This is a genomic window from Variovorax sp. PBL-E5 (assembly GCF_901827185.1).
Taxonomy (GTDB): domain Bacteria; phylum Pseudomonadota; class Gammaproteobacteria; order Burkholderiales; family Burkholderiaceae_C; genus Variovorax.
This window is the reverse complement of sequence record NZ_LR594671.1, coordinates 2,907,212-2,964,112: the sequence shown is the minus strand read 5'-3', so window position 1 is coordinate 2,964,112 and position 56,901 is coordinate 2,907,212. Positions and strand designations below refer to the sequence as shown.

Here is a 56,901-nt window from a genome sequence, read left to right as displayed (position 1 = left end):
GCGCGCCGGCCAGCCGGCTCGCCAGGTCGAGCGGGAACAGCGGCGTGTCGCAGGGCACCGTGAGCAGGTAGGGCGTTTCGCAATGCTCCAACCCGATCAGGAAGCCGGCGAGCGGGCCGGCATAGTCGGCCAGTCCATCCGGCCACACCGGGGCGCCGAAGGATGCGTAGGTGGGGAGATTGCGGTTGGCATTGACCATGATCCGGCCGACCTGCTGGCCGAGCCGCGTGACCGCATTCATGGCGAGCGGCACGCCGTTGAAGTTCTGCAGGCCCTTGTCGATGCCGCCCATGCGCGAGCCACGGCCGCCGGCGAGCACGAGCCCGGTGATCTCGGCGGCAGCGATGGCGCCTGCCATGCTCATCCGCCGATGTAGCTCATCTCGACGCGGCGTGGCGCGGACGCGTCGCCGTCGTCGGGGCCGCGCAGCGCCCGCAGTTCGGAGTAGCGGTCGGTGCGGCCCTGCCAGATGCGGCCGACGGCCGACGCGATCTGCGTGTCGTCGGCATCGCCACGCAACAGCGGGCGCAGGTCGTGGCCGGCACTGGCGAACAGGCACAGGTAGAGCCTGCCCTCGGTCGACAGGCGTGCCCGGCTGCAATCGTGGCAGAAGGCCTGCGTCACGCTGCTGATCACGCCGATCTCGCCGCCGCCATCGCGGTAGGCCCAGCGCTGCGCGGTCTCGCCCGGCGCGCTGGCCTCGAGCGGCGCGAGCGGAAATTCCTCGGCGATGCGGCGCACCACCTCGGCCGAAGGCAGCACCTCGTCCATGCGCCAGCCGTTGGTGGCGCCGACGTCCATGTACTCGATGAAGCGCAGCACCACGCCCGTGCCGCGGAAGTGCCGCGCCATCGGCAGCACTTCCTGCTCGTTGGTGCCGCGCTTGACGACCATGTTGACCTTGACCGTTCCGAGCCCCGCGGCCTGGGCCGCATCGATGCCTGCGAGGACTTCGGCCACCGGAAAGTCGACGTCGTTCATGCTGCGGAACACGGCGTCGTCGAGGCCGTCGAGGCTCACGGTCACGCGCTGGAGACCTGCGGCCTTCAGCGCCGCGGCCTTGCGCGCGAGCAGAGAGCCATTGGTGGTCAGCGTGAGGTCCAGCGCCTGGCCCTCGGGCGTGCGCAGCGCGGCCAGTTGCTCGACCAGCCGTTCCAGGTTCTTGCGCAACAGCGGCTCGCCGCCGGTGAGCCGGATCTTGCGCACGCCGTGCGTCGCGAAGATGCGTGCGAGCCGGGTGATTTCCTCGAAGCTCAGCAGCGCGCTGTGCGGAAGGTAGTGGTAGTCCTTGTCGAACACTTCTTTCGGCATGCAGTAGCTGCAGCGGAAGTTGCAGCGGTCGGTCACGCTGATGCGCAGATCGGTCAGCGGCCGGGCCAGCCGGTCGAGCAGCACGCCGGTGGCCGGCACCGCACGCTCCGGCAACGCCGCAACGCGGCGGGGGCGGCCGATCTCGGAGACGGGGACGACGTGCTGGCTCATGGGAAAGGCCAATTTAACGCATCGCCTGCGCCGCGCGGCCTCCAAGGGTACTTATTTAGACGCAGCGCGCGCCATCGACCTCGATGCAGACGCCGCTGATGAAGGACGCCTCGTCGCTCGCCAGGTAGAGCGCCGCGTTGGCGACGTCGAGCGCGGTGGAGAAGCGCCCGAGCGGGATGGTGGCGCGGAACTTGGCCTTGCGTTCTTCGGTGAGCGGGCCGCCGGCGAATTCGGCCGCGAGGCCGGTGTCGGGGTTGAACACCGGGTTCAGGCAATTGACGCGGATGTTGTCCGGGCCGAGCTCGGCGGCGAGCGACTTGCTGGTGGTGATGACCGCGCCCTTGGAGCCGTTGTACCAGGTGAGGCCGGGGCGCGGGCGCACGCCGGCCGTGGAGGCGATGTTGATGAACGAGCCGCCGCCATTGGCGCGGAAGGCCGGGACCGCATGCACCGTCGAGAGGTAGATGCTCTTGACGTTGACGGCATAGCAGCGGTCGAACTCCTCCTCGCTCACTTCCAGCGCCGGACGGTTGCGGTGCGTCCAGCCGGCGTTGTTGACCATGACGTCGAGCTTGCCGTGGCGCTGGACCGCGGCCTCGACCAGCGCCTTGACTTCGGCCGACTTCGTGACGTCGGCCGCGAAGAAAGAAGCGCGGCCGCCTGCGCGCAGGATGGCCTCGACCACCTGTTCGCCCAGCGCGGAATTGATGTCGTTGACGATGACTTGCGCACCTTCGGCCGCGAGCCGCTTGGCGATGCCTTCGCCGATGCCGCCGCCGGCACCGGTGACGATGATGGATTTGTCCTTGACGCGCACGCTGTGTCTCCTGGAAAAATGCAGCGGGGCAGTGTATCGCCCGCGACCGTGTGGCGTCTTCGTTCAGGCCGGGCCGTCCAGCAGCGCCCCGCCGGGTTGGTTGCAGCAGACCACGAGAATCTGCGCGCCTTCATCGCCGCCGTTCACGTACAGGTGGCCGAGGCCGCTGTCGAAGTAGATGCTGTCGTGCTTGCCCAACTGCTCGACGCGTCCGTCGGCGAAATGCATTTCCAGCATGCCGTCGAGCACGAAGATGAATTCCTCGCCCGGATGCTTGCTGAACTGGCCGGGGCGCAGCAGCGAATGAGCCTCGACGCGGCCGAGCATCGGCGTCATCTTCTTCGAGCTCACCTTCGTCGCCAGCATGCCGTAGAGGTAGCGCTCGGAGTGGTATTCGACGACGTCCTCGCTGCGCGTCACCACCACGCTGCCGGGGATGAAGCCGGCCGGCTGGCTGCCGAACAGGGTCGACAGGTCCAGTTGCAGGGCGCCTGCCAGGGCGGCGAATTTCTCGTAGCTGAGCGCGAGCAGGCCGCGCTCGGCCTTGGAAATGGAGGCCAACGACACCTGTGATTTCTGCGCCAACGCGGCCAGGGTCAGCCGCTGCGCCTGGCGGGCGTTGCGCAGGCGTGCGCCGAGTTCGGTCTTGTCCAGCACGATGCTGTGGCTCGGCACGGAGGGAGCAGGCGACGTGGGCGAAGAGGGCGTGGCTGTCCGCATGAAATTTTCTTATCTGAAAAATTTTGTATAAGATGAATCCGTGGACGCCCGCAACGCTTCTCCTTCAACGCCGATTTCGCTCCCCTGGATCGAGAAGCTGATTCAGTTCGACACCACCAGTTTCGAGTCTAACCTCGGCCTTATCGAGACCGTCCGGGACTACCTCGGACAACAGGGCCTCACGTCGATGCTCAGCCACGAGGCGACGGGCAAGAAGGCGAACCTCTTCGCCACGCTGCCGGCGGCGGACGGTTCGACCCAGGGCGGCATCGTCCTCTCGGGCCATACCGACACGGTGCCGGTCACCGGCCAGGCCTGGGACAGCGGCCCCTTCGAACCCGTGGTGCGCGACGGCAAGCTGTTCGGCCGCGGCGCCTGCGACATGAAGGGCTTCGTCGGCGTGGCGCTTTCCATGCTGCCCGAGATGAAGGCAGCGCGGCTTCGGGAGCCGATCCACTTTGCGTTCTCCTGCGACGAGGAACTGGGCTGCACCGGCGCGCCCTACATGCTGGCGGACCTGAAGGCGCGCGGCATCCGGGCCAATGGCTGCATCGTGGGCGAGCCGACCGACATGCGCGTCATCGTGGCGCACAAGGGCATCAATGCCTACCGCTGCCGCGTGCATGGCCATGCGGCGCATTCATCGCTGACGCCGCAAGGCCTCAATGCGATCGAGTACGCGGCCCGGCTGATCTGCTTCATCCGCGACCAGGCGGACACGTTCCGCCAGAGCGGCCCTTTCGACGATGCCTTCGACGTGCCCTTCACCACGCTGCAGACCGGCCTGATCGAGGGCGGCATCGCGCTCAACACCATTCCGGCGGATTGCGAGTTCAGCTTCGAATACCGCAATCTTCCGGGCGTGGACCATGGCGCCATCATCGAACGCATCAAGGACTACGCGGCGAACACGCTGCTGCCGCGGATGAAGGGCGAGCATCCGGCCGCCGCCATCGAGTTCGAGCTGCTCGCCATCGCGCCCACGCTGGACGCCTCCGAGCAGGCCGCCATCACGCAGCTGGTGCGCGCGTTGACCCAGGACCGCGGCGTGCGCAAGGTGGCCTACGGCACCGAGGCCGGCCTGTTCGCGCAGATGGGCGTGCCGTCCGTGATCTGCGGGCCGGGCAACATCGAACAGGCCCACAAGGCCAACGAATACGTCACGCTGGCGCAGCTCGGGCAGTGCGAATCCTTTCTGCGCAAGCTGATCCGCAGCATGTCCGTCGCGGCCTGAACGCACGGGCATCGAAGAACTATTCCAACAGCGACAAGAGAGACAAGACCATGGCCCACGTGCACGCTCCATCCGGCTTCCAGAGCCTTTCTCCCGTGGCCGTGACGCCGCCCTGGCGGGCCGTCGTCTCGGCATCCATCGGCAATGCGCTCGAGTGGTTCGACCTCGTGGTCTACGGCTTCTTCGCGGCGACGATCTCGAAGCTGTTCTTTCCCACCGGCGACGACACGGTCTCGCTGCTGCTGACCCTCGGCACCTTCGGCGTGTCCTTCTTCATGCGGCCGCTGGGCGCGGTGCTGATCGGCGCCTATGCCGACCGCTCCGGCCGCAAGGCGGCGCTGACGCTGTCGATCGTGCTGATGTTCACCGGCACGCTGTTGATCGCCATCGTGCCGACCTACGGCAGCATCGGCCTGCTCGCGCCGGCCGTGCTGGTGGTGGCGCGGATGATCCAGGGCCTGTCCGCCGGCGGCGAGTTCGGCAGCGCCACCGCCTTCCTGGCGGAGCACGCGCCGCATCGACGCGGCTTCTTCTCGAGTTGGCAGGTCGCCAGTCAGGGCCTGACCACCTTGTTGGCCGCGGGTTTCGGCGCGGTGCTCACCAGCACGCTCTCGGCCGAGCAGATGGCCGCGTGGGGCTGGCGGATTCCCTTCATCTTCGGCCTCGTGATCGGACCGGTCGCCTACTACATCCGCCGCAACGTCGACGAAAGCCCCGAGTTCGCGCAGATCCAAGCCACGACCACGCCGTTGCGCGACACCTTTCGCGACCAGAAGGAGCGCCTGCTGCTGGCGATCGGCATCGTGATCCTGGGCACGGTGGCCACCTACCTGGTGCTCTTCATGCCGACCTACGGCGTCAAGCAGCTCGGTGTGCCGGCTTCGGTGGTGTTCACCGCCACCCTGATGGTCGGCTTGATCCAGATGCTGCTCGCGCCCTTCATCGGCCACCTCTCGGACACCGTGGGCCGCGTGCGCATCATGCTGACCGCCGCGGTCTTGCTGCTGGTGCTGATCTATCCGATGTTCGCGCTCCTGGTCGCGCGGCCCAGCTTCGGCACGCTGCTGCTGGTGGAGATCGTCTTCGGCTTCCTGATGACCGCGTACTTCGCGCCGGTGCCGGCCCTCTTGTCTGAACTGTTTCCGACCCAGACCCGCACGACCGGGCTGTCCTTGAGCTACAACACGGCCGTGACGATCTTCGGCGGCTTCGCGCCCTTCATCCTGACCTGGCTGATCAGCGTGACCCACGACAAGCTGTCGCCCAGCTATTACCTGATCTTCGCCGCCATCGTCAGCATCGTCGCGCTGTTGTTCACGCGCAGCCGGCTCGGCTTCAAGTAGCAAGAACATTCAACGCATTCGACATTCATCAATGACCCAGACTCCCGATCTCATAGACGGCCAACCGGTGCCGACGCTGGACGCCATCCGCGAACTGGCGAACGCGCTGAAGCCCTATGTGTACGCGACGCCGACGCTGGACAAGGACGCGCTCTCCACGCTGCCCGACGCCCGCATCAACTTCAAGTTCGAGCTGCTGCAGGCCAGCGGCACCTTCAAGGCGCGCGGGGCCTTCTCCAACCTGCTGGCGCTCAGCCCCGAACAGCGCAAGGCAGGCGTGACCTGCGTGAGCGCGGGCAATCATGCGGTCGCGGTCGCCTATGCGGCGATGAAGCTGGGCATCAGCGCCAAGGTGGTGATGATCAAGACCGCGAGCCCGTTCCGCGTCGGCCTGTGCCATCAATACGGCGCCGAGGTCGTGATGGCCGACAACGGCGCGGCGGCGTTCGAGCGCGTGCATCAGATCGAGAAGGAAGAAGGGCGCTTCTTCGTGCATCCCTTCAGCACTTACCGCACGGTGCTGGGCACGGCCACGCTCGGTTACGAGTGGGCGATGCAGGCGCCGAAGCTCGATGCGGTGATCGTGCCGATCGGCGGCGGCGGGCTCATGGCGGGCGTTGCCACTGCGTTCAAGCTGGTGCAGCCTGCATGCAAGGTCTATGGCGTGGAACCCGAGTGCGCGGACGCCATGGCGCAGAGCTTCGAGACCGGCGGCCCGATCAAGATGGGCCCGATGCAGGGCATTGCCGACAGCCTGATGGCGCCGCACACCGAGGCCTACAGCTACACGCTGTGCCGCAGGAATGTCGACCAGCTGGTGACGGTCTCGGACGACCAGATCCGCCGCGCGATGGTGAATCTGTTCGAGGAGCTCAAGCTCTCGCCCGAACCGGCCTGCGCGGCTGCGACGGCGGGCTTGCTCGGACCCTTGCGCGAAGAGTTGAAAGGCCAGCGCGTGGGTGTACTGCTGTGCGGTACCAACACCGACCTGGGCACGCTCACGAAGCATCTGGACGCTGCGCGCGCACTGCCATGAGTGCAGACGGGCCCGCTCCTGTTCTCTTTCTCGGGCAAGAGGATGTGGCGCGGCTGCTGAGCGTCGCGGCTTGCATCGACGTGATGTCCGATGCCATGGCGGCGCTGGCGCGTGGCGAGGTGCACCAGCCGCTGCGGCAGATCGTGCGTCCGCCCGATGCCAAAGGACTGCTGGGCCTGATGCCTGCGTACATCGGCGGCGCACAGCCGGTCTACGGCGCCAAGACGGCCGGGTTCTTTCCGGGCAACAGCGCGCTCGGGCTGGATCCGCATCAAGGCTGCGTGCTGCTGTTCAGCGGCGAGACCGGCGCGCTGATGGCCGTGATGTCGGCCTCCGAAATCACCGGCATCCGGACCGCCGCGATGACGGGCCTGGCGACGCGCCTGCTGGCGAGGCCCGAGGCCTCACGGCTCGCGCTGATCGGAAGCGGGCATCAGGCGCACTGGCAGCTGCAGGCCGCGGCGGCGGTTCGACCGCTGGCGTCGGTGAGGGTGGCAGCGCGTACGCTGGCGAGTGCCCGCGCGTTCGTGGCGGCGGAGCAGCCGAACTACGGCTTCGCGATGGAGGCCGCCGAATCCGTCGATGCGGCGGTGTGCGATGCAGACATCGTGATCACCGTCACGAACGCCTCCGAGCCCATCCTGCGGCGTGATTGGATCGCACCGGGCGCGCACATCAACGCCGTCGGCTCCAGCACGCCTTCGCATTGCGAGATCGAGCCGGCGTTGATGGGGCGTGCCTCGCTGTTCGTCGACCGGCGTGAATCGACGCTCAATGAATCGGGTGATTACCTGAATGCCTTTCGCGGCGGCCTGGTGTCGCCCGCGAGTCTGCTGGCGGAGATCGGCGAGCTGGTCATCGGACGGCATCCGGGGCGCACCGGAGGCGATGAGGTGACGCTGTTCAAGTCGCTGGGCATGGCGCTGGAAGACGTCGCCGCGGCGCGCTGGCTGTATGAGCGGGCCGGTGCAACCGGCGTCGGCACCCGGCTGCAGCAATGACTAGCCGTGGCGCACGGCCACCGTCTTCAGCGTCGTGAAGCCGTACAGCGCTTCGAAGCCCTTCTCGCGCCCATATCCCGAGGATTTCACGCCGCCGAAGGGCAGCTCGACGCCGCCGCCCGCGCCGTAGTTGTTGATGAAGACCTGGCCGCTCTTCACGCGCCTGGCCATGCGGAACTGGCGTGCGCCGTCGTTCGTCCAGATGCCGGCGACCAGGCCGAACTGCGTTGCGTTGGCCAGCGCCACGGCCTCGTCCTCGTCGCGAAAGGCCATCGCGGCGAGCACCGGGCCGAAGACTTCCTCTTGCGCCAGGCGATGGTTCACCGGCACGTCGCGCAGCAGCGTGGGCGCCTGGTAGAAGCCGGTCTCGGGCGCCTCGTCGACCACGCGGCCCTGCGCCACCATCGGAATGCCGGCATGCTGCGCATCGGAGAGGAAGTCCCACACGCGCTGTTGCTGCGTCTGGCGGATCAGCGGGCCGACATCGAGGTCCATCGCGGCCGGCCCGACCCGCAATGCCTCGAAGGCGCGCCCGAGGCGGTCGAGCAGGGCCTCATAGATGTCGCGCTGGACCAGCACGCGCGAGCCCGCCGAGCAGGTCTGGCCGGCATTCTGCACGATCGCGTTGATCAGCACCGGAATGGCCGCGCCGAGGTCGGCATCGGCAAAGACGATCTGCGGGCTCTTGCCGCCGAGTTCGAGCGTGACCGGGCAATGGCGTTCCGCCGCGACCTGCTGGATCAGCGTGCCCACCTTCGGGCTGCCGGTGAAGCTGATGTGGTCGATGCCCTCGTGCCGCGCCAGCGCATCGCCGACTTCATGGCCGTAGCCGGTCACGATGTTGAGCGCGCCGGGCGGAAAGCCGACCTCGGCCGCCAGTTGCGCGACCCGGATCAGCGACAGGCATGCATCTTCGGAAGGCTTGACCACGCACACGTTGCCGGCCGCCAGCGCGCCGCCCACGCTGCGGCCGAAGATCTGCATCGGGTAGTTCCACGGAATGATGTGGCCCGTGACGCCGTGCGGTTCGCGCCAGGTGAAGACGCTGTAGCCTTCCTGGTAGGGGATCGTTTCGCCGTGCAGCTTGTCGCAGGCGCCGGCGTAGAACTCGAAGTAGCGCACCAGGGCCAATGCGTCCGCGCGCGCCTGCTTGACGGGCTTTCCGCAGTCGCGTTGCTCGATCAATGCGAGTTCGTCGACGTGCTCGGCGATCTTCTGCGACAGCTTGTAGAGCAGCCGCCCGCGGTCGGCCGCGCTGACCTTGTGCCACGTGGTCTCGAAGCAGTCGCGCGCGGTGCGCACGGCGGCATCGATGTCGGCGGCGTCGCCGCGCTGGAGCTGGTCGAAGACCTGCCCATCGGAAGGATCGATCACGGGCAGCGTGCGGCCGGACGCGGAAGCAACGCTTTCGTTGCCGATGTAGTGGAGTTGCATGGCCGAAATTGTGCGCGAAACCAGCCGACAGTCGCGCGCAGCGGGTCTTTCAGCGGGATGCGGTGGTCTTTGGCAGGGCCTTGATCGCGTTGAGCATGCGCTCGACGTGCTTGTCCGGATTCAGGTTCTGGTAGTAGTAGGCGACCTTGCCATTGGGCGTGACCACGTAGGAGAGCCGGTTGGCGAAATCGGGCCGCGTCTGCATCAGCGCGTCGAAGCCTTCGATCACGGTCTTCGATTGATCCGAGGCGACCGGAAAGCGGCTCTGGCAGGAGCGCACCGAGAACTTCTGCAGCGTGTCGATGTCGTCGGCCGAGACGCCGATCACGGTGGCGCCGAGCGCGGCGAACTGATCGATCGCTTCGGCGAAGGCGTGCGCCTCGATCGAGCAGTCGTTGGTGTCCGCCGCCGGGAAAAAATACACCACCACCGGTCCCTTGGCCAGCGCATCGGCCAGCGAGTAGCGGAAGGTCTTGCCGCCCAACGCCGCGTTGGCGGTGAACTTGGGCACGGGATCGCCGATGTCCAGCGCGGCGAAAGCCGAAGGGACGGCCGCGGCGGCGAAGGCAAACAAGGCGAAGCGCGCAAGAATCTGGGGGATCATGGTGTAACTCCCGGGTGAGGGAAAGCGAATTCTAGGACTGCAGGATATGTTGCGACAGCCTGAAACCGGCGCGCGATCCGTGGCGTATTCTGAGCAATCAATAGGAGAGGAATCCATATGACGTCCGCACTGACTCGCCTGTTTCGGATGGTCCTGCTGTGCGCAGGGACGGCAGCCCTGGTCGCGTGCGGGTCGCTGCCACCTGCGCACGAGCGCGCTGCCCAGACCGCGGCCCAACCCGACCCTTCGACCCGGCTGGCGAAGATCGCCGCCGACTCGACGCCGCCGGGCGAGCATTCCGGCTTTCGCCTGATGCCGCTGGGCGTGTACTCGCTGGATGCGCGCGTGCAGCTCGCGCAGCGTGCGCAGCAGTCGCTGGTCGTCCAGTACTACCAATTCGAGAACGATGCCACCGGCCGGCTGCTGATGCGCGCGCTGCGCGAGGCGGCCGGGCGCGGCGTGAAGGTGCGGGTGCTGGTGGACGACCTGTACACCACGAAGAGCCAGCAGCCGCTGCTGGCGCTGTCGCAGGTGCCGAACGTGCAGGTGCGCCTGTTCAATCCTTTCTGCTGCGGCCGGGACGGTTTCCTGTCGCGCTTCATCGCTTCGCCGCAGGAGATCTCGCGGCTCAACCACCGCATGCACAACAAGCTCTTCATCGCCGACGGCGTGATGGCGGTCGTCGGCGGGCGCAACATCGCCGACGAGTATTTCGTCCTCAGCCAGGCGCAGAACTTCATCGACATGGATGCGCTGGTGGTGGGCGAGGTCGTGCCGCAGCTCGAGACGATCTTCGACGCCTACTGGAACGCCGAGCAGGTCTGGCCGATCGGCGAGATCGTGCACGGGGAGGGTGGCCGCCAGCCGACGATGGAAGACTTCGACAACTGGATAGGCATGGCCGCGCCGCCGCCGAAGATCGAACTGCCGCCAGCCGACGTCCTCGGCTACGGCCCGATCGCGGAAGAGCTGGACGCCGGCCGCATGGGCCTGCTGTGGGGCGAGGCGCGCGCCATCGCGGACCCGCCGAACAAGCCCACGTACATGACCGACGACGAGGCACTCGCCACCAGCGTGACCATGAAAGTCTGGGGCCTGCTGCTCGATGCGAAGACCGAGGTGGACCTGACCTCGCCCTACCTGGTGCCGGGCGAGAAGGGCATGGCGGCGTTCGACGACCTTTCCAGGCGCCACGTCAAGCTGACGTTGCTGACCAACTCGCTGGCGGCCAACGACGAGCCGCTGGTGCACACCGGCTACGCGCGCTACCGGCAGCGGCTGCTCGCCGGCGGTGCCGATCTCTACGAGCTGAGCCCGGAGCGCACCACGGCCAGCAAGCGTTTCGGCATGTTCGGCCATTCGCTCGGCCGGCTGCATGCCAAGACGGCGGCCATCGATCGGCGGCGGATCTTCGTCGGCTCGATGAACCTCGACCCGCGCTCGGCGACGCAGAACACCGAGATGGGCGTGGTGGTCGACAGCCCGCAGCTGGCACGCGAGATGCTGCGCGTGATCAACATCAGCAAGCTGCAGAACTCATACCGCCTGCGGCTGGCCAAGGATTCGGGCACGCTCCAGTGGCTGACGAACGATGGCGAGAAGGAGATGATCCTCACCTCCGAGCCGGAGTCGAGCTTTTTCCAGCGTTTCTACAACTCGCTGATTGCGCCGATCGTGCCGGAGATGTTGCTGTAGCCTCGCGGGATGACGCAAACCTTCCGCAGCCGGGCCGCCCCTTGCATTCGGCGCCCACCTCCCCACATGCTGTGCATGAACGCTACCAACACCCCGGCGCCCAAGACCGATCTGGCGGTGACGCATGTGCTTGCGCAGCTCCTCGAGCGGCTCGATCACAGCGCCGTGCCAGTGGGCCCCGAGCAATACCGTTCGGTCGTGATGCACCTGGTGGACGAGTTCCGCGATGTGGAGCCCGGCACCCGGCTCGGTGAACTGCTGGACGCCTATCCGGCTGCCGCCGAGGTGTATGAAAACCTCAACTACCAGCACGCGGGGCTGTGCCGCTCCGCGCTGGACAGCTCTCTGGCCGCAGAACTCGGCGCCCGCGAGGCGATTGCCCGTGCCATGCGCCGCCCCGATACGGACAGCGCCGCTTCATGAGCAAGGCCGAAGTCAAGACGACCGTGGTGGCCGACGGCCTGCGCTACAAGGCGAAGGCCTCGGGTTCGCCCTTTCGGGCGTCGGCATCGTTCAGCGGCGCGACGATGTCCTGCTTCATGTGCGGCAAGCATCGCGTGCGCTCCCAGATGAAAACCCGCCAGTTGCTTGGCAAGTCGCAGACGGTCTGCGCGCCTTCGTGCAAGGCGCTGGACGAGATCGTCGATTCTTGACATTTGCGAAGCCCGATTACTACTTCAGGCTTCTATCAAACCGGCCAATTTCGATCTACAGTTAGAAACAATTGATGCAAATCATTGCATCAATGCCAAAGTTCTAACCAGTGATCGATGCCAATGAGCCCGTCCAAAGCCATCGACTTGCCTGATCCGGGGATGCGTCCGTCACGCGGAAGGGATCGGGTCCAATGAGTTCCATTCGCCACGTCATCATGCAGGTCGTCAAGCGCTCGGGTGGCGCGACGCATCATGTGGAGTTCTGCATGGACGACAACTTCGCGGAGCGCCTGCGGCAATTGCGTTCGCTCGTGCCGCCACTCAACAGCCTCAACAAGCAGCGTGATCTTGTCATCGACAAGGTCCGCGTTCGCCTGCCCACCGCGGTCTGGCGATGCGGTGGCGACGTCGACAGCAGCGTGGACGGCTCCTGCATCGTGATCGCCGCTGAAGGTTTCTTCAATTGCGGCGGCAAGGACAGGAAGACCAAGGAAAAGCTGGTCACCTACACCTTCCCCATCGCGCGCCTGATCGAGCTGCACGTGGAACGACCTCAGGGCGAGACCTTCTATATCCGCGATGGCATCTTCACCAACGACGAACCGGCGGATTCCTCCGCCGGCCGCTGGGTTGCATCGCTGCATGAACTGGAGGTGATGCGCGTGCCGGAAGGGCCGTCAGATTTCGACACGCTCCAGGGCGTTCCGCTGCGAACAGACCAGGGCACGCTGCCCACGGCGCACGGCCTCAGCCTGAACTGAGCGTCGCCTCGGGCTCTGGCGCAGGTGTCTTCACGGGCACGAACCGGGCACTGTTGTCGGCCAGCCAGCGTTGCGACAGCGCGTCGTCCTGTTGGCAGGGATGGAAATCCCTGCGCAGGTAGCACCACCAGCCGTTCCAGCTTTGTCGCAGCAGTCCTTCGCGACCCCACAGCAGGCGCATGCCGCTGCGCCAGGTGGAGAACTTCCAGAACTGGCCTTCACGGCGCAGATTGGAGGCCGTTTGCCGCAGCAGGTCGCAAAGGAAAATCGTCGTGATCCGGCGGAACCAGCGCACCCGCCACTCGTGTGAACCGTCGACGGCTCGATAGAGATCGAAGGCCGTGCTGCGATGCTCGAGTTCTTCGGCCGAGTGCCAAAGCCACATCGTGCGCAGCCTTGTCTCGGCGCCGTCGAGCAGTTGCGGATGGGCGAGCAGCCAGCCGGCGAACATCGCGGTGAAATGCTCCGTCGCCGCAGTGATGGCCAGTGCATGGCGCGGATCGGCATCGGCGAGCGGCTGCAGGCGCTTGCTGGCTCGCGGTGTCCAGCCGTCGCGAAGTCCTTGCGCTTCCAGGTGCGCGTTGAAGAGCGCGTGAACGCGCCGGTGCGCGGCCTCTTGTCCGATGAAGGCCTGCATCTCGGCATGGTGCGCCTGTTGCAATGCCTCCGGGGAACTGCCGAGCGCGCGACGCACGGCGTCGATGAAGAACTGCTCGCCGAATGGAAAGCTCATCGACAGTGCATTGAAGAATGCGGTCGCGAAAGCGTCATCGCCGCACCAGTCGTGCGCAAAGGGCGGCTGCAGGTCGATCAACAGGCGGCGGACAACGAGATGGGTCATGGACGACGCAAACCACTCGATTGTCCGCCGCGCCCGCAGCGAAAGGCGATTGGCCTACTGGAGTTTCACCTCGACTCGGCGTGCTTCGGCGGGCGACCCGTCGGCCTGGGCCTGTGCCGGCTTGGCGAGTTCGATCTTGTCTTCCGGCGCCCCGGCCGTCTTGAGCGCGGTGCTCACTGCCACCGCGCGCTGCTTGGCAAGTTCGGCGTTTTTCTCCGGATCGCCGCTGGCGTCGTGATAGCCGCTGACCAGCACGCGTGTGCCGCCTTGCGCGGCCTTCGCGATGTCGGCCAATGCTTCGGCGGAGCCCGCGGGCACTTCGGCGCTGCCGCTGGCGAAATAGAACTTGACCACGCCGTTCTCGGTCTTGATCGAGCCGCCCGCATCGGCGGCCGGCGCAACAGCCGCGGCGGGTGCGACGGCAGGCACCGGCGCCGCGGGCGGGGGCGCCATGGCGGCGGCCTCGCCGCCGTGGAACTTGACCACCAGCGGCACGATCAGCAGCGCGACGATGTTGATGATCTTGATCAGCGGATTCACCGCCGGGCCGGCCGTGTCCTTGTAGGGATCGCCCACGGTATCGCCGGTGACGGCGGCCTTGTGCGCTTCGGAGCCTTTGCCGCCGTGATGGCCGTCCTCGATGTACTTCTTGGCGTTGTCCCACGCGCCGCCGCCGGTGCACATCGAGATTGCGACGAACAGGCCGGTGACGATGGTGCCCATCAGCAGGCCGCCGAGCGCCTTCGGGCCGAGCAGCAGTCCGACCAGGATCGGAACCACCACGGGCAGCAGGCTGGGGATCATCATTTCCTTGATCGCCGCGCCGGTCAGCATGCTCACGGCCTTGCCGTACTCGGGCTTGCCGGTGCCTTCCATGATGCCCGGGATGTCGCGGAACTGACGGCGCACTTCCTCGACCACTGCGCCGGCCGCGCGGCCCACGGCCTCCATCGCCATGGCGCCGAACAGGTAGGGGATGAGGCCACCGATGAAGAGGCCCACGATCACCAGCGGGTCGCTCAGGTTGAAGCTGATGGCCTGCCCGAAGCTTTCGAGCTTGTGCGTGTAGTCGGCGAAGAGGACCAGCGAAGCCAGCCCGGCCGAGCCGATGGCGTAGCCCTTGGTGACGGCCTTGGTGGTGTTGCCTACCGCGTCCAGCGGATCGGTGACGGCGCGCACGCTGGCCGGCAGGTCCGACATCTCGGCGATGCCGCCAGCGTTGTCGGTGATGGGGCCGTAGGCATCGAGCGCCACCACGATGCCGGCCATGCTGAGCATGGCTGTCGCGGCCACCGCGATGCCGTAGAGACCGGCAAGCGTGTACGAGCACAGGATCGCGATGCAGACGAAGATCACCGGCCAGGCAGTGGAGCGCATCGACACACCGAGGCCCGCGATGATGTTGGTGCCATGGCCGGTGGTGGAGGCCTGCGCGATGTGCTGCACCGGCGAATACTGCGTGCCGGTATAGAACTCGGTGATCCACACCAGCGCCGCCGTCAGCGCCAGGCCGACGAAACAGGCGCCGAACAGCTTGAACTGGCTGCCCGTGGGGGCGATCGCGTTGTCGGGAATCAGCCAGCTCGTGACGAACCAGAAGGCGATCAGCGACAGGAAGCCCGCGACCGCCAGGCCCTTGTAGAGTGCGGGCATCACGTTGGTCATGCCCGGCGAGGCCTTGACGAAGAAGCAGCCGATGATCGACGCGATGATCGACACGCCACCCAGCGCCAGCGGGTACAGCACCGCGTTGACAGGCGCCGCAGCGACCATCAACGAGCCCAGCACCATGGTCGCGATCAGCGTCACGGCGTAGGTCTCGAACAGGTCGGCTGCCATGCCGGCACAGTCGCCGACGTTGTCGCCCACGTTGTCGGCGATCACGGCCGGATTGCGCGGATCGTCTTCCGGAATGCCGGCTTCGACCTTGCCCACCAGGTCGGCGCCGACGTCGGCGCCCTTGGTGAAGATGCCGCCGCCGAGCCGCGCGAAGATCGAGATCAGCGAGGAGCCGAAGGCGAAGCCGATCAGCGGGTTGAGCACGGTCGCAAGGTGGCTTGCGTCCGAGGGGGCGCTGCCGTTGCTCGCGAGGAACCAGTAGAAGCCCGAGACGCCCAGCAGGCCGAGGCCAACGACCAGCATGCCTGTGATGGCGCCGCCGCGGAACGCGACATCGAGCGCCGGGCCGATGCCCTTGGTCGCGGCCTGTGCGGTGCGCACGTTGGCCCGGACGGACACGTTCATGCCGATGAAGCCGCAAGCGCCCGAGAGCACGGCGCCGATCACGAAGCCGACCGCGGTCGTCGCATCGAGAAAGATCCCGATCAGGATCGCCAGCACGATGCCGACGATGGCGATGGTGCGGTATTGCTTCGCGAGATAAGCCGCCGCTCCGGTCTGGATCGCTGCAGCGATTTCCTGCATGCGGGCATTGCCCGCGTCCTTCGAAAGAATCCAGCTGCGCGCCCAGAAACCATAGGCTACGGCCACGAGGCCGCAGACCATGGCGAGGACGAGTGGGATGTTGCCAGTCATGCCTTGCTTCTCCAGTAGTTCGTTGTGACTCTGTGGAAACGAAAGCACGGGCCCCTGCGCGCAACGCGTACGGGTCAGTGCTTCCGCCGCGTTGCTTCCTCGAAGCCCCGGTGCTTTCGAACACCGAGGCCGATTGGCCAACGGGCGCAATTTACAGGGAAAACTGCTTTTTCGTGCGACGGGCCCGTGACACGGAAAGTAAACTTCGGGTTTGTCCGCATCCCGCTACAACTTTCAACTACTCGAAGACAAACATGTCCCTCGGCCAAGTCTCCCCCGGCAAAGACGCTCCTGAAGCTTTCAACGTCGTCATCGAAATCCCGATGAACGCCGACCCGATCAAGTACGAAGTCGACAAGGAGTCGGGCGCGATCTTCGTCGACCGCTTCATGACCACCGCGATGCACTATCCGACCAACTACGGCTACGTGCCGCAGACGCTGTCGGGCGACGGCGATCCGGTCGACGTGCTGGTCATCACGCCCTGGGCGCTGGTGCCGGGCGTGGTGGTGCCGTGCCGACCGATCGGCATCCTGATGATGGAAGACGAAGCCGGCGTCGACGGCAAGGTGCTCGCCGTGCCGACCGACAAGGTGCTGCCGATCTACAGCCACTGGAAGAAGGTGGAGGACGTCAATCCGATGCGCCTGAAGGCCATCACCCATTTCTTCGAGCACTACAAGGACCTGGAAGCGGGCAAGTGGGTCAAGGTGCTGGGCTGGGAAGGGATCGATGCCGCCAAGAAGGAAATCCTGGACGGCATCGCCAACTTCAAGAAGTAGGGCGCGGCGCCCCGGCATGCCAGGGGGCGTTCGAGGCGGCATCGCCCAGGTCCCAGTAGAGGCCGGCCATGATCTGCAGGCCTTCGCGGGCCAGTGGCGCCAGCAGGTGCTCGTTGGGCGCGTGCTGCGCGCAAGCCGGATAGGAATGCGGCACCCACAGGGTGGGCAGGCCCAGCAGATCGGCAAACACATCGTTCGGAAGCGACCCTGCCAGGTTCGGCAGCACGTCGGGACGCTGGCCCGTGCTCTCCTCGATGGAGCGTTGCGCCCAGACGACCCAGGGGTTGTCGACATCGAGCCGGGTGGCGGCACCTTCCAGCGTGACCTGCACTTCGACCTGCCCGAACCCGCGCGCATCGAGATGGGCGCGGACGATGGAGGCCAGATCCTGCCAGGGCGTGCCGACCACGAAGCGCAGCTGGCAATGTGCCACCGCCTCGGCCGGAATCGCGTTGACCGGCCTCTGCGGTGAACCGGCGCCGAGCGCGAGGACCTCGATCGTGTTCCACGCCATCAGCCGCTCGGCCGGGCTCAGGCCGGGTTCGCCCCAGTCGTCGTCGATGGCGGGATCGTCGGGGCCGCCGCCGATCTCGATGGTTGCGAGCGCCTCGCGCACCGAGGCAGGAATGTCGCGCGGCCGCAGCGCATCGACCAGGATCCGGCCGTTCGCATCCGCCAGCGTCGCCACGGCATGGCTCAGCTGCGTCGCCGGATTGGCGAGCACGCCGCCCCAGTTGCCCGAGTGGTGGGCGCGCTGACGGGCGCGCAGGCGAAGGCTGAAGTTGACGGCCCCTCGCGAGCCGAGGAACAGGGTTGGCCGTTGGGCGCTGACCCGCGGGCCGTCGCAGGCGATCAGCAGGTCGGCGCGAAGCCGATCGGCCTCTTGCCTGCAGACTTCGTGCAGTCCGGGCGAGGCGGCTTCCTCGCCCATCTCGAGCAGCAGCGTCAGGTTGTAGCCGAGCTGGCCGCCGCGTGCATGCAGGACCTGCGCGAGCGCACCGAGGTTGATGGTGTGCTGGCCCTTGTTGTCTGCGGTGCCGCGGCCGTACCAGCGCTCGCCCTCGATCGTGAGCGCCCAGGGCTGCAGGCCTTCGCGCCACTGTGCGTCCTGGCCGCTGACCACGTCGCCATGGCCATAGGTCAGCACCGTTGGCAGGTCGGCATCTTCGATGCGGCGCGCGATCAGAAACGGGCCGCCGTTCGGCGCCGGATTGGCGATCAGTTCGCAGACGAAGCCGATTTGCTCCAGCGTCGGAGTGATTTCCGAGCGCAGGTAGGCATCGAGCGAGGGTGGGACCGTGCCGGTGTCGCCCTCGGTCCTGAAGGCGATGCGTCGCTGGAGGTCCGTGAAGAATCCGCCCCCATCGAAATAGGCGGCTGCGGCGCGGAGGCAGTCATTGCGGGTCATGGTCGTTCGCTTGCTGGCCCACCGACCTGAACGGGCTGCGTTCGCCGAGGTGGTCCATGTAGTTGTCGATGCCCGCGCCTTCGCGTTCGAGAAAGCGTTCCACCGCGTCGGCGAACGCCGGGTGCGCAAGCCAATGCGCGCTGGCGGTTTTCACGGGCATCAGTGCGCGCGCCATCTTGTGCTCGCCTTGCGCACCGCCTTCGAAGCGCTGCACGCCGTGCTCGATGCACCACTGAAGCGGCTGGTAGTAGCAGGCCTCGAAGTGCAGGCAGTCCACGCGCTCCAGCGCACCCCAGTAGCGTCCGTAGGCAACGAACGGATCTGCCGGGGCACCAGCGCCTGTCGAAGCTGCGGACAACGCGATGAGGCTCGTCGCGATCGGCTTGCCGTGGCGCTCGGCGACGAAGAGGAGCCAGGCCTCCGGCATGGTCACGGCCATGCGCCGGAAGAAGTCGCGGCTCAGGTAGGGCGGATTGCCGTGCTCGCGGTAGGTGCGGGCATAGCAGCGGTAGAAGAAATCCCAGTCGGCCTCGTCGATGTCGGCACCGAGCGACCAGCGAAAGCTCACGCCGGCATCGTGGACCTTGCGGCGTTCCTGGCGGATCTTCTTGCGCTTGTCGTGCGACAGGCTGGCGAGGAAGGCATCGAAGCTGGTCCAGCCCGATGTGTCGCCGCTGGCCGCCGCGGGCTGATTCTCCCAATGGAATTGGACAGTATGTCGCAGCATCAGGCCTGCATCCGCGCAGGCGGCGATGTCCGGATCGTCGCCGAACAGCAGGTGCAGGGACGAAAGCGCTTCTTCCTTGCACCACGCAATCAGTGCCTGCACAAGCAGCGCCCGGCTTTGCGCGTCGCGTGCGAGCAAGCGCGCGCCCGACACCGGCGTGAACGGCACAGCGACGACGGCCTTGGGATAGTAGGCGAGCCCATGCTGCTCATAGGCGTTGGCCCAGGCCCAGTCGAAGACGTATTCGCCATAGGAGTGGCCCTTGACATAGAGCGGACAGCCGGCGAGCAACTGCTTGCCACGCCACAACGTGACGAAGCGCGGCGTCCAGCCGCTTGCGGGGGATGCGCTGCCGCTTTCGTGCAGCGCCGCCAGGTAGGCATGGCGCATGAACGGGGAGGGTGCGGCCTGTTGTGCCAGCAATCCATCCCAGGCTGCTGCATCGATCTCGCACGGCGAGCGGTGAATGCGAATGATCGGATCGGTCAATGGAGTCTTGTCGGCCTGGTCACCCGTCGAGGGTAACAGCCGAAGCGGCCGAAGGTGCAATGCACACCGGGGCCAGGGTCTCCGGGGGCGAATGACATAATCGATCAAGCCCTTTGCTTGCTCTGTATGACACTGAAACTCGCCATCGCGCAGCTCAATTTCGTGGTGGGCGACCTCCCCGGCAACGCGCAGAAGATCATCGGCGCGGCGCGTGCTGCCTACGAACAAGGCGCGCGGCTGCTGCTGACGCCCGAGCTCTCGATCTGCGGCTACGCGGCCGAGGATCTTTTCCTGCGTCCGGCCTTCATCTCCGCCTGCGATGATGCCGTCAGAACAGTCGCCCGCGAACTCGCAGACTTGGCCGGCATGGTGGTCGTCGTCGGGCATCCCACCGGCAGCAGCCTGCGCAGCAGGTCTGTCGCCGTGCAGCTGCGCTCCAACGCGGCCAGCGTCCTGAGCGAAGGCCGCGTTCTCGAAACCTATGCGAAGCGCGAACTGCCGAACTACCAAGTGTTCGACGAGCGCCGCTACTTCACGCCGGGCCAGGGCGTGTGCGTGTTCGAGGCGGGTGGCGTGGCGGTCGGGCTGCTGATCTGCGAGGACGCCTGGTTCGAAGCACCCGCGCAACTCGCGAAGCAGGCTGGCGCCGAAATTCTGGCCGTGATCAATGCGTCGCCCTTCCATGTCGGCAAGGAAGGCGAGCGGGTCGCGCGAATGGCGGAACGCGCGAAGGCGGTGAATCTGCCGCTGGTCTATGCGCATCTGGTGGGTGGCCAGGACGAGGTGGTGTTCGACGGCGCCTCTTTCGCGCTGCAGGCGGATGGCAGCATCGCGCTGCAGGCGGAAAGCTTCAAGGAACAACTGGTCTTTGCAGAAACGGAGCGCGGCGCCGGCGGCGTCGAGTTCGCGCGCAACGAGGCCGCGGTGGTGGCGGCGCGTGACGCCGAAGCCCAGCTCTGGGATGCGCTGGTCATGGGGGTTCGCGACTACATCGGCAAGAACGGTTTTCCGGGCGCGATCCTCGGCTTGTCGGGCGGCATCGATTCGGCGCTGGTGCTTGCCATCGCAGTCGACGCCCTGGGCAAGGACAAGGTGCGGGCCGTGATGATGCCCTCGCCCTATACCGCCGACATCAGCTGGATCGACGCCCGGGCGATGGCCGAGCGGCTCGGCGTGCGCTACGACGAGATCTCGATCAAGCACACGTTCGAGTCGTTCCGGGGCGCGCTGGCCGAGGAGTTCAAGGGTCTGGCCGAGGACACGGCCGAGGAGAACCTGCAGGCCCGCATTCGCGGCACCCTGCTGATGGCCCTGTCTAACAAGTTCGGCTCGATCGTCCTGACCACCGGCAACAAGAGCGAAATGGCGACCGGCTACTGCACGCTGTACGGTGACATGGCGGGCGGCTTTGCGGTCATCAAGGACCTGCTGAAGACCACCGTGTTCGCGCTGGCGCGCTGGCGCAATGCGCACGATCCGTATGGCACCGGCTTCGAGCCGATCCCCGAGCGCATCATCACGCGGCCGCCGAGCGCGGAGCTTCGACCCGACCAGACCGATCAGGACAGTTTGCCGCCTTACGACATACTCGACGGCATCCTGTCGCGCTACATGGAAGACGACGAAGGCATCGACGAGATCATTGCCGCCGGCTACGACCGTGCGGTGGTGGAGCGGGTGGCGCGGCTGATCAAGATCAACGAATACAAAAGGCGCCAGGCGCCTGTGGGCATCCGGGTTAGCCACCGAAGCTTCGGCAAGGATTGGCGATACCCTATCACCAGCAGATTCAACGAAACCGCCGGAAGAAAGACCGCATGAAGCAGATCACCGCCATCGTCAAACCGTTCAAGCTCGACGACGTGCGCGAGGCCTTGGCCGAGGTTGGCGTCACCGGGCTCACCGTGACCGAAGTCAAGGGCTTTGGGCGCCAGAAAGGCCATACCGAGCTCTATCGAGGCGCGGAATATGTGGTGGACTTCCTGCCGAAGATGAAAGTCGAGGTCGTGGTCAACGAGGCCGACGTCGACCGGTGCGTCGATGCGATCGTGGGTGCCGCCCGGACCGGAAAGATCGGCGACGGCAAGATCTTCGTCACGAACGTCGAGCGCGTGGTGCGCATCCGCACCGGCGAGGAAGACGAAGCAGCGGTGTAGGTTGCTCGCCCCCAGGCTGCACGCACTTCGTGTCGCTTCGCCGACCTCCTGCCCGGGGGCGGGCCGGCCGCTTCGGGCGGCCGGGCGCGGCGCCCCTCCCGAAAAACCCCGTTCTGAGCGCCGTTAGAGGATCTCGGCGAGCTTGTCGCCGCGGGGGTGGCGGTGAGCCTCTTCGACCAGCGCTTCGAGCAAGGCCGGGGCTTCGTTGCCGGTGCGCACCAATCCCATCTGCCATTCGCCCATGAAGCCTTCGCGCACGCTGTGTGCGAGGAACGCGAACAGCGCGTCGTAGTAGCTGGCCGCATTCAGGATCCCGATTGGCTTGTCGTGGTAGCCGAGCTGGCGCCAGGTCCAGATCTCGAACAACTCCTCGAAGGTTCCGATGCCGCCCGGCATCGCAAGGAAGGCATCAGCGCGCTCGCCCATCATGGCCTTGCGCTCGTGCATCGTGTCGACGACGTGCAGCTCGTCGCTGAGGCGGTTCGCGAGTTCCTTGTCCACCAGGGCCTGGGGAATGATGCCGACCACGCGCCCGCCGGATGTGCGGGTAGCGTTCGCTAATGTACCCATCAGGCCGGTACGACCGCCGCCGTAGACCAGCTGGCCCCGATGCTCGCCGATCCAACGGCCAACCGCCTCGGCGATGCCGGTGAACTCGGGGCGTTCGCCGGCACGCGAACCGCAATACACACAAATCGAAAAAGCTGGAGTCATCCCCCGATCATGCCGCGCTCTGATGGAACCTAAGTGGCAAAGCGTTGCCACAATGCTGCCAGCCAGACACCGCCGCACAGGAGGATGGACAAAAGTACTGCGGCACTCCCCATGTCCTTGGCACTCTTGGAGAACGAATGCCACTCCGGACCGATCCGGTCGACCGCGGCTTCGATGCCGCTGTTGAGCAACTCGACGATCAGCACCAGCACGATGGTGGCGGCGAGCAACGCAGTTTCCACCCAGTTGCTGCCGACCCAGAACGCCGCAGGCAGCATGAAGACCGCAAACAGCACTTCCTGTCGGAAGGCAGGCTCTTTCCAGCCGGCGCGGAAGCCGTCCAGCGAGATGAGCACCGCGTGCCAGATTCGGATCAGACCGCGGCGTGACTTTTGCGGATTGGCCGGGGTGTCGGGGCTCATCGTCGGCTGAGCGGTGCGGACGGAATGAGGCGGGTTCCCGCCCAGGCGTCGTGCCAGAACTGGTGCTCGGGATGGAATCGGGACAACATCGCCCAGACTGCGACCCAGCCGAAGATCAGCACCGTCGATTCGCCGCCCCCCAGCTTGAAGGGCGCAATCGCCGCGAGCGACGGTAGGAACCACACCCAGCTCAGCAAGTAGCGCAACAACGCGCGGCCCTGGGTCAGCGGACGGCCGAACCGGTCGACAATGCGCAGGCCCCAGGTCTTCATGGCCAAGGTCTGGCCGTGTATCCAGAACCAGACGAAATAGACGCCGAAAACCACGAACAGGAACGCCTGGAGCAAATGCCTGCGCGAATCCATGGCGTCTCGCATCTGGCCGAGCGTGCTGAACAGCCATCCAGCGACGAACACTACTGCGAAGAGCAGCATCCCTTCATAGATCCAGCAGGCCATCCGGCGCCAGAGTCCGGGTGCGGTCAACACGGCTGCACCAAGCGCCTGAGCATCAGGTGAAGAAGCGTCGTCGGAGGTGGAAATTTCGGGGGAACTGGATGCCATCACTATCTTGATCAGGAAGCAGACGACGGCTGCTCGGTGACTCGCACCGGCGGAACTTTCGGGCTTGCCGGAACTTCCCCGCTCGGAACCGACGAAGGGTCGGGCACCTGCAATTCGGCCGGTACGGGAGGCGCTGTGGCATTCGTCGCGCGAAGCCGAGTGGGCGGTGGTACTGGAACCGGAGGGGCCAGCTGGATGCGAGGGGTGCGCTGGCCGTCCGGGGCGATCGCGGGAATCGGCGCGAGCTTTTGAATAGGCACGGGCCTGATTGTCACTGCGGCGCCAGGCGCCCGAGGGGTTGCGCGTGCAGCCAGCTTTTCCTTTTCCTTTTCGCTGAGCGCCTGATAGGCCTCCCACTTGGCCTTGCGCTCCTCGGTGGGAAGCTGCTTGACTTCTGCAAAGTTGAATCTGGCCTGGATGCGCTGCTGATTGGTGAGCGCAGCCCACTCGGTCATTCGGCTATGCAGAATCTCTTGGTCTTCAGTGGATAAACGGGCGTAATTCCGCGATATCGCGAGCCACCTGCGCTTATGTGGTGCACTCAGGCCGTCCCAGAGGGGGGCCAACGGTTGCAAGGCCCGCTGCTGGCGGGCGCTGAGTTCGCGCCATAGTGGCTTGGACAAGGTCGATTTGCCCACGGGCGTCGATGCCGGTGCGTGCGGCGGCGTTGTTTCTTTTGCTTGGGCCAAGGCCGAAATTGCTGCCAGTCCCAAGGAGCAGGCAAGCAATAGGCCGAGCCCCAGCCTGCCGAGCGCGCCCGACTCAAACGGGCTCAGCGCAGCGGATGTCTTCGCGCGTGAGAAGAGACGTGGTGGCATTCGGCAACGGACGCTCAGTGCTCCGACGACTCGGACGTAGCGTCGGTAGCCTTCAGGAATTGAGCAAAACCGGGGTCGGTGTAAGCCGCCGGCGGCAGATCGTCCGTCAGCAACGCCGAGTCGATTTCAGCCAGCTCGTTCGTGCGACTGTCATCTTGCATGACGCTGATCGCAACGAGCCCTGCCGCAAGCGCCACCAACGGAATGACCGAACCGATGCGCGTCCACCAGCCCGCGCCCAGCGTCGCCGCGCGCCCACCCGACACGGCCACTGGCGTCATCCCAAGCTGCCGTACGACCTTGCGGCGCGCGACAGCCTGAGCGCGCGCGACCCGCAGGCGCTCGCCGACCTCGTGTGACAGTTCGAGGTTGCCGGCTGAAAGTCGAGCTGCAAGCCGATGGCCAAACTGGTCCTCGGTCACGACCGAAGAGGGCGAAAGCGTGGTGTTCATAACGAAATTCCCTTGGCTTTGAGTGCTTTGCTCAGAGCATGCACGGCGCGCGAACAATGAGTCTTGACGCTGCCTTCGGAACAGCCCATGGCGGCGGCCGTTTCGGCGACGTCCATTTCTTCCCAGTAACGCATCAGAAAGGCCTCGCGTTGACGACCCGGCAAAGCGGCAATTTGTTCCTCGATTTCGTGAAAGACCTGGGCGCGCCTCGTGGTGTCCTCGGCGCTCTCGGTTTCCCGTGCATCGGTGGGCGAGACGACGTGCTCTAGAAGATCGAAATCACCGTCGTCGTCCAGAGATTCGAAGTCGCTGAGGTTGGAAAACAACGCCCGCCGGGTCTTCTGACGACGAAACCAATCGAGCGTGCAATTGGAAAGGATGCGCTGGAACAGCAGCGGCAACTCGTTGGCCGGCTTGTCGCCGTAATGCTCGGCCAGCTTCATCATGCTGTCCTGCACGATGTCGAGTGCGGCCTCCTCGTCCCGCACGTGGTAGACCGAACGCTTGAAAGCGCGGCGCTCAACGCTTTTCAGGAAATCGGAAAGTTCTTGTTCGGTGGCCAAGCGAGCTCCGGCGCGGGAAAGCGCCGTATGGGATGTTGTCTCGGGGACGGTTGCGTTTTTGCAGCCGCGGATTATGCATCCGCGCCCGTCGCCTGCCTTGCCGCGGGAGCACTCAAGGCGAATGGCATAATCCGCATTCCAAGACAAACGGCAAACGGGTCACGGTCCGGCGGTGCGACAAGTCCGCCCATGGCTTTGGCCTCAAGTTCCGACGCGGCTTCAAAAGAGCTGATGAAGGAGCACCCAAGGTTTTTCGTTCCCGAAAAAACACAAAGGTTCATCATGGAAATTTCGAAGGCGGAACTCGCTTCCGCAGCTGCCGCGACAGGCAGTCAAACGCAGGAACTCATGGGCGCCGAGGTGCTGGTCAAGGCACTGCAAGCCGAAGGCGTGAAGTATGTCTGGGGCTACCCAGGCGGCGCGGTTCTCTACATCTACGACGCTTTCTACAAGCAGGACACCATCCAGCACGTGCTGGTGCGTCACGAGCAGGCGGCGGTCCATGCTGCGGACGGCTATGCGCGCGCAACCGGGGAGGTCGGTGTGGCCCTGGTGACCTCGGGGCCGGGTCTGACCAATGCGGTGACCGGCATCGCGACGGCCTACATGGACAGCATCCCGATGGTGATCATCTCGGGCCAGGTGCCGACCGCGGCGATCGGGCTCGATGCGTTCCAGGAATGCGACACCGTCGGCATCACGCGGCCGGTCGTCAAGCACAACTTCCTCGTCAAGGATGCCAAGGATCTGGCCATGACGATGAAGAAGGCCTTCCACATCGCACGCACTGGCCGTCCCGGTCCTGTGGTGGTGGATGTGCCGAAGGACGTTTCCTTCAAGAAAACCACGTTCACCGGCTATCCGGAGAAGGTGGAAATGCGCTCGTACAACCCGGTGCGCAAGGGGCATGGCGGGCAGATCCGCAAGGCACTTCAGCTGTTGCTGGCCGCCAAGCGTCCGTACATCTACACGGGTGGCGGGGTGTTGCTCGGCAATGCGACGAACGAATTGCGCACTCTCGTCGACATGCTCGGCTATCCGGTCACCAACACCTTGATGGGTCTGGGTGCCTATCCGGCCAGCGATCGCAAGTTCCTTGGCATGCTGGGGATGCATGGCACCATCGAGGCCAACAACGCGATGCAGAACTGCGACGTGCTGCTCGCGGTAGGCGCTCGTTTCGATGATCGCGTGATCGGCAACCCGAAGCACTTCGCGCAGAACGAACGCAAGATCATTCATATCGACATCGATCCTTCCAGCATCTCGAAGCGGGTGCGGGTGGATATCCCGATCGTGGGCGACGTGAAGGACGTGCTGACCGAACTCATTTCGATGATCAAGGAGAGCAGCACGAAGCCCGATGCCGGCGCGCTCGCCGGTTGGTGGGACACCATCGAAGGCTGGCGCAGCAAGGATTGCCTCAAGTACGACCGCGGCAACAAGGACGTCATCAAGCCGCAGTACGTGGTCGAGACGCTCTGGAACATGACCAAGGACGCCGATACCTACATCACGTCCGACGTCGGCCAGCACCAGATGTGGGCGGCTCAGTACTACCGCTTCGACGAACCGCGCCGCTGGATCAATTCCGGCGGCCTGGGAACGATGGGCGTGGGCATTCCCTACGCAATGGGCATCAAGCTGGCCAAGCCGGAGTCCGAGGTGTTCTGCATCACGGGCGAGGGGTCGGTTCAGATGTGCATCCAGGAACTGTCGACCTGTCTGCAGTACAACACGCCCATCAAGATCTGCTCGCTCAACAACCGCTATCTCGGCATGGTCCGGCAGTGGCAGGAGATCGAGTACTCGGGACGCTACAGCCACAGCTACATGGATGCGCTGCCCAATTTCGTGAAGTTGGCTGAGGCCTACGGTCATGTCGGCATGCTGATCGAAAGACCGCAGGACGTCGAACCGGCGTTGCGCGAGGCGCGCAAGCTCAAGGACCGCACCGTGTTCATGGATTTCCGCACCGATCCAACCGAGAACGTCTTCCCGATGGTCAAGGCCGGGATGGGCATCACCGAAATGCTGCTGGGGTCCGAGGACCTCTAGAGAAACCTGAAGTCCCCGGTTCGCCAGGATCGGGTTTTTCGTCCAATCCTTTTCGACGAATCTATTGTCCGCCGAGCCCGCGCATTACCGTGCGTGGGGGAGGGCGGCGAAAAGAGGAAGTCTTCGCTCATGAAACACATCATTGCCGTGCTGCTCGAGAACGAGCCCGGTGCACTCTCGCGCGTCGTGGGCCTGTTTTCGGCCCGTGGCTACAACATCGAATCGCTGACCGTCGCTCCCACCGAGGACCCGAGCCTGTCCCGCATGACGATCGTCACGGCGGGCTCCGACGACGTGATCGAGCAGATCACGAAGCATCTCAACCGCCTGATCGAGGTCGTGAAGGTCGTGGATCTCACCGAAGGCGCCTATACCGAGCGTGAGCTCATGATGGTGAAGGTGCGTGCCGTCGGCAAGGAGCGCGAGGAGATGATGCGCATGGCCGAGATCTTTCGCGGCCGCATCATCGACGTGACCGACAAGAGCTACACGATCGAACTCACCGGCGACCACGGCAAGAACGATGCGTTCCTGGAAGCCATCGATCGCGGCGCGATTCTCGAAACCGTCCGCACCGGCGCCAGCGGCATTGGCCGCGGCGAGCGCATCCTGCGCGTCTGAGCAACCCATCCATATCCACCGAATCTACGAAGGAGAAATCATGAAGGTCTACTACGACAAGGACGCTGATCTGAGCCTCATCAAGGGCAAGACGGTTGCAATCATCGGCTATGGCAGCCAGGGCCATGCGCATGCTCAGAATCTGAACGACAGTGGCGTGAAGGTCGTGGTCGGGCTGCGCAAGGGCGGTGCTTCCTGGCCGAAGGTCGAGAAGGCCGGCCTGAAGGTCGCCGAGGTCGCCGACGCGGTGAAGTCGGCCGACGTCGTGATGATCCTGCTGCCCGACGAGCAGATCGCCAGCGTCTACAAGAACGACGTGGCGCCGCATATCAAGGAAGGCGCGTCGCTGGTGTTCGCGCATGGCTTCAATGTCCACTACGGCTTCGTGCAGCCGCGCGCGGATCTCGACGTCTGGATGGTCGCGCCCAAGGCGCCGGGCCACACGGTGCGCAGTACTTACACCCAAGGCGGCGGTGTGCCGCACCTGATCGCCGTGCATGCCGACAAGAGCGGCAAGGCGCGCGACCTCGCCCTCTCGTACGCCACAGCCAACGGCGGCGGCAAGGCCGGCATCATCGAAACCAATTTCCGCGAAGAGACCGAGACCGATCTGTTCGGCGAACAGGCTGTCCTGTGCGGCGGCACCGTCGAATTGATCAAGGCCGGCTTCGAAACGCTGGTCGAGGCGGGCTACGCTCCTGAAATGGCGTATTTCGAATGCCTGCACGAGTTGAAGCTCATCGTCGATCTGATCTATGAAGGCGGTATCGCCAACATGAACTACTCGATCTCGAACAACGCCGAGTACGGCGAGTACGTGACTGGGCCGCGCATCGTGACGGAAGACACCAAGAAGGTCATGAAGCAGGTCCTGAAGGACATCCAGACCGGCGAATACGCCAAGAGCTTCGTCCTGGAAAACGCAGGTGGTGCTCCGACGCTGATCAGCCGCCGGCGCCTCAATGCCGAGCATCAGATCGAAGTGGTCGGCGAGAAGCTGCGCGCGATGATGCCCTGGATCAAGAAGAACAAGCTGGTCGACCAGACCCGCAACTGATCGGACAATTTCCGACGCGAAAAGGGCCACCCTGCGCGGTGGCCCTTTTCTTTCCAGGCAAGCCGATGCCTGAACTACACTGCCCTCGATGCGATCTACTCACCCTCTTGTTGTTGTAAATCCGGTAGCTGCCCGCCGAGCAGCCACGGGCGCGGGAGATGCTTCCCGTGCATGACGACACCGTTCCCGAAGGCGTGTTGCTTCGCAAGCGGCGCAAGGGCATCTACATCCTGCCGAATCTGTTCACGCTGGCAGCACTGTTCGGGGGCTTCTATTCGGTCGTGATGGCCATGAACGCGCGCTTCGACCTGGCCGCGCTCGGCGTCTTTGCAGCGATGGTGCTCGATAGCCTGGACGGCCGTGTCGCGCGCATGACCAACACGCAAAGTGCGTTCGGCGAGCAGATGGATTCCCTGTCCGACATGGTGTCCTTCGGTGCGGCGCCCGCGCTCATCGCCTACGAATGGTCGCTCAAGGGCCTGGGGCGCTGGGGCTGGATTGCGGCTTTCGTCTATTGCGCCTGTGCGGCATTGCGCCTTGCGCGTTTCAACGTCAACACCGGGGTGGTCGACAAGCGCTGGTTTCAGGGGCTACCTTCCCCGGCGGCTGCGGCGCTGGTGGCGGGCTTCATCTGGCTCGTGACGGAGTGGGGCAAGCGCGGCGGTGAAGTCCTCTATCTTTCCTGGAACCAGATCACCTGGATCACCTTCGGCTTCACGCTGTATGCGGGTCTGACGATGGTGACCAACGTGCCGTTCTACAGCTTCAAGGACATCCAGATGAAGCGGAGCGTGCCATTCGCCGTGATCGTGCTGATCGCCTTGGGCATCGCCGTCATCAACATCAATCCGCCGACCGTCCTGTTCGGCCTGTTCGTCGCCTACGGCCTCAGTGGCTATGTGGTCTATGCGTGGCGCAAGTCGAAAGGGCAACCCGTGAGCGTCATCAGCGTGTCGACCGATGAACCGGACGAACGCGGGCTGCACAACTAGGGTCGCCGCGAGCGGCCGGCGGTCTGTGCTACATTCCCAACCCTCATGACCAAGATTTCGCTGGCCCTACTAATCGTCCCTCACGGGCGAAGACGGTAGCGCACGCGCAATTCCCTCCTCACGGCCCGTATGCACCAGCAACGGGCCGTTCTGTTTGGGGTTGCTGGCTGACCCACCACAGCGAGAAATACCAGATGTTGAAGCAACCCAACCGCAAGTACCGCGCCACCGCGCCCATCGGTCTCAAGGATCGCACCTGGCCCGACACCGTGCTGACCCGGGCCCCCATCTGGCTGTCGACCGATCTGCGCGATGGCAATCAGGCGCTGGTGGAGCCCATGGACATCGCACGCAAGATGCGCATGTTCGAGATGCTGGTCGCGATCGGCTTCAAGGAAATCGAGGTCGGCTTTCCCTCGGCTTCGCAGATCGAGTTCGACTTCATCCGCAAGCTGATCGAGGAAGACCGCATCCCGGATGACGTGACGATCCAGGTGCTCACGCAGGCGCGCGACCATCTGATCGAGCGCACCTTCGAGGCGCTGCAAGGCGTGCCGCGTGCGATCGTGCATCTGTACAACGCCGTGGCACCGGTGATGCGCCGCGTTGTCCTCGGGATGGATGAAGACGAGATCGTCGAACTCGCGGCCAACCATGCGCGCATGTTCAACGAACTCGCCGCCAAACAGCCCGCAACCCGATGGACGTTCCAGTATTCGCCCGAGATGTTCTCGGGTACCGACCTCGGCTTTTCCAAGCGCGTGGTCGACGCGGTCACCGCGGTCTGGGCGCCGACGCCGGAGCGCAAGTGCATCGTCAACCTGCCTTCGACCGTCGAGCACTCGACGCCCAACATCTTCGCCGACATGATCGAGTGGATGCATCGTCATCTCGCACGCCGCGACGCGATCGTGCTGTCGGTCCACCCGCACAACGACCGCGGCACGGGCACGGCGGCCGGCGAATTCGCACTGATGGCGGGCGCCGATCGCATCGAGGGCTGCCTGTTCGGCAACGGCGAGCGCACCGGCAACCTCGATCTGGTGAATGTCGCGCTCAATCTCTACACGCAAGGCGTGTCGCCCGAACTCGACTTCTCGAACATCGACGAGATCCGCACCGCTGTCGAGCATTGCAATCAGTTGCCAGTGCATCCGCGGCATCCCTATGTGGGCGATCTGGTCTACACGTCCTTCTCCGGCTCGCATCAGGATGCGATCAAGAAGGCCTTCGCCGCGCGCAAGGAGGGCGACATCTGGGACATGCCCTACCTCCCCGTCGATCCGAAGGATCTGGGCCGCAGCTACGAGGCCGTGATCCGCGTCAACAGCCAGTCCGGCAAAGGCGGCATCGCCTATCTGCTCGAGAGCGAATACGGGCTCGAGCTGCCGCGGCGCCTGCAGATGGAGTTCAGCCAGACGGTTCAGCGCGTGATGGATGTCGCCGGCAAGGAACTCACCGCGGCGGACCTGTGGCAATTGTTCGAGCGCGAATATCGGGTCAAGGACGAACCCGGACCGCAACACCGCGTGCTCGAAGAGCAGGGCGAGGGGGCTTCTGCCTCGGTCGTGTTGCATGCGGACCTGGCGTGGGAGGGCGAAATCAGACGGATCGAAGGTCGCGGCAACGGACCGATCGATGCCTTCATCCACGCCCTGGCCAGCGCCACCGGGCATTCGATTCGCGTGATCGACTATCACCAGCACGCGATTGGCGCGGGCGCGGACGCGCAGGCTGTCGCCTACCTCGAACTGCGCGTGGACGAGAGGACGACGCTGTTCGGCGTCGGCATGGACGCCAACATCATTTCAGCGTCGCTCAAAGCCATCGTCTCGGGATTGCAGCGGGCGCGGGCGCAGGGTGCGCGCAGCGCACAATCCTTGGCTGAGCCCGCATAAAGATTCTGGAGATCCACGATGGCCGACAAACTCATCATTTTCGACACCACCTTGCGCGATGGCGAGCAGTCCCCGGGCGCCTCCATGACCAAGGATGAGAAGCTGCGCATCGCGCGCTTGCTGGAGCGCCTGCGGGTCGACGTCATCGAGGCGGGCTTTCCTGCCAGCTCGAACGGCGATTTCGACGCTGTGGTGGCGATTGCCAACGCCATCAAGGATTCGACCGTGTGCGGTCTTTCGCGCGCCAACGATCGCGACATCTCGCGCGCGGCAGCGGCGCTCAAGGGCGCAGCCAACGGCCGCATCCATACCTTCATCGCGACCTCGCCGCTGCACATGGAAAAGAAACTGCGAATGACGCCGGACGAAGTGTTCGAGCAAGCGCGGCTCTCGGTGCGCTTCGCGCGCAACCTGATCGCTGATGTCGAGTTCAGTCCCGAGGACGGCTATCGCAGCGATCCGGACTTCCTGTGTCGCGTCCTCGAGGCCGTCATCCAGGAAGGTGCGACGACCATCAATGTCCCCGACACGGTGGGCTACGCCATCCCGGAGCTCTACGGCAACTTCATTCGAGACCTGCGCGAGCGCATTCCGAACAGCGACAAGGCGGTCTGGTCGGTGCATTGTCACAACGACCTGGGCATGGCCGTCGCGAACTCCCTGGCGGGCGTGAAGATCGGCGGCGCCCGGCAGGTCGAATGCACGATCAACGGGCTCGGCGAGCGCGCGGGCAACTGCTCGCTCGAGGAGATCGTTATGGCGGTGAAGACCCGCAAGGACTACTTCGGCCTGGACCTGGCCATCGATACCCGGCACATCGTGGCGGCGAGCCGCATGGTCAGCCAGACGACCGGCTTCGTGGTCCAGCCCAACAAGGCCGTGGTGGGGGCCAACGCCTTCGCGCATGCCTCGGGGATCCACCAGGATGGCGTGCTCAAGGCCCGCGACACCTACGAAATCATGCGCGCCGAAGATGTAGGCTGGAGCGCCAACAAGATCGTGCTGGGCAAGCTCAGTGGGCGCAACGCGTTCAAGCAGCGCCTGCTCGAACTTGGCGTGACAATGGAGAGCGAGGGTGACATCAATGCGGCGTTCGCGCGCTTCAAGGAACTCGCCGACCGGAAAAGTGAAATATTTGACGAAGACATCCTCGCGCTCGTCAGCGACGAGGAGTTGTCGCACGTTGCTGAGCAGTTCGGTTTTGTGTCTCTGTCGCAACACAGTGAAACCGGCGAGCGGCCTCAGGCCCGCGTCGTCTTCACCGTGCGAGGCAAGGAAGTCACGGGCGAGTCGGATGGCAACGGTCCGGTCGACGCGTCATTGAAGGCCATCGAGGCGCACGTCAAGAGCGGTGCCGAGATGGTGCTCTATTCGGTGAATGCGATCAGCGGGTCGACGGAGAGTCAGGGCGAGGTCACCGTGCGATTGCAGAATGCCGGACGGGTGGTCAATGGGGTGGGCGCCGATCCTGACATCGTGGTGGCGTCGGCCAAGGCTTACTTGAGTGCACTCAATAAGTTACAGAGCCAAGCTGAGAGAGTAGCGGCACAAGGTTAGGTTTTTGCGTGATCCTTGCTTTCGAATGAAGAAGAGGATGCAAGTAACTGATATTGCGTGTCTTTTTCGATTTCGATACACTGCGGTTTTCTTTCGTCGCCGCTGGAGAGTTTTTAATGCCTGAAGCCCGCTTCCATCGAGTTTCCAGCCAGCGGTTTCTGCCTGCTCTTCGCCTCGTCGCCGTCGCGCTTTGCGCCACGGCGTTTTTTCTGCCTGCCGCCAATGCCGCCAAGAAGGCGCCGGCTACCAAGAAAGTCCAGGTCAGCGTGGACAGCAAGCGAAAGGTGCACACCGCCGCTGCGGTCTCGCATACCGTCGCTTCCAGGCGCAAGGGCGGCAGCGAGCGCGCCGCGCGGGAGCGGGTCGTGAGCGGTGGCCGCAACGTGGTGGCCACCATTCGCAAGAGGGGCGGCAAGACCGTAGTCGCGGTGCAGCGGCGGTCGGTGGTTCGGGTGCCTGAGGCGCCTCATCTGTCCTATGGCCAACTGGCCGGCCTGCACAGCACGGAGGACGCCCTCGATCTGAAATCCAGCGCGGCACTGGTGATCGACCAGGACACGCGCGAGGTGCTCTTCAGCAAGAATGACCATGCCGTGCTGCCGATCGCTTCGCTGACCAAGCTCATGACCGGCCTGATCGTGAGCGAGGCGCGCCTGCCCTCCGATGAACTGATCACCATTACGCAGGACGATGTTGATACGGAAAAGCGAAGCAGCTCGCGGCTGACCGTCGGCACGACCCTGCCGCGCGGTGAACTCCTGCACCTTGCACTGATGTCGAGCGAAAACCGTGCGGCGCATGCACTCGGGCGCACCTATCCGGGTGGGCTGGCCACTTTCGTGAGCGTCATGAACGCCAAGGCCAGGATGCTCGGCATGAAAGACACCCGCTACGTCGAGCCGACCGGGTTGTCGAGCCGCAACCAGTCGAGCGCCCAGGATCTGGCGTTGCTGGTCAACGCAGCCTACGCCGATGCCACCGTGCGTGAGCTGACCACGTCGCCGGAATACCAGGTGGAAGTCGGCAATCGCGTGCTCCAGTTCAACACGACGAACCGTCTCGTCAAGAACCCGGACTGGGACATCGGTGTCCAGAAGACCGGCTTCATCAACGAGGCAGGACAATGCCTCGTGATGCAGGCTCGGATCGCCGGTCGCAAGCTGATCATGGTATTCCTCGACTCTGCCGGCAAGCTGAGCCGCATTGCCGACGCCGAGCGCGTTCGGCGCTGGGTCGAAGCCAATCACACGATGGGCACGTCGGCCGCGCAGCAGAACATCGCAGCGCACATTGCGGGTTGAGGCCCTCCTGCGCTTGCGCTTGCGCTTCCAGGCGCAAAGCGCGAGGGCGGGTCAGGCCGCTGCCGGCGTGTTCACCTTGTAGCCCAGCGCACTCGAGATTTCGTTGGCCGTGGCCTGCAGTTTGGGCAGCCAGCCATCGTCCAGCCGATCCGCCGGCGCCGAAATCGACAGGCCTGCAATCAGCTTGCCCTGGTCGTCGTAGATGCCTGCCGCCATGCAGCGCACGCCGAGTTCGAGCTCCTCGTTGTCCCGTGCAATGCCGTACTGGCGCGCCTTGGACAGCTCCCGCTCCAGCGCCGGCAATTGCGTGATGCTGTTGCGTGTGTGGCCCGCTAGGCCGGTTCGTGTGGCGTAGCTGCGCACGCGCTGCGGGTCGTCGAGCGCGAGAAACAGCTTGCCGGTGGACGTGAGATGCAGCGGTGCCCGACCGCCGATGGCGCGAACCACCTGCATGCCGGAGCGTTCGCTGTAGGCGCGCTCGACGTAGATGATCTCATCGCCTTGCCGCATGCTGAGATTGACGGGCTGCTGGGTCAGCTTGTGGAGTTCGCGCATCGGCGTCATGGCGGCATCGCGCACATTGAGCCGCCCCTTGACCAGGTTGCCGAGTTCCAGCAGGCGCATGCCCAGCCGATAGCTGCCCGCTTCGGGACGGTCGACAAAACGACCGATCGCAAGATCGTTCAGGATGCGGTGGGTGGTGGAGGGGTGAAGTCCGGTCTTTTCGCTGATTTCCTTCAGCGAGATGGCCTCTTCACGCGACGCCAGCACGTCGATCAGCGAGAACATGCGCTCGATCACCTGGATGACGGGCACGGCTGGAACGTCGGATTGTGGTTTTCTCATGGGCAACGCGGGTGGACCGGTCGCGATTTTACTTCGTGAAATGCTCGGATGCCTGCCAGCGGTTGTCGATCAGCACTTCGTGCGGGCCGAACCGCGCCTTGTAGTTCATCTTGGCGCTGCCCTCGATCCAGTAGCCGAGGTAGACGTGCGCGAGATCGAGCTTGCGCGCCTGTTCGATCTGCCAGAGAACGCTGTAGGTGCCGTAGCCCGCACCTGCATCGGGCTCATAGAAGGTGTAGACGGCGGAGAGCCCGTCGTTCAGCACATCGAGGATGGAGACCATCTTCAGGTCGCCCACGCTGCCGTCCGGCCCTGTTTCGCGGAACTCCACCAGCCGTGAGTTGACACGGCTTTGGAGCAGGAACTGGGTGTACTGGTCGATGCTGTCGTGATCCATGCCACCGCCCGCATGCCGTCCATTCTGGTAGCGAAGATACAACTGGTAGTGCTCGGGCACGAAGCAGAGCTTCAGCACGCGGGCCTGCAGGTTCGCATGGCGCTTCTGGGCGCGGCGCTGGCTGCGATTGGGCTGAAATTCCTTGGCCAGCACGCGCAGCGGGACGCAGGCGCTGCAACCGTCGCAATACGGCCGGTAGGTGAACATCCCGCTGCGTCGGAAGCCGCTCAGCACCAGGTCCGAGTAGGCGTCGTTGTGGATCAGATGGCTGGGCGTGGCGACTTGCGAGCGCGCCTGCCGGTCCGGCAGGTAGCTGCACGGATAGGGTGCTGTCGCGTAGAACTGCAGCGTATGGAGCGGAAGATCCTTGAGGTGCGTCACGTCGTGAAGGAGGGTCGCGCGGACAGGAGTTCTGCCCAGTATACGGGGTCGAATCGCCAGTCGGGGCCTGTCTGCTGGCGGCTGTCGGCCACGTGCGACAGGAAGTCGGCTCGCGGCACCTCGCGCGCGCCGAGCCCGGCAAGATGGGCCGTGTTCTGCTGGCAATCGATCATCGGAATGTCGTACCGGCGGCACAGGCACACCAGCGCCGCAAGCGCGATCTTGGAGGCGTCGGCCCGGTGCGCGAACATCGACTCGCCGAACACCGCGCGCCCGATCGCCACGCAATACAGCCCGCCGGCGAGTTCCCCGTCGATCCAGGTTTCGATGCTGTGCGCGTGCCCCGCGCGATGCAATGCGATGTACGCATCCACCATCTCGGGCAGGATCCAAGTGCCGGTCTGGCCGGCTCGCGGCGCCTGCGAGCAGGCTTCGATCACGGTCTCGAAATCGTGGTCGATGCGAATCTCGCAGCCTTCGGCAGATGCGAAGCGCGCCAGCGTCTTGCGCAGCGAGCGATGGAGCCTGAACCGGGCGGCTTCCAGGACCATCCGCGGATCGGGGCTCCACCACAGGATGGGCTGGCCTTCGCTGAACCACGGAAAGATCCCGTTGCCGTAGGCCTGCAGAAGGGTCGCGACGTCGAGCCCTCCGCCGGCGGCCAGAAGACCTGGAACAGGGTCGGCTGCGCCCCAGGCCGATGCGGCGCAGGGCAGGGGTTCACCAGGAACGAGCCAGGGCAGTTGCATGATTGAAGGTATACACGGCTTCGGCGGCATGAGCGCTTTGAAAGCAGGATGTGCCCGATGCCCATATAGTTCCCCTCGTATTTTCAGCTGCTCGCAAGATCCAAAGGACCACGGTGACATCCGAAACTAATCCCATGCGCTTCGGCAGCGGCCAGGCCGTTCGGCGCGTCGAAGACGAAAACCTGCTTGCCGGCGCCGGACGCTACACCGACGACGTCAGGCTGCCGGGGCAGACCTTTCTGTGCTTCGTCCGTTCTCCCTATCCGCATGCCCGGCTGGTGTCCGTCGACACCGCGACGGCCGTCGCCATGCCCGGTGTGCTGCGCGTCCTGACCGGTGCGGATCTGGCCGCGGCGGGCGTCAAGTCCATGCCGGGCGCCGCGGGGTTCAAGCGCGCGGACGGTGCCGATTGCGCCACGCCGCCACGGCATGCGCTGGCCCGCGATAGGGTGCGCTTCGTCGGCGAGCCGGTCGCTGCCGTGATCGCCGAGACGGCGCGCGAGGCACGCGATGCCGCCGAGGCGGTGGTGGCCGACTACGAAGAGCTGCCGATGGTCGTCGATCTCGCCGGCGCGACCGCCGAAGGCGCGCCGCTCGTCTGCGACACGGCCACCGGCAACGTCGCGGCCGAAATGCGCCATGGAAGCAGCGATGCGACGGCCGCTGCCTTCGCCCGGGCCAGCCACGTGATCGCGCTCGATGTCGTCAATCAGCGCGTCGTGGCCTTGACGATCGAGCCGCGCTCGGTGCTCGCCGATTTCGACCCGGCATCGGAGCGCGTGACGCTGCGCATGAGCACCCAGATGCCGTCCGGTGTGCGCGATTCAGTGTGCGACGCGATCGGCCTGCCCAAGGACAAGCTGCGCGTGGTGGTGGGCGATGTCGGCGGTGGCTTCGGCATGAAGACGGGCGCCTACCCGGAGGACATCGTCGTCGTCTTCGCTGCGCGTGCGATACGGCGGCCGGTGAAATGGGTGGCCGACCGCAGCGAGGAATTCGTCTCGAGCGCACACGGCCGCGACGTCGAAGCCCAGGCCGAGCTCGCACTCGACGCGCAAGGCCGGATCCTGGCGCTTCGCATCAGGACGCTCGCCAATGTCGGCGCCTACGCGACCGGCACCGGCGTCGCGATCCAGCTGCTCATCGGGCCCTGGGTCCAGACCAGCGTCTACGACATCCAGACCATCGATTTCCATTTCAAGGCGGTGTTGACCAACACCGCGCCCACCGGCGCCTACCGCGGCGCAGGGCGGCCCGAGGCCATCTACACCATCGAGCGCCTGATGGACGAAGCGGCGCGCCAGACCGGCATCGACCGCATCGAACTGCGGCGGCGAAACTTCATCCAGCCTTCGCAGATGCCCTACACCAACCCGATGAAGCAGACCTACGACACGGGCCAGTTCGAATCCGTCATGGACCAGGCGCTCGCGCTGGCGGACTGGCAGGGCTTTGAGGCCCGCGCGGCCGAGTCGAAGCGCCGGGGCAAGATGCGCGGCCTCGGCATCGCCACCTTCCTGGAATGGACCGGCGGCAACGTCTTCGAGGAGCGCGTGACCGTCTCGGTCCAGGCCGACGGCATCATCGAGGTGTTCTCGGCCGTCAACGCGATGGGGCAGGGCATCGCGACCAGCCTGGCCCAACTGGCGGTCGACACCTTCGGCGTGCCGATCGAGAAAGTCCGCATCGTGCTGGGCGACACCGACCGCGGCGACGGCTTCGGCAGCGCCGGGTCGCGTTCGCTCTTCACGGGCGGCTCCGCCGTGCGCGTGGGCGCGGAGCGGACCATCGACAAGGCGAAGCAGCTGGCGGCGGCAGAGTTCGAAGTCGCGGCCGAAGACGTTCGCTACGCGGCCGGCGCCTTCACGGTTGCCGGCACCGACCTGGAACTGGACCTGTTCGCGCTGGCAGGCAAGCAGCCGGAGCGCGAGATCTTCGTCGACTCCACCAGCGCTGTCTCGGGCCCCACCTGGCCCAACGGCTGCCACATCACCGAGGTCGAGATCGATCCGCCGACCGGCGACGCGAGCGTGGTTGCCTATGCCTCGGTCAATGACGTGGGCCGCGTCGTCAACCCGTTGATCGTGCGCGGCCAGCTCGAAGGCGGTGCCGTCCAGGGCATCGGGCAGGCCTTGTGCGAGCGCGTGGTGTACGACACCGAAACCGGTCAGCCGCTGACCGGCAGCCTGATGGACTACGCCGCACCGCGCGCGGACATCATCGCGTCGATGTTCCGCATGGAAATGGACGAGAGCACGCCCTGTCTCAACAATCCCCTGGGCGTGAAGGGCGTCGGCGAACTCGGCACCATCGGCGCCACGCCGGCGGTCGTCAACGCGGTGGCGGATGCGCTGGCCCGCAACCATCTGGCCGACCGCGCACCCCATCTGGACATGCCGCTGAGTTCCGCGCGCCTGTGGCAGCTCATGCAGGCCGCGAACTGAGCCAGCCGGGCGAGCGCGGGCCTCAGAAATCCTCGAGCGGCAATCCCACGTAGTTTTCCGCGAGGGAGGTCGATGCGGCGCGCGAGTGCACCAGGTAGTCGAGCTCGGCCTCCTGGATCTTCTGGCCGAACTCGCCGGTCTCGGGAAAGCGGTGCATCAGCGAGGTGAACCACCACGAGAAGCGCTCGGCCTTCCAGACCCGGCGCAGGCAGAGGTCGGAGTAGCGGTCGAGCGCCGACGCCGATTTCCCGGTGTAGAAGATCTCGAAGGCGCGCGACAGGAAGCCGACGTCCGCAGTCGCCAGGTTCAATCCCTTGGCGCCGGTCGGCGGCACGATGTGCGCGGCGTCGCCGGCCAGGAACAGGCTGCCGAAGCGCATCGGCTCGGCGACGAAGCTGCGCAGAGGCGCGATGCTTTTTTCCAGCGAAGGACCGGTCACGAGGTGTTCCCGCGCTTCCGGATCGAGCCGCAGGCGCAATTCGTTCCAGAAGGCTTCGTCGCTCCAGTTCTCGACGCGTTCGTCGGTGGGCACCTGCACGTAGTAGCGGCTGCGCGCGGCACTGCGCATGCTGCACAGCGCGAAGCCGCGCGGGGTGTTGGCATAGATGAGTTCGTGCGACACGGGCGGCACATCGGCCAGCACGCCGAGCCAGCCGAAGGGGTAGACCTTTTCGCAGGTATGGAGCGATTGCGCCGGCACGCTGGCGCGGCTGACGCCGTGGTAGCCGTCGCAACCGGCGATGAAGTCGCATTCGATCTCGTGGGTGGCGCCGTCCTTCAGGTAGCGCACGCGCGGCCTGCCCGTGTCGAAGTCGTGCAGGCTCACCGACGACGCGCTGTAGAGGGTCGTCAGGCCCTCCGCCGCGCGCGCTGCCATCAGGTCTCGCGTGACCTCGGTCTGGCCATACACCGTGACCTGCTTGCCGTCGGTAAGGCCATGCATGTCGATGCGATGTCGCGCGCCCTTGAACAGCAATTCGATGCCTCCATGCGGCAGGCCCTCGGCCTTGGCGCGCGCGTCGACGCCGGCGCGTTCGAGCAGGTCCATCGTGATCTGTTCCAGCACGCCGGCGCGGATGCGGCCCAGCACGTAGTCGCCGGTTTGCCGCTCCACGATGATGTTGTCGATGCCGGCCTTGTACAGCAGCTGGCCGAGCAGAAGGCCGGCGGGGCCGGCGCCGATGATGGCGACTTGTGTGCGCATGCGTTGTCTCTCGATCTCGTGATTCAGGCAAGCGTAGGCCGCCGCGGCCGATTCGGCACGGCGCGATCCCATCCTCTGTGCGATCATGAGACAGTCTGCGCGATGATCGCGCAACACTTCATTCCATGACCATCGCCAAGCCCGACTTCATCGAAGGCATCGCCAAGGGCATGGCCGTGCTCGAGAGCTTCGACACCGAGCGCCAGCGCCTCAATGCGACGCTCGCGGCCGAACGCGCCGGCCTGACGCGGGCCGCGGCGCGGCGCCATCTGCTGACGCTGGCGCACCTCGGCTACCTCGAGACGGACGGCAGCTATTTCTGGATGGCGCCGAAGGTGCTGCGCTTTTCCGGCAGCTATCTCGCGTCGTCGCGCCTGCCGCGCGCGTTGCAGCCCACCTTGAACCGCCTCGCCGCGCAGACGCAGGAATCCTTTTCCGCGGTGGTGCTCGATGGCGAGGAGGTCGTCATCATCGCGCGCAGCGGCAGCTATGGTGCGCCGACGCGGGTGCTGGCCTATGGCCTCCATCTGGGCGCGCGCCTGCCGGCGCACGCGACGTCGACCGGCCGCGTGCTGCTCGCGGCGATGAGCACTGCGCAGTTCGCGCACTGGTTGAAGGGCCGCAGCCTGCCGCGCCTCACGCCGCAGACCGTCACGCAGGCGCGTGTGCTGCGCCAGCTCGTCGCGCGGGCGCGCAAGGACGATTTCTGCTTTGCCAGCGAGGAACATGAACTCGGCGTGCAGGCGCTCGCCGTGCCGCTGCGCGACATGCAGGGGCATACGGTGGCGGCGCTCAACGTGGTGTTCTCCGGCACGCGCCATCAGGAAGACACGCTGCGCCACGAGATGCTCCCGCTCCTGTTCGAAGCAGCGCGCGAGGTCAGGGCACTCCTGTGAGGCGGATGAACTTCGCCGCCGTTACGATCTCGAACCGTCCCATGCGAGTGAATGAACGATGCGATTGCTGCTGCTCGAAGACGATCTGATGATCGGTGAAGCCGTGCTCGATCTGCTGCGCGCCGAGCAGTATGCGGTCGACTGGGTCAAGGACGGCGAGACCGCCGACACCGCGCTGCGCACGCAGCACTACGACCTCGTGCTGCTGGACCTCGGCGTGCCGCGCCGCGACGGGCTCGACGTGCTGCGCGCGCTGCGCACCCGCAAGCAGCGCATGCCGGTGCTGATCGCGACCGCGCGCGATTCGGTGCAGCAACGCATCGAGGGGCTGGATGCCGGTGCCGACGACTATGTGCTCAAACCCTACGACCTCGACGAGCTGCTCGCGCGCATCCGCGCCTTGCTGCGCCGCGCTTCCGGGCGGGCGGAGCCGGTCTATGAGCACATGGGCGTGAGCGTCAATCCGCTGACGCGCGAGGTCATGGTGGCCGGCCAGCCGGTGGTGCTGTCCGCGCGCGAATGGGCCGTGCTCGAGCCCTTGCTCGCGCGGCCCGGCATGGTGCTGTCGCGTGCGCAGCTCGAGGAAAAGCTCTACAGCTGGAAGGACGAGATCAGCAGCAATGCCGTCGAGGTCTACGTCCACGGCCTGCGCAAGAAACTGGGCGCCGACCTGATCCGCAACGTGCGCGGCGTGGGCTACATGGTGCCCAAGGAATGACGAACGGCGCGCTGCGCCGGGTGCGGCGACCATGAAGTCCCTGCGCGCACGCCTCTTGTGGTTCCTGCTGGCGGCCATCGTGCTGGCCGCGGCCACCCAGGCCTTCGTCGCCTATCGCACCGTGCTCAAGGAAGCCGACGACATCTTCGACTACCACATGCAGCAGATGGCACTCTCGCTGCGCGCGGGGCTGCCGGCGAGCTCGACGGTCGGCGGGCTGGGCGGGGACGACGAGAACTTCGAATTCATCGTCCAGGTGTGGACGGCCGACGGCTCGCGCATCTTCGAGTCGGCACCGCAGGCTGCGCTGCCGCAGCGCGCGGTGCTGGGCTTTTCGAACGTGCAGGCCCACCGCACGACCTACCGCGTGTTCTCGCTTCAGACAGGCGCGCTGGTGATCCAGGTGGCGCAGGACATGGCCGCGCGGCGCCACATGGCGGGCGCACTCGCATTGCGAACCGTGGGACCGATCGCGCTCGCCGCGCCGCTGCTGATGCTCGTCGTGTGGTGGGTCGTGAGCCGATCGCTCGCGCCGGTCGCGCGCGTGAGGCGCCAGGTCGCTGCGCGCCAGGCCGACGACCTCTCGCCGGTCAGCGAAGCCGAACTGCCGGAGGAGGTTCGCCCGCTGGTGCATGAACTCAACCTTCTTTTCGATCGCGTGCGTCGCGCCTTCGACGCGCAGAAGCACTTCGTGGCCGATGCCGCGCATGAGCTGCGATCGCCCCTCGCGGCGCTCAAGCTCCAGGTGCAGGGCCTGAAGCGCGCCACGGATCCCGACGCGCGCGAACTCGCCGTCAACCGATTGGCCGCGGGCATCGATCGCGCGACACGGCTGGTCGAACAGATGCTGGCGCTGGCACGCCACGAAGCCAGCGCCGCAGCCGGCGCAAGGCCCGAGCCCGTGAGCCTGTCGGAGGTCGCACGGCTTGCGATCTCCGATGCCATCGCCGCGGCGCAAGCCCAGGACATCGACATCGGCATCGCACGGGACGATGCCGTGTCGGTGGGCGGCCACGCAGAGGCGCTGCGCATGCTGCTGCGTAACCTGCTCGACAACGCGGTCAAGTACGTGCCGGCGGGTGGCCGGGTCGATGTGGGCATCATCCAGGCGGATGCCGGCGCGGGCCTCGTCGTGGAAGACAGCGGGCCGGGACTTCCCGAGGGCGAACGCGAGCGCGTGCTCGACCGCTTCTATCGCTCGGGCGAGCCGCAGGCGTCGGGCAGCGGCCTCGGCCTGGCCATCGTGAAATCGATCGCCGACCTGCATGGCGCGACCGTGTCGCTCGACCGGTCCGAGCGCCTGGGCGGGCTGCGCGTCACGGTGCGTTTTCCAACCTCCGCCTGAGCCCGGCGCGGGCCGCCTGCTGCTTAAGGCGGGCTTAAGTCAGCGGATCGACATTCCTTTCATCGCATGACTGTTTCATGCATCGAAAGGACTTCAAATGAATACCCGTTTGAGCTCGCCCCGCACCCTCGTCATCGCCATGGCGGCCGCCGGCGTGATCGGTGCCGTCGGCGCCGGCGCCTATACGAGTGCCCATGCGCTGGCTTCGCCCGCGCCGGCAGTCGCTGCCGCGACGACCGGGCCCCTCGTCACCATGCCCGACTTCTCGACCATCACGGAGCGGGAAGGCCCTGCGGTGGTCAACATCACCGTCACCGGCACCATGAAGACATCGATGGAGGGCATTCCGGGCATGGACCCCGATGACCCGATGTTCCAGTTCTTCCGCCAGTTCCGAGGCCAGATGGGTCCGCGCGGCCAGCAGCGCGAGACGCCGACGCGCGGCGAGGGCTCGGGCTTCATCGTCAGCCCCGACGGCATCATCATGACCAATGCCCACGTCGTGAAGGACGCGAAGGAAGTCACGGTCAAGCTGACCGACCGCCGCGAGTTCCGCGCCAAGGTGCTGGGCTCCGACGCCAAGACCGACATCGCCGTGCTCAGGATCGACGCCAGGAACCTGCCGACGGTGGCGCTGGGCAGCGTCAAGAACCTGAAGGTCGGCGAATGGGTGCTCGCGATCGGTTCGCCCTTCGGCTTCGAGAACACCGTGACGGCCGGCGTCGTGAGCGCCAAGGGCCGCTCGCTGCCGGACGACAGCTACGTGCCCTTCATCCAGACCGACGTGGCGGTGAACCCCGGCAACTCGGGCGGTCCGCTGATCAACACGCGTGGCGAAGTGGTCGGCATCAATTCGCAGATCTATACCCGCAGCGGCGGCTACCAGGGCGTGTCCTTCGCGATTCCGATCGATGTGGCGGTGCAGGTGAAGGATCAGATCGTCGCCACCGGCAAGGCCAGCCATGCGCGGCTCGGCGTGGCGGTGCAGGAAGTCAATCAGGCCTTCGCCGATTCCTTCAAGCTCGACAAGCCGGAAGGCGCGCTGGTGTCGAACGTCGAGAAGGGCGGCCCGGCCGATCAGGCCGGCCTGCGCACCGGCGACGTGATCCGCAAGGTCGATGGCCAGCCGATCGTCTCGTCGGGCGATCTGCCAGCCGTGATCGGCCAGCAGAAGCCCGGCACCAAGGTCACGATGGAGATCTGGCGCCAGGGCGCGCGGCAGGAGATCACGGCCAAGCTCGGCAATGCCAACGACAAGACCACCACCGTGGCCAGCAACGACGACAGCGGCGGCCCCGGCGGCAAGCTGGGTCTCGCATTGCGGCCGCTGCAGCCGCAGGAAAAGCGCGAGGCCCAGGTCGATGGCGGCCTGCTGATCGAGGATGCCGGCGGACCGGCAGCGCGGGCCGGCGTGCAGGCGGGTGACGTGCTGCTGGCCATCAACGGCACCCCGGCGAAGAGCGTCGAGCAGATTCGCGAGGTGGTTGCCAAGGCCGACAAGTCGGTCGCGTTGCTCATCCAGCGCGACGGGGACAAGATCTTCGTGCCGGTGCGTATCGGCTGATCACCGGCGCGCAAGCGACACGGCAACTCAGGCATTAGTGCCGCTTCGCGCCGACACGAAGAGTCCATCGTGCAAAAGTACCTTTGTGGAAGATTAACTGCGGGCAACAATCTTTCAAGTGATTGAATGAGAGGTTTCCCTATGGCGCTGCGCGATGTTGCTTTGACTGTTCTCGAACTCGAGCCCAACGAATTCCATTGGGTTCTGATGGAAGCAGTGCAGGCGGATTCCGAGGAGTGCCTGGGCTATAGGCCCATCGACTCGTCGACGCAAGGCTTGCCCGACTATTCGGAGGCGCTCATCCAGGGTGCTTCTGCGTTGCGCGTGCTGCAGGGCCTGGCGCCGTTCGGCAGGCCGAAAGCACCGGTCGGCCTGGGAGAGACGACCTTGACGGGGCCTGTCGCCGCGCTGCGGGCGCCGGCACCGCCGGAGGATGAGGATTCATGTCTGTTCACCACGGATCGGTCCTCGCTGTAGGAACGAAGCCGGGCGCCATCGAGGCTGCTCTCGGACTTCTGCGAACAAGCCTGAAAGAAGCCCCTTCTGTTTGTGCTTTGGAGGCTGAATCTGCGCGCTTGAGCTATTCCTCAGTCAAATAGCTAAAGGAGCAGGGCATGCCGAGACTCATCATCCTGGCCAAGAACAGCAGCGTCAGGCAGATCAACATCGCGGGCACGGTCACCATGATCGGCCGTGCCGCATCCAACAAGGGTGCGCCGCTCTTTCGTGCCAGTCGGGAGCCGCAAAAAAGCACGCTATAATTTGAGGCTTGTTCCTCGATAGCTCAGTCGGTAGAGCGCCGGACTGTTAATCCGTAGGTCCCTGGTTCGAGCCCAGGTCGAGGAGCCATGGATTCTTGTTGTAGAAGACAAGCACTTGGCCCATCCCTCACCGGATGGGCCATTTTTTTGGGCTGTGACCGTGCAGCCAGAACGCAGGCCCGCGTCGCTTCGAGCAGGCGCGCCCTACCGACCGCCCAACGGGCGGGTTATCCCCAGCCATCCCGCCGAAGATGGCTCATCGCAAGATTCAAACGAAGCGCGGCGCCACGGCGGGTCGGATGTCGACCGGTGACAGCACGCGAAAGATCCCGCGCGCCGCATTGTGCGGATGCGCGGCAGCTTCCTCGATCGTCAGCACGGGCGCAAAGCACACATCGGTGCCTTCGAGCAATTCGCTCCATTGATCGCGGGTCCGGCTGCGGAAGCAGTCGGCGAAGCGCGTCTTCAGCGCCGGCCATTCCGCACGGTCGTCCTGCTTGCCGGGATCGACGTCGTGCATGCCCAGCTTGTCCAGCAGAAGGGCATAGAACTGCGGTTCCATGGCGGCAATCGTGATGAACTTGCCGTCCGCACAGAGGTAGGTGTCGTAGTAGGGCGAATCGTGAAAAGGGCTTGGCTGTGCGCCGTCGATGTTGCCCCTGGCGCGTACCCACTGCGCGAGCGTGCCGAGCATGGACACCACATCGACGATGGCGGCGTCGATGACCCGCCCGCGGCCGGTGGCTCGCACGTCGACCAGGGCACAGGCGATGCCGAAGGCCAGGCCCAGCGCGCCGCCGGCATCGCCGACCACCGTGGGCGGAACAATGGGTGCCTCGCCCTTGCGCGCCGAAAGCGACAGAAGCCCGGTCAGGGCGACGTAGTTCAGATCGTGGCCGGCTGCCTGCGCCAGCGGGCCGTCCTGTCCCCATCCGGTCATGCGGCCGTAGATCAGCCGCGGATTGCGCGCCATGCAGACTTCCGGCCCCAGCCCCAGGCGCTCCATCACGCCGGGTCGATTGCCTTCGATCAGCACGTCGGCGCCGGCCACGCAGTCCAGCGCGCGTGTCACGCCCTCGGGCGTCTTGAGATCGAGCGTGACGACCTGCTTGCCCTCGCGCAGCGGATTGTCCTGGTCGGCGCCGAGGTTGAGCGCCAGCCGCTCCCGCGGGCGCGCCAGCACGGTCACTTCGGCACCCATGGCGGCGAGCATGCGTCCGGCCACGGGACCCGGCCCGATGCCCTCGAACTCGACAACGCGCACGCCTTGCAATGGCAGATGGCTCACATTCAGCTCCTGATCAATCGAGTCGCGGGTCCGAGAATTCCGGTGTTCTTTTTTCGACGAAGGCTTTCACGCCCTCGCGGCCGTCCGCCGACAGCGCGCAGCGCAGCAGCGCCTCGCGTTCGAGTTGAAGGTGCGTGCGCAGGTCGTGTTCGTGCGCGCCGTCGCACAGGCGCTTGATGCCGCCGAGCGACGCGGTGGCGCCGCGCGCCAGCTGTTGCGCGAGCGCGCGCGCCGCGGGCAGCAGGCTGTCCTGCGCATGGATCTCGTCGACGAGGCCCCAGGCCAGGCATTGCTCGGCCGAAAGCGGCCGATTGGTCATGAGGATGTTCTTGGCCCGGGCAGCCCCGGCGCGACGCGCCAGGTAGTAGGACGCGCCCAGGTCCGGGCTCAGGCCGATCGCCGAATAGCCGCCGCGAAGCTTCATGGCCGGCGAAGCCAGTACCAGGTCGGCACACAAGGCCACCGAGATACCGGCCCCACCGACCGGTCCCTGGACCGCGCTGATCACGGGCACCGGCAGGGTTGCCAGCGTGTGGATGGCAGGGTGCAGCGCATCGAGCATGGCCTTGATGAGCGCATCGATGTCGTCGCGCCGCTCGGCGAATTCATGGATGTCGCCGCCGGCGCAGAACTGCTTGCCGTTGGCCGAGAGCAGGATGGCGCCCACGTCGGCGCGCGCCGCCTGCGCGATGGCCTCGCAGAGCGCGTCGCCGTACGCCGAGTTCAACGCATTGGCGGCCTCCGGCCGGTTGAGAACGATGTGGCCGACGCTGTCTTCGACGTGCCACAGTGCAAGCGATTGCGGATTCATGAGTGTCCTTTTCTCCGTGCGTTGCGATGGATTCAATCCAGCTTCAGATCGTGGCGCCGTATCACCTCGCCCCATTTGTCCGACTCCGCGCGCAACCATGCGGCCACTGCAGCCGGATCGCCGCCGTCAGCCACTTCGAAGTACAAGCTTGCCAGTCTGGCACGCACCTCGGGCGACTGCAGTGCGCGCCGGGCATTGTCGTTGAGGCGCGCGACGATGGCCTTGGGCGTCGCGGCCGGCGCCATCAGGGTCATGAACGGTACCGCATCGATCGACGGATAGCCGAGTTCCGCGACGCTGGGGACGTCCGGCATCAGCGGGCTGCGGCGGCCCGCCACCACCGCCAGCGCGCGGACCTTGCCGGCCTTGAGCTGCGGCGCCACGGGCTGCGCGACTTCGAAGTAGATCGGGAATACGCCCGCAAGGAAGTCGTTCATCGCCTGCGCCGAGCCCTTGTAGCCCAGATGCACCAGCTGGGCGCCTGCGCGTTCGAAGAACACCAGGCTGCCGAGGTGCGCCAGCGTCGCCGGGGCCGAGGACGAATGGTTGTACTGCCCCGGCTTCGCCTTCACCAGGGCGAGCATGTCCGCGCGCTTCTGTGCCGGAAAGCCGCTGCCGACCCAGATGAACACCGGCGTGCCAGCGGTGCAGGTCCAGGATGCGCCGCCGCGCCACTGCGGGCGCGGTCTGCCGTCCATGCTCGAGCCGCTCGCGCATGTCCTTGACATCGCCGCCGGCGCAGAAGCTGCCGCCGCTGCCCGCGATCACGAGGGCGCGCACCGCCGGGTCAGCCTCCACGTGATCGAGCATCTCGGCGTAGTCGGCGCGCAAGTCCATCGACAGCGGATTGCGCGCCCCGCCGCGCAGGTGCTCGAACAGCGCGATGCCGTCGCCGTCGACCGACAGGCGCGATGCACGCAAGGTCCGCGCAGGCATCAGATCGCCCCTTGCGTGCGCAATGCGGCTCGGTCCTCCGGCGTCAGGCCCAGCCATTCGCCATAGATCTCGTCGTTGTGTTCGCCGACGGCGCCGCCGCTGCTGTAGACGGCGCCCGGGTCGTGGTGAAAGCGCGGCACCACGTCCTGGATCGGCACCGTGCCGAAGTCGCGGTCCGGCACGTCGCGCAGGAAGCCGCGCGCCTTGACCTGCGCATCCTCGACGATCTGGCGCGCCGAATAGATCGGTGCGAGCGTCCCCTCGTGGCGCTCGAAGCGTTCGAGCACGTCGGCCAGATCGTGCTCGGCGAACCACTGCCGATAGAGCGCGTTGAGCTCGACCGTGCGGGCGCAGCGTTCGCGATTGCCTGCATAGCGCGGGTCGCCGATCAGGTCCTCGCGGCCGATCGCGCGGCAGTTGGCGGCAAACAGGGCATCGGTGCTGCCCGACAGCGAGACCCACTGTCCGTCGCGGGTAGGGTAGACGCCGGTCGGCGCCGAATACTGGCTGGTGTTGCCCGAGCGTCCGTGCGACTCTCCGAGCAGCGCCTGCTTGATGGGCAGGAACTCCATGAGCTTGAGCATCGCCTCGGTCAGCGACAGGTCGATCTCTTCGCCCGGCGCCTGCGGATCGCGCGCGCGCTTCCAGAGCGCGGTCATCACGCCGAGTGCGCCGAAGAGGCCGCCGATCGAATCGCCGATCGGGTAGCCCGCATGCATGGGCTCGCCATCGGCTTCGCCGGTGATGTAGGTCAACCCGCCCATCGCCTCGAAGATGCGGGTGAAGCCCGCGCGGTCGCGATAAGGCCCCGTCTGGCCGAAGGCGGTGGCGCGCAGGATCACCAGCCGCGGCTGCAGCGCCCACAGCGTGTCGCGGTCCAGGCCCCAGCGGTCCAGCGTGCCCGGACGGAAGTTCTCGATCAGCACGTCGAAGCGCGGCAGCAGCTGCTTGAACAGGGCCATGCCCTGCGGCTTGCGCAGGTCCAGCGAGATCAGCTTCTTGTTGCGGTTGGTGACCTTCCACCACAGCGGCTTGCCGTCCTTGAACGGCGGAAAATTGCGGCAGCCGTCGCCGGCGCCGGGCAACTCGATCTTGAGCACCTCGGCGCCGTAGTCGGCCAGGAGCGCGGCGGCCGAAGGCGCCGCCACGACGGTGGCGATGTCGAGGACGCGCAGGCCCGAGAGCGGTCCCTGGCGCTTGGCTGGCTCGGGTGAAGGGGTCGAGGTCAAGGGATGGGTCTCCTGCCGCATCAGGACGCCTGCCGGCCGGCCGCGATGAAGCGCGCCAGCTGATGGGTCGTATCGCCGAGCAGCACGTCGTTGGCCGCAAGCCGCTTGGCGTAATGGCTGATGGCGGTCTCGTCCTGCAGGCCGACGGCGCCATGCAGTTGCAGCGCATCGAGCGCCAGTTCGCGGCCTGCGCGCCCGGTCAACCATTTGGCCGCGCTGATGCGCTGGCTGCGTTCGACCGGCGATGCGCAGAGCCAGCCGGCCGCGGCCTCGCGCACCAGCGCGCGGGCATTCACCCAGCGGCGGTAGTGCTCGACCACGCGGTGCTGCAGCGCCTGGTAGTCCGAGAGCGTGCGGCCGAATTGCTTGCGCGTGCGCATGTACTCGACCGTGAGCGCCAGCGCGCGGCGCATCGCGCCCACGCTTTCCGCGCACAGCGCGACGGTGGCGAGTGCCAGGGCTTCCTCGACGATGGCGCCGGCGCGCTCGGGGCCGGCCAGGCGAGCCTCGGCGGACAGCCGCACGCCGTCGAAGCGCAGGTCCGCCGCGCCGCGTCCATCGTGCAGCCGATAGGCATGCCGTTCGATGCCCGCCGTCTCCGACGCGCATTCGAACAAGGCCATGCCGCCATCGCCGAGCCGGGCGCCGACGATCAGCCGCCCGGCACTGTCGCCGCCCATCACGAGGCGGGCCTGGCCTTCGAGGCGCCAGCCGTCGGCGTCGCGGTGCGCCGTGACGCCGGCCGCGCCGACGGCACCCTCCGAGAAGCCGGTGCCGTGAACGAAGGCCACGCGTGCGCCTTCGCTCATCAGCGCCTGCAGCGCGCGGTCGCGGCCTGCGAACCCGGTCGCATCCAGCAGCAGCTGGGTCGGCAGCACGGCATTCCAGAGCACGGGCTCGACCACCAGCGATTCGCCGAGCGCTTCCATGGCCGGCATCAGGTCGGCGAGCGTGCCGCCGAAGCCGCCATCGCGTTCGGACACCAGCAGGCCGGTCAGGCCCAGTTCTGCCAGTGCTCGCCAGAAGCCGTCATCGAAGCTGAGCTTGTCGTTGACGATCGTGCGGCGCGTGTCGAAGTCGTAGCGGTCCGCGAGCAGGCGGCGCAACGTGGTGTCGAGCATGGCTTGCTGCTCGTCGAGTCCGGCCGCGAGCGGCGTATCGAGTTCGGTCTGGCCGCCGAAGACGGCCTTCGCGACGATGCCGCGCTGCACTTCCGAAGTCCCGCCGCCGAGCGTGATGCCGCGGTAGCGCCAGACGTGCAGCGGCAGGTTGTTGACGTGCCCCGCCGACAGCGGCGCGTCTGCCGGGATGCCCGCGATCGCCTGCGGATCGAAGGGCAGCTGGTCGAGTCCCACCAGGTCGAGCTGCAGCTGATGCAGATCCTGCAGCAGCTCGTTGCCCTGCAGCTTCAGCAGCGAGGCCTCCAGGGCCGGTTCGCGGCCTCGCTGCACCGCGTGGAGGGCCGGCCACCAGGCGGCCTCCAGTGCGCGCGAGCGGATGTCGAGTTCGGCATGGCGGCGCGCATGGACGTCCTCGTTCAGCAGCGAAGCGCCGCCCGCGCCGCGCCCGGCGGCGAGCTGTGCCGTGTGCGCGAGCTCGGCCTTGCATTCCGCGACGCGGGCCACGAACAGGCGCTCGATCACCAGCAGTCCCTTGGCCACCGACCAGCCGCCGTCCCGGGCACCGACGAGGTTCTCGGCCGGCACGCGCACTTCGTCGAAGAACATCTGCACGTGGAAGGTCGCGCCGTTCATGAAGCGGATCGGCCGGATCGTCACACCCGGCGACTTCAGGTCGATCAGAAGCACGGAGATGCCGTCCTGCTTGCGCGCGGCAGACGGATCGCTGCGCACCAGCACCAGGGCCCAGTCGGCCCAGTGGCCATAGCTCTGCCAGATCTTGGTGCCGCTGACGACGAAATGCTCGCCGTCGCGCCGCGCCACGGTCCGCAGCGAGGCCAGGTCCGAGCCGGCGTCGGGTTCGGAATAGCCCTGGGCCCAGTAGTCCTCGAAGGACAGCATGCGCGGCAGGAAGCGTGCGCACTGGGCCGGCGTGCCGTGCCGGATGATCGTCGGTCCGATGGTGTCGATGCCGAGGTTCTCGTAGCGCGGCGCATCGCAGGCCGCGATCTCCTCGCGGAACACGGCCTGCTGCGTGAGCGACCAGCCGGTGCCGCCGTGCTCGGCCGGCCAGCCGGGCGCGGCCCAGCCGCGCGCATGCAGGATGCGCTGCCAGCGCGAGGCCTGCGCGCGCGTCACGAGGGTGCGCGCGCGCACGGCGGCGCGGATGTCGTCGGGCACGGCCTGCTGCAGGAAAGCGCGCACCTCGGCACGGAAGGCTTCGAGATCGGCAAAGGAGGATGAATGCGACATGGTGGAGGCGGTGAGGGTGGATGCGCGTCAGCGCGCGGCGGCCGGACGATCCCAGTCGTAGAGGCTCGGTTCGCCGCGCGAGAAGCGCGCTGCCGCTTCGGCGTGGTAGGGGGTGTGCATGGCGACGCCCTGCGCACAGGCCTCCAGCGAGCACATCGTGGCGTAGTCGGTCTCGAAGCTCTTGTTGAGCAAGTCCTTGGTCATGGCGGCGGCCTCGCGCGGGCCGTCGCACAGCCGGCGCGCGAAGGCATGCGCCTCGCGCAGCAGCACCTCGGGCTCATGCACCGCGTGCACGAAGCCCAGCGCGTGGGCTTCGGCGGCATCGATCCGCCGGGCGGTGATCATCACGTCCTTGGCCGCGGCGAGCCCGATGATCCGCGGCAGCGTGTAGAGCGCCCCGTAGTCGGGCACCGCACCCATGCGCGCGAAGGACATGCAGAATGCCGCGCGCGTGGAAGCGAGCACGAAGTCGGCCTGCAGCGCGAGGCCGAAGCCCGCGCCGTAGGCCGCGCCGTCGACGGCCGCGATCACCGGCACGTCGAGCTCGCGCAGCGGCGTGAGCCAGCGATGCGAATCCTGCAGCCGGCGGCGCGTGGCGTCGGGCGAATTGAATTCGGGGTCGGGGTTGTGCAGCCGCTCGTTCATGCCCTTCACGTCGCCGCCGGCACAGAAGCTGCCGCCGGAGCCGGTGATGATCAGCACGCGGATGTCGCGCTCGGCCGTCACGCGGGCGAGCATCGCCTCGTAGTCCTTGCGCAGGGCCATCGACATCGCGTTGCGCGCAGCGGGCCGCTGATGGGAAAACTCGGCAACGCCTTCGTCGATGCGAAGCACGGATTCGCCCAGTTCGATCGTTTGTGGGGTCATGGTCCGTCCTGCCTTCTTCAGTTCTTGAACGACACGTTCATCTCGCGCGCAAGGCGGGCGATCTTCTCGCGCTGCTGTTGGAAATAGCTCAGCGCCTCGGCGCTGGTTCCGGTCTCGGGCTCGATGCCGGCCGTGAGCAGGGTCTTGCGCACGTCGGGGAGCTTCAGCACTTCTTCGACCTGGCGGTTCAGCAGCGCGACCACGGCGGCCGGCGTGCCGGGCGGCGCCACGAGCATGAACCACGGCGACATGCCGTCGATCTCGCGCGTCAGGCCCTGCTCGCCGCTGGTGGGCACGTCGGGCGTCATCGACGAGCGATGCGCCTCGGTCACCGCGAGCAACCGGATGTTGCCGTGCTCGACCAGCGGCCGGACGGACTGGTAGTCCAGGATCGCGAAGTCCACCTCGCCGCCGGCCAGCGCGACGGCCGTGGGCGCGTTGCCCTTGTATGGCACGCCGACCGCCTCGACGCCCATCGACCGCGCGAGCTTCAATGCGGCCAGATGCGGATTGCTGCCGTTGCCGCCCTGTCCGAAACTCAGCTTGCCGCTGTGCGCCTTGGCGTAGGCGACGAACTCCTGAGCGTTCTTGACAGGCAGGCTGGCGCGCACCGCGAGGTAGGAGGGCGCGCGCGCCAGCATCGCCACCGGCACGAAATCCTTGCCCGGGACAAAGGCAAAGTCATCGAACATCAGCGGGAAACTCGTCGTCACCGCGTTGGCCACGCCGAGCGTGTAGCCGTCCGCCGGCGCCTTGACCACCATCTCCGTGCCGATGCGCGTTGCCGCACCCGGCTTGTTGTCGACGATGAAGTGCGCACCGAGTCGCTCATGGAGCTTCTGCGCGATCACACGCGCCAGCGTGTCGGTGCTGGCGCCGGCCTGCACGCCGACCAGGAGCCGGACCGTGCGCTCGGGATAGGCGGCGTGCGCGGCCAGCGCGAACGCGCACGCGGTCAGCGCCAGTCCGGCGGCTCTCAGAATGGAACTCAGCCGGGCGAGCGCCGGCACGGATCGAATGGGCACGATGTCGTCTCCTGGTGGACCGCTGCCTTGCCTGCGGGCTGCGGCCGGTGTGCGATGAGACGGATCATCTGCATTCGCGCGTGTGCGCGCCCCACCCCAGATGAGGAGGGGTGGGTAAACCCGAGCGCCGCGAACCGGCGCTGCGGCGGCTTATGTCCTGCCGAGGTCGCGCATGCGCTCGACCACCTCGTCGCGCCCGCTCACGCCCAGCTTGCCGTAGCAGTTCTTGAGATGCCACTTCACCGTGTCGAGCGACACATCGAGCACGCGCGCGATCTTCTTGTTCGGCATCGCCTGCAGCAGCAGTTGCACGATCTCGGCCTCGCGCGGGCTCAGCACGGCGAGCGCCTTTTCCTGCGCGGCCCGGCCTTCGCGGGCCGGCTCCGGCTTCGTCGCATGCGGTTGCTCGCGCGCTGCGGCTTCCAGGCGCTCGGCGTAGAAGCCCAGCACCGGATCGCGGCGCACTTCGTCGCCGGCGTCGCGTATCAACGGGATCACGTCCTCGTGCGCATCCAGCAGCGTGCGCACCAGCCCGAGCCGGTGCCCGAGCTGCAAGGCCTCGCGCACATGCGCGCGCGCCTTGCCGGCATTGCCGAGCATCCGCTCGATGGCCGCCGACTGCATGTGCAGATAGGGAATGCGCCGCACCCGGCCGCGTTGCCGGCACAAGGCCGACAGCGCATCGAGCTGCGCGAGCGCTTGTCGCAGGTCGCCGCCATGCATCGCGAGCTGGATCCGCGCGCGCTCGGCCACGACGCGGATTTCGCTGAGCGTGCCGGCCGCGGCCTGCGCATGGCGCGCATCGAGCGCGTCGAGCGCGACCATCAGGCTGCGCGCGAGATCGGGCATGCCGCGCCGCAGCTGGATCTTCACTTGTTCCAGCAGGCTGTAGGCGCGCAGGCGATCGAGGCCCATGCGTTCGGCATAGTCCTCGATCTGCTCCGCGTAGGCGAGCGCATCGAGGGGCCGTCCCTCGCGCCAGCGCGAGCGGACCATCACGAGCATCACGCGGACCACGGTGTCGGGGATCGAGACCCGTTCGAGCACTTCGAGCCGTTCTTCCAGCAGGCGCATCGCGCCCGGCGCATCGTTGAGCTCGTAGAGGATCTCGGCGAGCAGGCCGGCCGCCAGGCAGCTGGCATCGATGCAGCTCGCGCCGCGGCGATCGGCTTCGAACAGCACGTCGCGATAGATGCGCTCGGCCTGGATCACCTGGCCTTCGACCGCATGGGTCAGGCCGGCCAGGCACCGTCCGGCCAGCACGCCGAAGGGCGTTCCCTGCAGCATCTGGCCTCGCAGGAGCGGCGGGGCCTCGCCGATCTGAACGCGCCGGGCCTGCTCGTAGTCGCCGTGGTAGAGATGGATCCAGGTCAGCAGATTGCGGCGGCCGGTCAGCGCGATCGCGTCGGCATCGGCCGGCGCGTCGAGCAGCTCGGGCAGGATGGCCATGGCCGCGGCGGAGTCGTCGCACTGCACCGCATGGAGGCCACGCAGCAGCGTGAGGCGGTAGCGCTCGGCGGGTGTTGCCGCCGCCATCTCGTTGTGCAGCTGCGCGATGCTGAGCGCGCAGTCCTGCAGCCGGCGTTCGTAGACTTCCACCCAGGCCATCCACAGCCGCAGGCCGGTGCGTTCGCGAACCAGGGCCTCCGGCAACTGGCGCACCAGGCCGACGAGACGGCGCAGCTCGCCGGCGACGAACAGCTCGTCCGCACAGCGCTCGACCAGATCCGCGGCCGCGGCGGCATCGCCGGCCAGCAGCGCATGGCGCACCGCGTCGTGCGCCATGCCGCCGGCAGCGAACCAGTGCCAGGCCTTCGTGTGCAGTCCCCGCCGCTCGCTCTCGGGCAGCGCCTCGAGGCGCGTGAGCAGCACGTCGCGAAGCAGGGGATGGAGCCGCCACCAGCCTTCGGGGTAGCGCGGACCGGCCGCCACCAGGAAGAGTCCCTGGCCCTCGAGCCGTCCGAGCAGCTCGGCGGCCGCCGGCACCTCGCCGAGCAGCGCGTCGCACAGCCCGAGGTTGAAGTGCTCGGGCAGCGCACACAGCACGAAGAAGCGCAGCTCGGGCGCCGACAGCCGCGACAGCACTGCGCTTTCGAAGTAGCGCGCAAAGGTCTGTGCGTCGCGCACGCGCTCGCCGGTTTGCAGGGCGGTGCCGCCACGCTTGCGCCGAAGATCGAGGCACAGCATCTTGAGACCGGCCGCCCAGCCGTCGGTCAACTCGTGCAGCACCCGCGCCTGCGATTCGTCGGCCTTGCCCAGCAGGCTCGCCACCAGGTGCGCCGACTCCTGCGGCGTGAAGCGCAGGGCGTCGAATCCGATCTCGAGCAATTC

General features: G+C 66.3%; 53 protein-coding genes, 1 tRNA gene and 1 pseudogene (2 of these 55 only partly in view). 26 read left to right on the top strand and 29 right to left on the bottom strand.

The genetic code is table 11. The features are described from left to right. The 4 genes from mobA to WDLP6_RS14375 form a co-directional block, all read right to left on the bottom strand. On the bottom strand, positions 1-358 hold the 5' portion of the coding sequence (gene mobA, locus WDLP6_RS14390; RefSeq protein ID WP_174259939.1) for a molybdenum cofactor guanylyltransferase MobA. It extends 284 nt beyond the left edge of the window; 358 of the gene's 642 nt are visible here — the first part of the coding sequence; it begins with the start codon at positions 356-358; the stop codon falls past the left edge of the window. Between the two features lie 2 nt (positions 359-360). Beyond that, positions 361-1,482, bottom strand: a complete 1,122-nt coding sequence (gene moaA / locus WDLP6_RS14385; protein WP_162592871.1) for a GTP 3',8-cyclase MoaA — start codon at positions 1,480-1,482, stop codon at positions 361-363. Between the two features lie 55 nt (positions 1,483-1,537). After that, positions 1,538-2,299, bottom strand: coding sequence for an SDR family oxidoreductase (locus tag WDLP6_RS14380; protein ID WP_162592870.1), 762 nt, complete (start codon positions 2,297-2,299; stop codon positions 1,538-1,540). 63 nt (positions 2,300-2,362) lie between these two features. Next, positions 2,363-3,019 (bottom strand): helix-turn-helix domain-containing protein, encoded by a 657-nt coding sequence (locus WDLP6_RS14375; protein WP_162592869.1) that lies wholly within the window; start codon positions 3,017-3,019, stop codon positions 2,363-2,365. 40 nt (positions 3,020-3,059) lie between these two features. On the opposite strand from WDLP6_RS14375, the gene argE reads away from it, so the two are divergent. The 4 genes from argE to WDLP6_RS14355 are packed head-to-tail and all read left to right on the top strand — an operon-like array spanning position 3,060 to position 7,633. Beyond that, complete coding sequence (argE, locus tag WDLP6_RS14370; RefSeq protein WP_162592868.1) at positions 3,060-4,253, top strand: acetylornithine deacetylase; 1,194 nt, start codon at positions 3,060-3,062, stop codon at positions 4,251-4,253. 59 nt (positions 4,254-4,312) lie between these two features. After that, a complete protein-coding gene (locus tag WDLP6_RS14365; protein WP_443083454.1) occupies positions 4,313-5,596 on the top strand; it encodes an MFS transporter in 1,284 nt (427 codons plus the stop codon). Positions 5,597-5,627: 31 nt separating this feature from the next. Next, the gene (locus tag WDLP6_RS14360) at positions 5,628-6,632 is read left to right on the top strand and encodes a threonine/serine dehydratase (RefSeq protein ID WP_162592866.1); all 1,005 of its coding nucleotides are present in this window, start codon (positions 5,628-5,630) and stop codon (positions 6,630-6,632) included. After that, positions 6,629-7,633 (top strand): ornithine cyclodeaminase family protein, encoded by a 1,005-nt coding sequence (locus tag WDLP6_RS14355; protein WP_162592865.1) that lies wholly within the window; start codon positions 6,629-6,631, stop codon positions 7,631-7,633. Before WDLP6_RS14360 ends, WDLP6_RS14355 begins: the two co-directional genes overlap by 4 nt. On the opposite strand, the gene WDLP6_RS14350 is transcribed toward WDLP6_RS14355, so the two are convergent. Further along, entirely contained in the window at positions 7,634-9,067 is a 1,434-nt protein-coding gene (locus tag WDLP6_RS14350; protein WP_162592864.1) for an aldehyde dehydrogenase family protein, read from the bottom strand. It lies immediately after the preceding gene. A gap of 49 nt (positions 9,068-9,116) precedes the next feature. Further along, a complete protein-coding gene (locus WDLP6_RS14345) occupies positions 9,117-9,671 on the bottom strand; it encodes a peroxiredoxin (protein WP_162567849.1) in 555 nt (184 codons plus the stop codon). Positions 9,672-9,788: 117 nt separating this feature from the next. On the opposite strand from WDLP6_RS14345, the gene WDLP6_RS14340 reads away from it, so the two are divergent. The 4 genes from WDLP6_RS14340 (at position 9,789) to WDLP6_RS14325 (ending at position 12,783) form a co-directional block, all read left to right on the top strand. After that, on the top strand, positions 9,789-11,366 hold the full coding sequence (locus WDLP6_RS14340) for a phospholipase D family protein (RefSeq protein ID WP_162592863.1): 1,578 nt from the start codon (positions 9,789-9,791) through the stop codon (positions 11,364-11,366). A gap of 75 nt (positions 11,367-11,441) precedes the next feature. Beyond that, positions 11,442-11,789, top strand: coding sequence for a hypothetical protein (locus tag WDLP6_RS14335; protein WP_443083407.1), 348 nt, complete (start codon positions 11,442-11,444; stop codon positions 11,787-11,789). Beyond that, positions 11,786-12,019, top strand: a complete 234-nt coding sequence (locus WDLP6_RS14330; RefSeq protein ID WP_162567846.1) for a hypothetical protein — start codon at positions 11,786-11,788, stop codon at positions 12,017-12,019. The genes WDLP6_RS14335 and WDLP6_RS14330 overlap by 4 nt, the downstream gene beginning before the upstream one ends. 194 nt (positions 12,020-12,213) lie before the next feature. Beyond that, the gene (locus WDLP6_RS14325) at positions 12,214-12,783 is read left to right on the top strand and encodes a hypothetical protein (RefSeq protein WP_162592861.1); all 570 of its coding nucleotides are present in this window, start codon (positions 12,214-12,216) and stop codon (positions 12,781-12,783) included. On the opposite strand, the gene WDLP6_RS14320 is transcribed toward WDLP6_RS14325, so the two are convergent. Together WDLP6_RS14320 and WDLP6_RS14315 are read right to left on the bottom strand one after the other, a co-directional pair. Beyond that, on the bottom strand, positions 12,770-13,624 hold the full coding sequence (locus WDLP6_RS14320; protein ID WP_162592860.1) for a metal-dependent hydrolase: 855 nt from the start codon (positions 13,622-13,624) through the stop codon (positions 12,770-12,772). The genes WDLP6_RS14325 and WDLP6_RS14320 overlap by 14 nt on opposite strands. Positions 13,625-13,678: 54 nt before the next feature. Next, positions 13,679-16,159 (bottom strand): sodium-translocating pyrophosphatase, encoded by a 2,481-nt coding sequence (locus WDLP6_RS14315; RefSeq protein WP_162592859.1) that lies wholly within the window; start codon positions 16,157-16,159, stop codon positions 13,679-13,681. 254 nt (positions 16,160-16,413) lie between these two features. Between WDLP6_RS14315 and ppa the strand changes: the two genes are divergently transcribed. After that, the gene (gene ppa, locus WDLP6_RS14310) at positions 16,414-16,941 is read left to right on the top strand and encodes an inorganic diphosphatase (RefSeq protein WP_162567842.1); all 528 of its coding nucleotides are present in this window, start codon (positions 16,414-16,416) and stop codon (positions 16,939-16,941) included. On the opposite strand, the gene WDLP6_RS14305 is transcribed toward ppa, so the two are convergent. After that, positions 16,931-18,349, bottom strand: coding sequence for a M20 family metallopeptidase (locus WDLP6_RS14305; RefSeq protein WP_162592858.1), 1,419 nt, complete (start codon positions 18,347-18,349; stop codon positions 16,931-16,933). The two genes, ppa and WDLP6_RS14305, sit on opposite strands and share 11 nt — an antisense overlap. Continuing rightward, positions 18,336-19,565 (bottom strand): GNAT family N-acetyltransferase, encoded by a 1,230-nt coding sequence (locus WDLP6_RS14300; protein ID WP_162592857.1) that lies wholly within the window; start codon positions 19,563-19,565, stop codon positions 18,336-18,338. Before WDLP6_RS14300 ends, WDLP6_RS14305 begins: the two co-directional genes overlap by 14 nt. A gap of 126 nt (positions 19,566-19,691) precedes the next feature. Between WDLP6_RS14300 and WDLP6_RS14295 the strand changes: the two genes are divergently transcribed. Further along, positions 19,692-21,386, top strand: a complete 1,695-nt coding sequence (locus WDLP6_RS14295; protein WP_162595100.1) for an NAD+ synthase — start codon at positions 19,692-19,694, stop codon at positions 21,384-21,386. After that, complete coding sequence (locus tag WDLP6_RS14290) at positions 21,383-21,721, top strand: P-II family nitrogen regulator (protein ID WP_162567838.1); 339 nt, start codon at positions 21,383-21,385, stop codon at positions 21,719-21,721. Before WDLP6_RS14295 ends, WDLP6_RS14290 begins: the two co-directional genes overlap by 4 nt. Before the next feature lie 123 nt (positions 21,722-21,844). On the opposite strand, the gene WDLP6_RS14285 is transcribed toward WDLP6_RS14290, so the two are convergent. The 6 genes from WDLP6_RS14285 to WDLP6_RS14260 form a co-directional block, all read right to left on the bottom strand. Next, entirely contained in the window at positions 21,845-22,435 is a 591-nt protein-coding gene (locus WDLP6_RS14285) for a TIGR00730 family Rossman fold protein (RefSeq protein ID WP_162592856.1), read from the bottom strand. 29 nt (positions 22,436-22,464) lie between these two features. Beyond that, a complete protein-coding gene (locus WDLP6_RS14280) occupies positions 22,465-22,857 on the bottom strand; it encodes a diacylglycerol kinase (protein WP_162592855.1) in 393 nt (130 codons plus the stop codon). Further along, a complete protein-coding gene (locus WDLP6_RS14275; RefSeq protein WP_162592854.1) occupies positions 22,854-23,420 on the bottom strand; it encodes an RDD family protein in 567 nt (188 codons plus the stop codon). Before WDLP6_RS14275 ends, WDLP6_RS14280 begins: the two co-directional genes overlap by 4 nt. An 11-nt stretch (positions 23,421-23,431) precedes the next feature. Next, complete coding sequence (locus WDLP6_RS14270; protein WP_232077065.1) at positions 23,432-24,109, bottom strand: DUF3106 domain-containing protein; 678 nt, start codon at positions 24,107-24,109, stop codon at positions 23,432-23,434. A gap of 143 nt (positions 24,110-24,252) precedes the next feature. After that, positions 24,253-24,690 (bottom strand): DUF3619 family protein, encoded by a 438-nt coding sequence (locus tag WDLP6_RS14265; RefSeq protein WP_162592852.1) that lies wholly within the window; start codon positions 24,688-24,690, stop codon positions 24,253-24,255. Continuing rightward, the gene (locus WDLP6_RS14260) at positions 24,687-25,253 is read right to left on the bottom strand and encodes an RNA polymerase sigma factor (protein ID WP_162567832.1); all 567 of its coding nucleotides are present in this window, start codon (positions 25,251-25,253) and stop codon (positions 24,687-24,689) included. Before WDLP6_RS14260 ends, WDLP6_RS14265 begins: the two co-directional genes overlap by 4 nt. A 282-nt stretch (positions 25,254-25,535) precedes the next feature. Here WDLP6_RS14260 and WDLP6_RS14255 point away from each other — a divergent pair, with 282 nt between their 5' ends. The 7 genes from WDLP6_RS14255 (at position 25,536) to WDLP6_RS14225 (ending at position 34,737) form a co-directional block, all read left to right on the top strand. Continuing rightward, positions 25,536-27,311: an acetolactate synthase 3 catalytic subunit gene (locus WDLP6_RS14255; protein ID WP_162592851.1), complete on the top strand. Its 1,776-nt coding sequence runs from the start codon at positions 25,536-25,538 to the stop codon at positions 27,309-27,311. Positions 27,312-27,440: 129 nt separating this feature from the next. Next, positions 27,441-27,932 (top strand): acetolactate synthase small subunit, encoded by a 492-nt coding sequence (gene ilvN / locus WDLP6_RS14250; protein WP_076998466.1) that lies wholly within the window; start codon positions 27,441-27,443, stop codon positions 27,930-27,932. A gap of 40 nt (positions 27,933-27,972) precedes the next feature. Then, positions 27,973-28,989, top strand: coding sequence for a ketol-acid reductoisomerase (ilvC, locus tag WDLP6_RS14245; RefSeq protein ID WP_162567831.1), 1,017 nt, complete (start codon positions 27,973-27,975; stop codon positions 28,987-28,989). Positions 28,990-29,156: 167 nt separating this feature from the next. Beyond that, positions 29,157-29,981, top strand: coding sequence for a CDP-diacylglycerol--serine O-phosphatidyltransferase (gene pssA, locus WDLP6_RS14240; protein WP_232077064.1), 825 nt, complete (start codon positions 29,157-29,159; stop codon positions 29,979-29,981). 194 nt (positions 29,982-30,175) lie between these two features. Beyond that, positions 30,176-31,879, top strand: coding sequence for a 2-isopropylmalate synthase (gene leuA, locus WDLP6_RS14235; RefSeq protein WP_162592849.1), 1,704 nt, complete (start codon positions 30,176-30,178; stop codon positions 31,877-31,879). A gap of 18 nt (positions 31,880-31,897) precedes the next feature. Next, positions 31,898-33,436: a 2-isopropylmalate synthase gene (locus WDLP6_RS14230; RefSeq protein ID WP_162567828.1), complete on the top strand. Its 1,539-nt coding sequence runs from the start codon at positions 31,898-31,900 to the stop codon at positions 33,434-33,436. Positions 33,437-33,552: 116 nt separating this feature from the next. After that, positions 33,553-34,737, top strand: coding sequence for a serine hydrolase (locus tag WDLP6_RS14225; protein ID WP_162592848.1), 1,185 nt, complete (start codon positions 33,553-33,555; stop codon positions 34,735-34,737). Between the two features lie 51 nt (positions 34,738-34,788). Here WDLP6_RS14225 and WDLP6_RS14220 read toward each other — a convergent pair whose 3' ends face one another. The 3 genes from WDLP6_RS14220 to aat are packed head-to-tail and all read right to left on the bottom strand — an operon-like array spanning position 34,789 to position 37,110. Continuing rightward, positions 34,789-35,583 carry an IclR family transcriptional regulator gene (locus WDLP6_RS14220; protein ID WP_162567827.1) on the bottom strand — a complete coding sequence of 265 codons (795 nt, stop codon included), beginning with the start codon at positions 35,581-35,583 and terminating at the stop codon, positions 34,789-34,791. Positions 35,584-35,611: 28 nt separating this feature from the next. Next, complete coding sequence (locus WDLP6_RS14215) at positions 35,612-36,361, bottom strand: arginyltransferase (protein WP_162567826.1); 750 nt, start codon at positions 36,359-36,361, stop codon at positions 35,612-35,614. Beyond that, entirely contained in the window at positions 36,358-37,110 is a 753-nt protein-coding gene (gene aat, locus WDLP6_RS14210) for a leucyl/phenylalanyl-tRNA--protein transferase (protein ID WP_232077063.1), read from the bottom strand. The genes WDLP6_RS14215 and aat overlap by 4 nt, the downstream gene beginning before the upstream one ends. A 113-nt stretch (positions 37,111-37,223) precedes the next feature. On the opposite strand from aat, the gene WDLP6_RS14205 reads away from it, so the two are divergent. Next, positions 37,224-39,554 carry a xanthine dehydrogenase family protein molybdopterin-binding subunit gene (locus tag WDLP6_RS14205; RefSeq protein WP_162592847.1) on the top strand — a complete coding sequence of 777 codons (2,331 nt, stop codon included), beginning with the start codon at positions 37,224-37,226 and terminating at the stop codon, positions 39,552-39,554. Between the two features lie 22 nt (positions 39,555-39,576). On the opposite strand, the gene pobA is transcribed toward WDLP6_RS14205, so the two are convergent. Further along, on the bottom strand, positions 39,577-40,758 hold the full coding sequence (gene pobA, locus WDLP6_RS14200) for a 4-hydroxybenzoate 3-monooxygenase (protein ID WP_162592846.1): 1,182 nt from the start codon (positions 40,756-40,758) through the stop codon (positions 39,577-39,579). A gap of 125 nt (positions 40,759-40,883) precedes the next feature. Between pobA and WDLP6_RS14195 the strand changes: the two genes are divergently transcribed. The 7 genes from WDLP6_RS14195 to WDLP6_RS14165 all read left to right on the top strand — a co-directional run bounded on the left by WDLP6_RS14195 (position 40,884) and on the right by WDLP6_RS14165 (position 46,130). Continuing rightward, positions 40,884-41,654: an IclR family transcriptional regulator domain-containing protein gene (locus WDLP6_RS14195; protein WP_162592845.1), complete on the top strand. Its 771-nt coding sequence runs from the start codon at positions 40,884-40,886 to the stop codon at positions 41,652-41,654. A 58-nt stretch (positions 41,655-41,712) separates the two neighbouring features. Then, positions 41,713-42,372, top strand: coding sequence for a response regulator (locus WDLP6_RS14190; RefSeq protein WP_162592844.1), 660 nt, complete (start codon positions 41,713-41,715; stop codon positions 42,370-42,372). A 31-nt stretch (positions 42,373-42,403) separates the two neighbouring features. After that, positions 42,404-43,717, top strand: a complete 1,314-nt coding sequence (locus WDLP6_RS14185) for an ATP-binding protein (protein WP_162592843.1) — start codon at positions 42,404-42,406, stop codon at positions 43,715-43,717. A gap of 97 nt (positions 43,718-43,814) precedes the next feature. Beyond that, on the top strand, positions 43,815-45,281 hold the full coding sequence (locus WDLP6_RS14180; protein ID WP_162592842.1) for a DegQ family serine endoprotease: 1,467 nt from the start codon (positions 43,815-43,817) through the stop codon (positions 45,279-45,281). Between the two features lie 141 nt (positions 45,282-45,422). After that, positions 45,423-45,758, top strand: coding sequence for a hypothetical protein (locus tag WDLP6_RS14175; protein ID WP_162567819.1), 336 nt, complete (start codon positions 45,423-45,425; stop codon positions 45,756-45,758). Positions 45,759-45,895: 137 nt separating this feature from the next. Next, positions 45,896-46,042 carry a hypothetical protein gene (locus tag WDLP6_RS14170; protein WP_162592841.1) on the top strand — a complete coding sequence of 49 codons (147 nt, stop codon included), beginning with the start codon at positions 45,896-45,898 and terminating at the stop codon, positions 46,040-46,042. Positions 46,043-46,054: 12 nt separating this feature from the next. Then, positions 46,055-46,130 (top strand) — tRNA-Asn (locus WDLP6_RS14165). Positions 46,131-46,310: 180 nt separating this feature from the next. On the opposite strand, the gene WDLP6_RS14160 is transcribed toward WDLP6_RS14165, so the two are convergent. The 9 genes and pseudogenes from WDLP6_RS14160 to WDLP6_RS14120 form a co-directional block, all read right to left on the bottom strand. After that, the gene (locus WDLP6_RS14160; protein ID WP_443083405.1) at positions 46,311-47,330 is read right to left on the bottom strand and encodes a CaiB/BaiF CoA transferase family protein; all 1,020 of its coding nucleotides are present in this window, start codon (positions 47,328-47,330) and stop codon (positions 46,311-46,313) included. Positions 47,331-47,343: 13 nt separating this feature from the next. Beyond that, positions 47,344-48,141 (bottom strand): enoyl-CoA hydratase/isomerase family protein, encoded by a 798-nt coding sequence (locus WDLP6_RS14155; RefSeq protein ID WP_162592840.1) that lies wholly within the window; start codon positions 48,139-48,141, stop codon positions 47,344-47,346. Positions 48,142-48,173: 32 nt separating this feature from the next. Further along, positions 48,174-48,839, bottom strand: coding sequence for a Bug family tripartite tricarboxylate transporter substrate binding protein (locus WDLP6_RS14150; protein WP_162592839.1), 666 nt, complete (start codon positions 48,837-48,839; stop codon positions 48,174-48,176). Positions 48,840-48,852: 13 nt separating this feature from the next. Further along, positions 48,853-49,077, bottom strand: a pseudogene (locus WDLP6_RS35375) (enoyl-CoA hydratase/isomerase family protein); the annotation flags it as partial. Next, the gene (locus tag WDLP6_RS14140; protein ID WP_232077062.1) at positions 49,077-50,306 is read right to left on the bottom strand and encodes a CaiB/BaiF CoA transferase family protein; all 1,230 of its coding nucleotides are present in this window, start codon (positions 50,304-50,306) and stop codon (positions 49,077-49,079) included. The pseudogene WDLP6_RS35375 and the gene WDLP6_RS14140, both read right to left, overlap by 1 nt. Positions 50,307-50,326: 20 nt before the next feature. Further along, positions 50,327-52,678 (bottom strand): acyl-CoA dehydrogenase family protein, encoded by a 2,352-nt coding sequence (locus tag WDLP6_RS14135; RefSeq protein WP_162592837.1) that lies wholly within the window; start codon positions 52,676-52,678, stop codon positions 50,327-50,329. Between the two features lie 27 nt (positions 52,679-52,705). Beyond that, entirely contained in the window at positions 52,706-53,545 is an 840-nt protein-coding gene (locus WDLP6_RS14130) for an enoyl-CoA hydratase/isomerase family protein (RefSeq protein ID WP_162592836.1), read from the bottom strand. A 17-nt stretch (positions 53,546-53,562) separates the two neighbouring features. Further along, positions 53,563-54,570, bottom strand: a complete 1,008-nt coding sequence (locus WDLP6_RS14125; RefSeq protein ID WP_162592835.1) for a tripartite tricarboxylate transporter substrate binding protein — start codon at positions 54,568-54,570, stop codon at positions 53,563-53,565. 150 nt (positions 54,571-54,720) lie between these two features. Next, a protein-coding gene (locus tag WDLP6_RS14120; RefSeq protein ID WP_162592834.1) for a helix-turn-helix transcriptional regulator crosses the window boundary here: on the bottom strand, positions 54,721-56,901 show its 3' portion. 570 nt of this gene lie beyond the right edge of the window; the window shows 2,181 of its 2,751 coding nt (coding positions 571-2,751); its start codon lies beyond the right edge, outside the window; the stop codon is at positions 54,721-54,723.

Coding starts and splice junctions, on each gene's coding strand:
- moaA (WP_162592871.1), bottom strand. CDS start 1,482: ATGAGCCAGCACGTCGTCCCCGTCTCCGAGATCGGCCGCCCCCGCCGC.
- WDLP6_RS14375 (WP_162592869.1), bottom strand. CDS start 3,019: ATGCGGACAGCCACGCCCTCTTCGCCCACGTCGCCTGCTCCCTCCGTG.
- WDLP6_RS14360 (WP_162592866.1), top strand. CDS start 5,628: ATGACCCAGACTCCCGATCTCATAGACGGCCAACCGGTGCCGACGCTG.
- WDLP6_RS14355 (WP_162592865.1), top strand. CDS start 6,629: ATGAGTGCAGACGGGCCCGCTCCTGTTCTCTTTCTCGGGCAAGAGGAT.
- WDLP6_RS14350 (WP_162592864.1), bottom strand. CDS start 9,067: ATGCAACTCCACTACATCGGCAACGAAAGCGTTGCTTCCGCGTCCGGC.
- WDLP6_RS14345 (WP_162567849.1), bottom strand. CDS start 9,671: ATGATCCCCCAGATTCTTGCGCGCTTCGCCTTGTTTGCCTTCGCCGCC.
- WDLP6_RS14340 (WP_162592863.1), top strand. CDS start 9,789: ATGACGTCCGCACTGACTCGCCTGTTTCGGATGGTCCTGCTGTGCGCA.
- WDLP6_RS14335 (WP_443083407.1), top strand. CDS start 11,442: ATGAACGCTACCAACACCCCGGCGCCCAAGACCGATCTGGCGGTGACG.
- WDLP6_RS14330 (WP_162567846.1), top strand. CDS start 11,786: ATGAGCAAGGCCGAAGTCAAGACGACCGTGGTGGCCGACGGCCTGCGC.
- WDLP6_RS14325 (WP_162592861.1), top strand. CDS start 12,214: ATGAGTTCCATTCGCCACGTCATCATGCAGGTCGTCAAGCGCTCGGGT.
- WDLP6_RS14320 (WP_162592860.1), bottom strand. CDS start 13,624: ATGACCCATCTCGTTGTCCGCCGCCTGTTGATCGACCTGCAGCCGCCC.
- WDLP6_RS14315 (WP_162592859.1), bottom strand. CDS start 16,159: ATGACTGGCAACATCCCACTCGTCCTCGCCATGGTCTGCGGCCTCGTG.
- ppa (WP_162567842.1), top strand. CDS start 16,414: ATGTCCCTCGGCCAAGTCTCCCCCGGCAAAGACGCTCCTGAAGCTTTC.
- WDLP6_RS14305 (WP_162592858.1), bottom strand. CDS start 18,349: ATGACCCGCAATGACTGCCTCCGCGCCGCAGCCGCCTATTTCGATGGG.
- WDLP6_RS14295 (WP_162595100.1), top strand. CDS start 19,692: ATGACACTGAAACTCGCCATCGCGCAGCTCAATTTCGTGGTGGGCGAC.
- WDLP6_RS14290 (WP_162567838.1), top strand. CDS start 21,383: ATGAAGCAGATCACCGCCATCGTCAAACCGTTCAAGCTCGACGACGTG.
- WDLP6_RS14285 (WP_162592856.1), bottom strand. CDS start 22,435: ATGACTCCAGCTTTTTCGATTTGTGTGTATTGCGGTTCGCGTGCCGGC.
- WDLP6_RS14280 (WP_162592855.1), bottom strand. CDS start 22,857: ATGAGCCCCGACACCCCGGCCAATCCGCAAAAGTCACGCCGCGGTCTG.
- WDLP6_RS14275 (WP_162592854.1), bottom strand. CDS start 23,420: ATGGCATCCAGTTCCCCCGAAATTTCCACCTCCGACGACGCTTCTTCA.
- WDLP6_RS14265 (WP_162592852.1), bottom strand. CDS start 24,690: ATGAACACCACGCTTTCGCCCTCTTCGGTCGTGACCGAGGACCAGTTT.
- WDLP6_RS14255 (WP_162592851.1), top strand. CDS start 25,536: ATGGAAATTTCGAAGGCGGAACTCGCTTCCGCAGCTGCCGCGACAGGC.
- ilvN (WP_076998466.1), top strand. CDS start 27,441: ATGAAACACATCATTGCCGTGCTGCTCGAGAACGAGCCCGGTGCACTC.
- ilvC (WP_162567831.1), top strand. CDS start 27,973: ATGAAGGTCTACTACGACAAGGACGCTGATCTGAGCCTCATCAAGGGC.
- leuA (WP_162592849.1), top strand. CDS start 30,176: ATGTTGAAGCAACCCAACCGCAAGTACCGCGCCACCGCGCCCATCGGT.
- WDLP6_RS14230 (WP_162567828.1), top strand. CDS start 31,898: ATGGCCGACAAACTCATCATTTTCGACACCACCTTGCGCGATGGCGAG.
- WDLP6_RS14225 (WP_162592848.1), top strand. CDS start 33,553: ATGCCTGAAGCCCGCTTCCATCGAGTTTCCAGCCAGCGGTTTCTGCCT.
- WDLP6_RS14220 (WP_162567827.1), bottom strand. CDS start 35,583: ATGAGAAAACCACAATCCGACGTTCCAGCCGTGCCCGTCATCCAGGTG.
- aat (WP_232077063.1), bottom strand. CDS start 37,110: ATGCAACTGCCCTGGCTCGTTCCTGGTGAACCCCTGCCCTGCGCCGCA.
- pobA (WP_162592846.1), bottom strand. CDS start 40,758: ATGCGCACACAAGTCGCCATCATCGGCGCCGGCCCCGCCGGCCTTCTG.
- WDLP6_RS14195 (WP_162592845.1), top strand. CDS start 40,884: ATGACCATCGCCAAGCCCGACTTCATCGAAGGCATCGCCAAGGGCATG.
- WDLP6_RS14190 (WP_162592844.1), top strand. CDS start 41,713: ATGCGATTGCTGCTGCTCGAAGACGATCTGATGATCGGTGAAGCCGTG.
- WDLP6_RS14185 (WP_162592843.1), top strand. CDS start 42,404: ATGAAGTCCCTGCGCGCACGCCTCTTGTGGTTCCTGCTGGCGGCCATC.
- WDLP6_RS14180 (WP_162592842.1), top strand. CDS start 43,815: ATGAATACCCGTTTGAGCTCGCCCCGCACCCTCGTCATCGCCATGGCG.
- WDLP6_RS14175 (WP_162567819.1), top strand. CDS start 45,423: ATGGCGCTGCGCGATGTTGCTTTGACTGTTCTCGAACTCGAGCCCAAC.
- WDLP6_RS14170 (WP_162592841.1), top strand. CDS start 45,896: ATGCCGAGACTCATCATCCTGGCCAAGAACAGCAGCGTCAGGCAGATC.
- WDLP6_RS14155 (WP_162592840.1), bottom strand. CDS start 48,141: ATGAATCCGCAATCGCTTGCACTGTGGCACGTCGAAGACAGCGTCGGC.
- WDLP6_RS14150 (WP_162592839.1), bottom strand. CDS start 48,839: ATGGACGGCAGACCGCGCCCGCAGTGGCGCGGCGGCGCATCCTGGACC.
- WDLP6_RS14135 (WP_162592837.1), bottom strand. CDS start 52,678: ATGTCGCATTCATCCTCCTTTGCCGATCTCGAAGCCTTCCGTGCCGAG.
- WDLP6_RS14130 (WP_162592836.1), bottom strand. CDS start 53,545: ATGACCCCACAAACGATCGAACTGGGCGAATCCGTGCTTCGCATCGAC.